This is a genomic window from Bradyrhizobium sp. ORS 375, assembly GCF_000239775.1.
In the GTDB taxonomy this organism is placed as follows: Bacteria; Pseudomonadota; Alphaproteobacteria; order Rhizobiales; family Xanthobacteraceae; genus Bradyrhizobium.
In genome coordinates this window covers 1-56760 of the sequence record NZ_CAFI01000049.1, presented here as the reverse complement: position 1 = coordinate 56760, position 56760 = coordinate 1, and the positions used below count along the sequence as shown (strand labels likewise).

Below are 56760 nucleotides of genomic sequence, written 5' to 3'. Positions count from 1 at the left end.
CGAATTCTTGATAGTCGGATGACAGCATGATTGGCTAGAGTGCCCAGTTATGGATCGTGGGGGATTCGCGTGAGCCGTGGGTGCACGGCGAGTCAAGAACAAGGTCTTAATTTTGGTACGAATTTTGCTCTTTCATCAATTCGGTCCGGCCCGCGCCGGGACGGAGCGAACGAGCGGACAAGAGCGAACCGCGGACGGAGACAGGAATGAGTAAGGTCGGCACGAGCGACTCGAAGAATACGCTATATTGCTCGTTCTGCGGCAAGAGCCAGCACGAAGTCCGCAAACTGATCGCAGGTCCAACCGTCTTTATCTGCGACGAGTGCGTCGAACTCTGCATGGACATCATCCGCGAGGAGAACAAGTCCTCGCTGGTCAAGTCGCGCGACGGCATTCCGACGCCGAAGGAGATCTGCAAGGTCCTCGACGATTACGTCATCGGTCAGAACCATGCGAAGAAGGTGCTCTCGGTCGCCGTTCACAACCACTACAAGCGGCTGAACCACCAGACCAAGCACTCCGACGTCGAGCTCGCGAAGTCGAACATCCTGCTGATCGGTCCGACCGGCTCGGGCAAGACGCTGCTCGCGCAGACGCTCGCCCGCATCTTGGACGTGCCGTTCACGATGGCCGACGCGACGACCCTGACCGAGGCCGGATATGTCGGTGAGGACGTCGAGAACATCATCCTGAAGCTGCTGCAGGCCGCCGACTACAATGTCGAGCGCGCGCAGCGTGGCATTGTCTACATCGACGAGATCGACAAGATCAGTCGCAAGTCCGACAATCCGTCGATCACCCGCGATGTCTCGGGCGAGGGCGTGCAGCAGGCGCTGCTCAAGATCATGGAAGGCACGGTTGCGTCGGTCCCGCCGCAGGGCGGCCGCAAGCATCCGCAGCAGGAGTTCCTGCAGGTCGACACCACCAACATCCTGTTCATCTGCGGCGGCGCGTTCTCGGGCCTTGAGAAGATCATCTCGGCGCGCGGCCGGTCGACCTCGATCGGCTTCGCCGCTCAGGTGCTGGCGCCGGAAGACCGCCGCACCGGCGAGATCTTCCGTCACGTCGAGCCTGAGGATCTCCTGAAGTACGGCCTGATCCCGGAGTTCGTCGGCCGTCTGCCGGTCGTGGCGACGCTGGAGGATCTCGACGAGAACTCGCTGAAGAAGATTCTGACCGAGCCGAAGAATGCGCTGGTGAAGCAGTATCAGCGCCTGTTCGAGATGGAGAACATCGAGCTCACCTTCGCCGACGAGGCGTTGGGTGCGGTGTCGCGCAAGGCGATCGAGCGCAAGACCGGCGCGCGCGGCCTGCGGTCGATCCTCGAGAGCATCCTGCTCGAGACGATGTTCGATCTGCCGGGTCTCGAAGGCGTCGAGGAAGTGGTCATCTCGCGCGAGGTGGTCGAAGGCACGGCCCGTCCGCTCTACATCTACGCGGATCGCTCCGATCGCGCGGTGGAAAGCAGCGCCAGCGCGTGATCCGCGCTGGCACGATCGATAGACGACCTCGATTTATCAGTTCAGCGACCGCTGCGGACGGTACGTCCGCGGCGTCGCAGCGTTTCAGTATCTCGCCGCGTAAAGCCGTATTTGGCGGGCGTTTACCGATACTTGACACCCCCCGGGTCGATAGCCACCTAATGTCGCGTGGCGATACAAATCTCAATCCCGGGATTCGCCTCATCAAACGATCCGAAATAAGCGGGCGATATCGACGCGTCAGCGAAGTCCGGATCAGATCGCACCTTGTGGCGGTTGCGCACGATGGCGGACTGCGTGCAAGGGGGCTAAACAAAAGGAACAGGCCATGACGACCCCCAAACCCCGGCCGACCATCGTCTACGGCGAGAGCCACGCCTATCCGGTGCTGCCGCTCCGCGACATCGTCGTCTTCCCGCACAACATCGTTCCGCTGTTCGTCGGCCGCGAGAAATCCATCCGCGCGCTCGAAGAGGTCATGAAGAACGACGCGCTGGTGATGCTGGCGACGCAGAAGAACGCGTCGGATGATGATCCAGCTCCGGATGCGATCTACGAGACCGGGACGCTCGCCAGCGTGCTGCAACTCCTGAAGCTGCCTGACGGCACCGTGAAGGTGCTGGTCGAGGGCCTGGAGCGCGCGCGCGTCGAGAAATACACCGATCGGGCCGACTATTACGAGGCCACCGCCGTTGCGCTCGAGGATACCGATGCGAAGTCGGTGGAAGCCGAAGCGCTCGGACGTTCCGTCGTGTCGGACTTCGAAAGCTATGTGAAGCTGAACAAGAAGATCTCGGCTGAGGTCGTCGGCGTCGTTCAGTCGATCACGGATTTCGGCAAGCTGGCCGACACTGTCGCTTCGCATCTCGCCGTCAAGATCGCCGATCGCCAGGGCATCCTGGAGACGCTGTCCGTCACCACGCGCCTGGAGAAGGTGCTGGGCCTGATGGAGAGCGAGATCTCGGTGCTGCAGGTCGAGAAGCGGATTCGTTCTCGTGTCAAACGGCAAATGGAGAAGACCCAGCGCGAGTACTACCTGAATGAGCAGATGAAGGCCATTCAGAAGGAGCTGGGTGACGAGGACGGCCGCGACGAGCTGGCCGATCTGGAAGAGCGCATCAACAAGACCAAGCTCTCCAAGGAAGCGCGCGAGAAGGCCCAGCACGAGCTGAAGAAGCTGCGCCAGATGTCGCCGATGTCCGCGGAAGCGACCGTCGTGCGCAACTACCTGGATTGGCTGCTGTCGATTCCGTGGAACAAGAAGTCCAAGGTGAAGAAGGATCTGGAGGCCGCGCAGGCGGTTCTGGATGCGGATCACTATGGTCTGGAGAAGGTCAAGGACCGCATCGTCGAGTATCTGGCGGTGCAGTCGCGCGCCAACAAGCTGACCGGCCCGATCCTGTGCCTGGTCGGACCTCCCGGCGTCGGCAAGACCTCGCTCGGCAAGTCGATCGCGAAGGCCACCGGCCGCGAGTTCGTTCGCGTGTCGCTCGGCGGCGTGCGTGACGAGGCGGAGATCCGCGGTCATCGCCGGACCTATATCGGCTCGATGCCCGGCAAGATCATCCAGTCGATGCGCAAGGCCAAGACCTCGAACCCGCTGTTCCTGCTGGACGAGATCGACAAGATGGGCTCGGACTTCCGGGGTGACCCGTCGTCGGCGCTGCTGGAGGTCCTGGACCCCGAGCAGAACACGACGTTCAACGATCACTACCTGGAGGTCGACTACGACCTGTCGAACGTGATGTTCATCACGACCGCGAATACGCTCAATATTCCCGGGCCGCTGATGGACCGCATGGAGATCATCCGCATCGCGGGCTACACCGAGACCGAAAAGGTCGAGATCGCCCGCAAGCACCTGATCCCCAGCGCGATCTCCAAGCACGGCCTGGACTCGAAGGAGTGGTCGATCGACGACGACGCGTTGCTGCTCGTGATCCGGCGCTACACCCGCGAGGCGGGCGTGCGTAACCTGGAGCGTGAGATTTCCACACTGGCCCGCAAGGCCGTGAAGGAGCTCATGATGTCCAAGAAGAAGTCGGTCAAGATCACCGAGAAGACCGTCGAGGAATTCTTGGGTGTTCCGAAGTATCGCTTCGGCGAGATCGAGAGCGACGACCAGGTCGGCATCGTGACGGGTCTGGCCTGGACGGATGTCGGCGGCGAGCTGCTGACGATCGAAGGCGTCATGATGCCCGGCAAGGGCAAGATGACGGTGACGGGCAATCTGCGCGACGTCATGAAGGAGTCGATCTCGGCGGCGGCCTCGTTCGTCCGCTCCAGGGCGATCAACTACGGCATCGAGCCGCCGTTGTTCGACCGGCGTGACATCCACGTCCACGTGCCGGAGGGGCGACCCCGAGGACGGCCCCTCGGCCGGCGTGGCCATGGCGACGACCATCATCTCGGTGATGACCGGCATCCCGGTTCGTCACGACGTCGCAATGACCGGCGAGATCACCTTGCGTGGTCGCGTGCTGCCGATCGGCGGTCTGAAGGAGAAGCTCTTGGCTGCCGCCCGCGGCGGCATCAAGACGGTGCTGATCCCCGAGGACAACGCCAAGGATCTCACGGAGATTTCCGATGCGATCAAGGGCGGCATGGAGATCATCCCGGTCTCCCGCCTCGACGACGTCGTCGCCCGGGCCCTGGTCCGCAAGCCGGTGCCGATCGTCTGGGAAGAGGACACCAAGGTGCCCGTGAAGGCCGATGGCGACGAAGCCGCCGGCGGCCTGACCGCCCACTGAGTTCTGAACCAATCCAAGGAAACGGCGCCCGAGAGGGCGCCGTTTTCGTTGATGGGCAGCGCGGGAAGGATACCCGGCTTACAAGGCGCGCGCCCGACGATCCAACTGCATCGGTTTCTCGCTGCGGCCATATGGTTCCGGCGTTGATTGCAGATCTTGCAGGGGGTAAAGAGGCGCAGCGCGCGGGCGGTCCGGAGCACCGGATGGTCCGCCATTTACTGCGGACGGGCGGTTAGCTCAGCTGGTTAGAGCATCTCGTTTACACCGAGAGGGTCGGGAGTTCGAATCTCTCACCGCCTACCAAACGCTCCCTGTCCGAAGCACGGTGTGCCGCTATTGCCGCTGGCGCGGCTTTTCCAGGCTGACGGCGATCCTTTCCAGAAGCACGTTCGTACGCTTCGTCTCGTCGATCTGCTGCTCGTACAGCTGGGCCACCTTCGTCAGCGAGCCTCGGCGAGTGAGCCAGATCCACGTCCCAATCAGGATGATGAAGGGGAGCCAGGAGACGATCAGATCCACCAGCCATTGCTGCATTACGCCCATTGCCCCGTTTGAACCTCTGCCCAAGATAGCGGCATGGGTATACCGCACCCTGACGTCGAAGCGTAGGCGCGCCGGCAGTCCACCTTTGGACAGGGTTTAGAATCCTTTTCGGTGACCGCTGCGAAAGTGTCAGAACGATTTTCCGTGGTGAGCGGCGGTTCTTCGGCTAGCTTCGCGCGAGGTAGAACATCGCGGACGACACGATGACCGACTTCCTGCGCCACTGCACCGGCGGACACGAGCGCACCATTGCCGCAGGCGCTGACCTGCTTCAGGAGGGCCACAGCACCGGCCATCTCTACATTCTGCTCGAAGGCCGGCTGGAGGTGATCAAGGCTGGCGCCACCGTGGCTGTCGTCTCGGAGCCGGGCGCGCTGTTCGGCGAGATGTCGCTGTTGCTGGAGCAGCCGCATACGGCGACCGTGCGGGCGCTCGAAGAGTGCCGGATCTACGAGATCCTGGATGCGCCGCGTTTCCTGGCCGAAAATCCCGAGGCCACGCTCGCCATCGCCCGCATGCTGGCGCAGCGGCTCAACGTCGCCAACACCTATCTTGCCGACCTCAAGCGGCAATATGCCGGCCACGGCACACATCTCGCGATGGTCGGCGACGTGCTGCAAAGCATGATCAACCTGCCGCCGCAGCAGGTCGCGCCAGGAACGGATCTGGAATCCGATCCACGGCTCTGAGCCAGTCCGGCGCTGATGTCACCGGCTGCGCCGGGCGCTGCAGGGGAGCGGCGAGATCGATCCATTCGGCTTGCCCCGCCGCCAGCCAGAACGCGCGCTGCTCGTCGGTGTCGAGCACCATGTAGGTCGGCGGGCGGCCCGGCTGCCGACCGGTGTTGAACACCCAGGTCTCACCGAGGCGATCGAACCATGAGCCGTCCTTGATGAAGGGCGACTGGTGAACATGGCCCGAGATCACCATCGCCGGCCCATGCCGCGCGATGAAGCCTTCGAGCTCGGTGTCACCGAAGAAGCGCTTGCCGCCCCAGCTCACCGGCGAGTTCGCCGGCGGGGCGTGATGTACCCAGATCCAGCGCGCCGGATGCCGGTCTGCCGCGGCGTCGAGCTGGCGTTCGATCATGGCCTTCACCTGCGGACCATCCCACCACGGGCAGACCGAAAACAGGGTGTCGCCGATCAGGATGTCGTCGCCGTCGGCTGCGATGCCGAGTTCGCGGACCGTGCCGATCCAGGCCGCGACCTTCTCTCCCTCGGCGTTGCGCTCCTCGAGGTCGTGATTGCCCGAGCAGATCATCACGCGGGTCTTGGCGGCCAGCAGCGCGAGATATTTCTTCACGACGACGATCTGGGCGCGGATGTCGACGATCGAGGCGAGGTCGAGGGCGTCTCCGGCGAAGACGACGAGCTCGAACTGGTCGGCCGCGGCGACCAGCCAGTCGAGCTGCGGCAGCGTGTAGTGAAGATCGGCAACGATGAGACAGCGCATGGAGACCCCGACGGTGTTCCATGCAAATCAGAGACGGCGCAGTCGATCAAGACGCGCGGGCCCTCGACGGAGGCCGCCTGCAGCCGGGCACCGCTGCTAGCGCGGCTGCTGCCGTGTCGGGTAGCGCGGCTGCGTCGGCCTGATCTGGTAAGACGGATAGCCTGGACTATCGGGCTGGGTGATCGGGCGCGACGGCGTGACCGGCTGGTTGAGCGGATCGGAGAACAGCGGATACTGCCGGGTCGGCACCGGTTTGCCGCTTTGTCCGCCGGCCGCCTGTGCGCTGCTCATCATGGAGAGCACCGCCAGAAGCACCAGCAAGGGACCGCATCGACCCATCCGTTGTCTCCCTACAGCGACAATGTCGTCCTGCGCGCGCCGTCTGTTTGAATCAATGTCCGTTCGCGGGGCTCGTTCCTGGCGTCATATGGACACGCTGCCGCGGCTTGCAACGCCGGGTCAGACCGCTGTCCCGAAGCCGGTCATGCCCGTTCGCGCGCGCGGATGCATCCCGGGCTCGTGCCTTGACAGAGAAGGCCGCCGCATGCGGCGATGCCGCCAGGGAACATCCATCAGACAAGGCACATCATGCAGCTGCCCCCAGGCCACGACCGCAACGCCGACCAGATCGCCTATTGGAACGGACCCGGTGGCCAGCGCTGGTCGGATCGCCAGGAGGCGCAGGATGTGCTGCTCGCGCCGGTGTCGCAGATCCTGATCGATCACATCGCCGCCGAACCGGGCGATCGCATCCTCGACATCGGCTGCGGCTGCGGCGGCCTGTCGATCGCGCTGGCCAGGCAGGTGGCGCCTGATGGAGCCGTGCTCGGCATCGACATCTCGGCGCCGATGCTGGCGCGGGCGCGTGAGGTGGCGCCGGGCGAACTTCCCATCGAGTTCGTGCTGGCTGACGCGACGGTGCATCCGTTTCCGCCGGCGAGCTTCGATCTGCTCGTCTCACGGTTCGGCGTGATGTTCTTCGCCGATCCCGTGACCTCCTTTGCCAACATGCGGCGGGCGCTGAAGCCGGACGGCCGGTTGGTGTTCGCCTGCTGGCGCGAGCCCAGGGCGAATCCCTGGATGATTGCGCCGCTGCAGGCGGTGTATCGCCATGTTCCGAAGCTGCCGGAGATGGCGCCTGAGGATCCCGGTCCGTTCGCCTTCGCCTCCGAGGCACGGGTGACACGCATTCTCACCGAGGCCGGCTTCACCGATGTCGCGATGCAGGCGCATGCGCTGTCGCTCGACATTGCACGCGGGCAGGGGCTGGATGCGGCCGTGCAGTCCGCCTTCGAGATCGGTCCCGCCAGCCTTGCGCTGGAGGGACATCCGGACGAGACCCGCGAGGCCGCGCGGCAGTCGGTCCGCGAGCTGCTGGCTCAATACCAGAACGGCGGCAACGTTACGCTGTCCGGATCGATCTGGCTGGTCACGGCGCGCGCCTGAGGGCCCGCGCCGCATCCGGCGTCAGGCGTGCTCCTCCCAGATCATCGCGAGATGCACGATGGTCTGCACCGCCTTCTCCATGTCGCGGACGCTGACCCATTCCAGCCGCGAGTGGAAGGCGTGCTCGCCGGCGAAGATGTTGGGGCAGGGCAGCCCCATGAAGGACAGTCGTGAGCCGTCGGTGCCGCCGCGGATCGAGGTGCGCACGGGCGTGAGACCGGCGCGGCGTATCGCATCCTCGGCATAGGTGACGATCTGCGGATGCAGGTCGATCACCTCCTTCATGTTGCGATACTGCGCCTTGACCTGCATCTGGTAGCTGGAGCGCGGATAGTCCCGCAGCACGTCCTTGATGATGTCCTCGAGCAGCGCCTCCTTCTGCCGCAGGCCCTGCTCGCTGAAATCGCGCACGATGAAGTCGACCCGGGCCTGCTCGAGCGTGCCGGAGATCCCGACCGGATGCAGGAAGCCCTCCTTGCCCTCGGTGGTCTCCGGCGAGCAGGTGTCCTTGGGCAGGCGCTCGACGATGGCGGACGCGATCTTGACGGCGTGCTCCATCTTGCCTTTGGCGAAGCCGGGATGGGCGCTGACGCCGTTGATGATGACCGTCGCGCCATCCGCCGAGAAGGTCTCGTCCTCGATATTTCCCGCGGTCTCGCCGTCCATCGTGTAGCCGAACTCCGCGCCGAGCTTCGTCAGGTCGACCCGGTCGACGCCGCGCCCGATCTCCTCGTCCGGGGTGAAGAGGATCTTGATCGCGCCGTGCTTGATGTCAGGGTTGCTCAGCAGGAACTGCGCCGCGTCCATGATCTCGGCGATGCCGGCCTTGTTGTCGGCGCCGAGCAGGGTGGTGCCATCGGAGGTGACGATATCCTGGCCGATCTGGGCGGCCAGCGCCGGATGATCGGGGGGGCGGATCACCTGGCTGGGGTCACCCGGCAGCACGATGTCGCCGCCCTGATAGCTGCGTACGATCTGCGGCTTCACGTCCGCGCCGGAGCAGTCGGGTGAGGTGTCCATGTGCGAGCAGAAGCAGATCACCGGAACGGTCTTGTCGGTGGTGGCCGGGATCGTTGCATAGACATAGCCGTGCTCGTCCATATGCGCGTCCGACAGGCCCATGGCCTGCAGCTCGGCGGCGAGCAGGCGGCCGAGATTCTTCTGCTTCAGCGTGGAGGGGCAGGTCGGGGAGGTGGGATCCGACTGCGTGTCGATCACGACATAGCGGAGAAAGCGCTCGGTGACGGAGTGCGTATAGCTCTGAAACAGGTCGGACATGGGCACCACGAGAGGAGAGGGGGGAGGATTATAATACCTAACGCGTATACTAGTATATCAATTGGTATACTTCATGCCACCGATGGGCTTGGTTCGCTGGCCCCCGTGTCTGCCGGTGCTCACCCGACGCGCGAGCTTGTCCCCGAGGATTGCCGTTGGGATATATCAGGGCAGCGTCTGGCCGACGACCTGCCTCGAGGGACTCGGACCCATTCTTGTTGCGCAGGTGTTGCCCGATTCGCTCACCCGTTCCGAACCATCTCTCTTGGTCTGCGGCGGGGCTAGCCTGGTGGACCGTAACGCCGCGCTTTGGCGATCGGACGCGCGCACCTGTGCCTTTTCCGTCCGCTGTTGAGTCGCGGTCAACGGGCTCAGGAGCGTTCGTTTCTGCCGTCCTCCACGAAGCTGACCGCGCCCATCCTCTTTTGACGGCCTGAGCGACGCCGGCTGCAGGATTCGGGCGGATGCTGGGAGGGACGACCCTCGCAGCCATGCTGCATTGCCCGGCCATCAAGACTTCTCACAAGTTGGAGTTCATTGGCCTTGACTTCGAAACTTCCCCCCTTTAAGTCGCACTCCTCCGCGGATTTCGCGATCACGCGGGAGTAGCTCAGTTGGTTAGAGCGCCGGCCTGTCACGCCGGAGGTCGCGGGTTCGAGCCCCGTCTCTCGCGCCATTTCGATGGCCCATCCCCCAAGATCGTTTTGCTTCCGAATTGCCAGCGCCCATCGGCTGCGATGGATCCTATCGCCTGTCGAGCACGCTGGGTTCTACGGTCCTGGCCGCCATCCTGATCCCCAAAAGCAAAGGCCGCCGAAGCGGCGGCCTCAAACAGACGCAAGCTGCGGAACTGCGCAGGGATCAGCGAACCATCGGCTCGCTCGCGCTCGTCACGGCGACCGGCTTGCCGGCCTTGACCACCGCATGCGAGGCGGTCTGGCTGTAGTTGACGCTGGTGCGGGCCGCGATCCCGAAGGCGGTCACGGCGATGCCTGCAATCAGGGCCACGACGACAATCTTCAGATGGGTCGAGCGGTCAGCGGAATGGATCGAGTGGTTCATGTCAGCCTCCCGGCGTCTCAGAGCGCCACTTTGTTGCCGGGATGTGTACCGCCGCTTTGTTTCGATCCGGTTTCTTCGTTTCCTCAAAATGGTTTCATCGGTTGCAGGATCGGCTTCGGCAATCGACGGTACACGGGCCAGCTCAGCTGGGCTGCGCCGGCCGGTCCACTGACCGCGATCCGGCCGTTTATGCGCCGCAGCTCTGCGCCTCCGGCGACTTGATTCGACGGCCGCTCGTCTCCATCTGGCTCGATAACGGAAGCGCATCGGGCCATTGGCTGTTCGCAACAGATCGCGGCTCGCGCAGAGTTTCGCATTCCGTCTCCGACGAGTTCTGGCCTGCGCACAACGCCGTGCGTGCTCGTGATTGCTGACCCTGTCAGCATTCCTCGACGTCAGGTGCGACACCGTATTGCTGCGGGCCCCGGATGCGCATGGCGCGCCGCTGCCGCGATCGCCGTCATGCCCTGTGTGTCCGGGTTTCCGCAATGTGGGGAGGGATGGCGGCGGTGAGACGGGCTTGTCTTGCGCGGCTTGGTGCGCTGCGCTAAGGCTTCGACCAATTCCAATGCAGCGAGTCTGCGGTTTGCACCGAAACCGCAGAGGAAAGTGGCGCCGATGACCGGCATCCTTCAGAACTATCTCCCCCTCGTCGTCTTCATAGGTGTCGCAGCCATCATCGGGGTGGTGCTGCTGATCGCGCCGTTCCTGGTCGCCTACCAGCAGCCTGATCCCGAGAAGCTCTCCGCGTACGAATGCGGCTTCAACGCGTTCGACGACGCCCGCATGAAGTTCGATGTCCGCTTCTACCTGGTTGCCATCCTTTTCATCATCTTCGACCTCGAAGTCGCCTTCCTGTTCCCCTGGGCAGTCGCATTCGGCAAGCTCGGCGCGGCCGGCTTCTGGTCGATGCTGGTGTTCCTGGCCGTGCTGACGGTCGGGTTTGCCTACGAATGGAAGAAAGGCGCGCTTGAATGGGATTGAGCCCGACCCCGTCCTCCGGTCCGGTGATCGCACCGGCCCCGAAGGGCATTCTCGATCCCGCGACCGGCAGGCCTGTTGGTGCCAACGACCCGTATTTCCTCGAGGTCAAGCACGAACTGTCGGACAAGGGATTCTTCGTCGCCACCGCTGACGATCTCATCACCTGGGCCCGCACCGGCTCCTTGATGTGGATGACGTTCGGCCTGGCCTGCTGCGCCGTCGAGATGATGCAGGTCTCGATGCCGCGCTACGACGTCGAGCGCTTCGGCTTCGCGCCGCGTGCCTCGCCGCGCCAGTCCGACGTGATGATCGTCGCGGGCACCCTGACCAACAAGATGGCGCCGGCGCTGCGCAAGGTCTACGACCAGATGCCGGAGCCGCGCTACGTCATCTCGATGGGCTCCTGCGCCAATGGCGGCGGCTACTACCACTATTCCTATTCGGTGGTCCGCGGCTGCGATCGCATCGTTCCCATTGATATCTATGTGCCCGGCTGTCCGCCGACCGCGGAAGCGCTGCTGTACGGTGTTCTGCTCTTGCAGAAGAAGATCCGTCGCACCGGCACCATCGAACGCTGAAGGTTTTGGTCATGGACGACGGCAGGCTCGACGCCCTTGGGCAGACGATCGTGAGCGCGCTTCCGGGCGCGGCGCTCGGCCATTCGGTCGCTTTCAACCAGCTCACGGTCAACGTCGATCCGGCCCGGATCGTCGAGGTCGTGAAGTATCTGCGCGATGATCCGGCCTGCCGCTTCATCAACTTCACCGACATCACGGCAGTCGACTACCCCGAGCGCGCCAAGCGCTTCGAGGTCGTCTACCACTTCCTGTCGCCGACGCTGAATACCCGCATCCGGCTCAAGGCCGAAGCCGACGAGATGACGCAGGTGCCCTCGATCATCGACGTCTTTCCGGGCGCCGACTGGTTTGAGCGCGAGGCCTATGACCTATACGGCGTGATCTTCGTCGGCCATCCCGACATGCGCCGGCTGCTGACCGACTACGGCTTCGACGGCCATCCGCTGCGCAAGGACTTCCCGACCACGGGCTTCGTCGAGGTCCGCTACGATGACCAAGAGAAGCGGGTGATCTACGAGCCGGTCCGGCTCAACCAGGAATTCCGCAAGTTCGATTTTCTCTCGCCCTGGGAAGGCGCGGACTATCCGCTGCCTGGCGATGAGAAAGCGACCAAGTGAGTGGGAGCGCAGGCATGAACGAGCAGAGCCCCGCACTTCGCAATTTCACGATCAACTTCGGTCCGCAGCATCCGGCGGCGCATGGCGTCCTTCGTCTCGTCCTTGAGCTGGACGGCGAGGTCGTCGAGCGTGTCGACCCGCATATCGGCCTGCTCCACCGCGGCACCGAGAAGCTGATCGAGACCAAGACCTATCTGCAGGCGATGCCGTACTTCGATCGGCTCGACTACGTCGCGCCGATGAACCAGGAGCATGCGTTCTGCCTCGCCGCCGAGCGGCTGCTCGGCATCGAGGTGCCGCGCCGCGGCCAGCTGATCCGCGTGCTGTACTCCGAGATCGGCCGTCTGCTGTCGCATCTTTTGAACGTCACGACGCAGGCGATGGACGTCGGCGCGCTGACCCCGCCGCTGTGGGGCTTCGAAGAGCGCGAGAAGCTGATGGTGTTCTATGAGCGCGCCTCCGGCTCGCGCATGCACGCCAACTACTTCCGCATCGGCGGCGTCCACCAGGATCTGCCGACCAAGCTGATCGACGATATCGACGCGTTCTGCGACCCGTTCCTCAAGGTCGTGGACGATCTCGACCAACTGCTGACCGGCAACCGCATCTTCAAGCAGCGCAACGTCGACATCGGCGTGGTGACCCTGAAGCAAGCCTGGGAGTGGGGCTTCTCCGGCGTGATGGTACGCGGCTCCGGCGCCGCCTGGGACCTGCGCAAGTCGCAGCCTTACGACGTCTATGCCGAGATGGACTTCGACATTCCGATCGGCAAGAACGGCGACTGCTACGATCGCTATCTGATCCGCATGGAGGAGATGCGTCAGTCCGTCCGCATTATGAAGCAGTGCATCGCCAAGCTGCGTGCGCCGGACGGGCAGGGCCCGGTGCTGATCACCGACAACAAGATCGCGCCGCCGCGCCGCGGTGAGATGAAGCGCTCGATGGAAGCGCTGATCCACCATTTCAAGCTCTACACCGAGGGCGTCCACGTGCCGGCCGGCGAGATCTATGCGGCCGTCGAGGCGCCGAAGGGCGAGTTCGGCGTCTACCTGGTCGCCGACGGCACCAACAAGCCGTACAAGTGCAAGATCCGCGCGCCGGGCTTCGCCCACCTGCAGGCGATGGACTTCCTCTGCCGCGGCCATCTGCTCGCCGACGTCTCGGCCATCCTCGGCTCGCTCGACATCGTGTTCGGAGAGGTGGATCGCTGATGGGCCATGCGCCGATCCAGTTCGATCGTGCGTCCGGAGCGCTCGAAGGAGCGAACCTCTGGGAGCGCACGGCTGCATTGGCGCTGTCTACCGGCTCGAAGATCTCCTCGCACTTTTCGCATCGCGGCTACAACCGCTGCGCCAATCTCTTGCGCCTCGCGCTGCCGGAGCGCAATCTCGCGGTGAAGCTCAACCAGGATGCGGTGTTCGAGTTTCCTTACGGCGACGGCTATTGGAGCAAGCTGCTCAACCGTTCCTACCACTACGAGGACGAGCTCGAGCTGCTGTTTCTCGGAGCTGTCGACGTCGACTACACCTTCATCGATGGCGGCGCCAATTACGGCTACTGGTCGGTGCTGGTGTCGAGCGCGCCCTATGGATCGCATAAGGCGATCGCGATCGAGCCGTCGTCGGCGAACTTCGCCAAGCTCGCCAACAATTCCATGATCAATGGCGGCCGCTTCGAGGTGATGAAATGCGCCATCGGCGAGCGGCGGGGCGTCGCTCACCTGACCGGCACCAAGCACGAGGCCTTCAGCATCGCCGGTGGTGATGCTGGTGGCGAGCCGGTCCCGGTGATGGCGCTCGACGATCTCATCGACGAGGGCAAGGTCACAGCCTCCGGCAAGTATCTGATCAAGCTCGACGTCGAGGGCGTCGAGATCGAGGCGATCAAGGGCGGGGCGCGGCTGCTGGAGACCGACAGCATGATCCTGTGCGAGGAGCACGGGCAGGACCGTAATCATACGGTCTCGCGCTACATCCTCGATCATACGCCGATGCAACTGATGGTCTACGACCCCGCGAGCGGCCGGTTCGAGACCGTGACCGAATTGTCGATCCTCGACCGCATCAAGGTGTCCGCGCACGTCGGCTATAACGTGTTCGGAACTGCAAGTGCCTTCTGGCAGAATCGCGTCGCAGCGCTCAATGCAAGTGCCGCGCGCCGCATGCAATGAAAGACTAGAGAGCCATGTCCGTCCGTCGTCTTGCCCCGAAGGAAGTCCAGCCCGCGAGCTTTGCGTTCACGGATGAAAACCTCGCCTTCGCCAGGGCCCAGATCGCCAAATATCCGGAAGGCCGCCAGGCCTCGGCCGTGATCGCGATCCTGTGGCGTGCGCAGGAGCAGAACGAGGGCTGGGTCTCGGAAGCGGCCATCCGCGTCGTCGCCGACATGCTCGGCATGCCCTATATCCGCGTGCTCGAGGTCGCGACCTTCTACACGATGTTCCAGCTGCAGCCGGTCGGCAAGAAGGCGCATGTGCAGGTCTGCGGCACCACGCCGTGCCGGCTGCGCGGCGCCGAGGAGCTGATCGAGGTCTGCAAGCACCGCATCCATCACGACCCGTTCCACCTGTCCAAGGACGGCGACTTCAGCTGGGAGGAAGTCGAGTGCCTGGGCGCCTGTGTGAATGCGCCGATGGTGCAGATCTGGAAGGATACCTATGAGGACCTGACGCCGGAAAGCTTCGGCAAGGTGCTCGACGGCTTCGCGACCGGCAATCTGCCGACGCCGGGCCCGCAGAACGGTCGCCAGTTCTCGGCGCCGGCGGGCGGGCCGACGACGCTGAAGGAGAAGACATGAGCCGCAATCGCACCCGCGTTGCGGCCCTGGGCGAAGAGGGCGCCGCGATGAAGAATTGGCGCTACGTGGCGCTGCACACGCTCGCAGCCGCCGCTTTCATTTTCGTACTGCAGCGGTTCGCGCTGAACGCGACGCTGGAGTCCAGTCTGCTGTGGGCCTTGGTGTTCGGCGGCTGCGCCGCCTTCATCGCCACCATGCAGTCGAACCGCTGATGTCAGAGGAAGCCGTCTGATGCTCGACGACAAGGACCGCATCTTCACTAACCTCTACGGCCTGCACGATTGGGGCCTCGAAGGCGCGCGCCGGCGCGGCAGCTGGGACGGCACCAAGGGGCTGATCGAGAAGGGTCGCGACTGGATCATCAACGAGATGAAGGCGTCGGGCCTGCGCGGCCGCGGCGGCGCTGGCTTCCCGACCGGATTGAAATGGTCGTTCATGCCGAAGGAATCGACCGACGGCCGGCCGAGCTACCTCGTCGTCAACGCCGACGAGTCCGAGCCCGGCACCTGCAAGGATCGTGAGATCATGCGGCACGATCCGCATCATCTCGTCGAGGGCTGCCTGCTCGCCAGCTTCGCGATGAACGCCCATGCCTGCTACATCTATGTTCGCGGCGAGTTCATCCGTGAGCGCGAGCGGCTGCAGGCGGCGATCGACCAGGCCTATGAGGCCAACCTGATCGGCAAGAACAACATCCATGGCTGGCCGTTCGATCTCTACGTCGCCCATGGCGCCGGCGCCTATATCTGCGGCGAGGAGACCGCGCTGCTCGAAAGCCTCGAGGGCAAGAAGGGCCAGCCGCGGCTGAAGCCGCCATTCCCCGCGAATGTCGGCCTCTATGGCTGCCCGACTACGGTCAACAACGTGGAGTCGATCGCGGTCGCGCCGACCATCCTGCGCCGTGGCGCCTCGTGGTTCGCCGGCATCGGCCGTCCGAACAATGTCGGCACCAAACTGTTCTGCATCTCCGGTCACGTCGAGCGGCCCTGCAACGTCGAGGAGGCGATGGGGATCCCGTTCCGCGAGCTGATCGAGAAGCATTGCGGCGGCATCCGTGGCGGCTGGGACAATCTGAAGGCGGTCATTCCCGGCGGCTCGTCGGTGCGCATGGTGCCGGCCGAGCAGATCATCGACACGCCGATGGATTTCGACAGCCTGTCGAAGCTGCGCTCCGGCTTGGGCACCGCGGCCGTGATCGTGATGGACAAGTCGACCGATCTGATCCGGGCGATTGCGCGCATCTCCTATTTCTACAAGCATGAGAGCTGCGGCCAGTGCACGCCGTGCCGCGAGGGTACCGGCTGGATGTGGCGCGTGCTGACCCGCATGGCCGAGGGCCGCGCCCACAAGCGCGAGATCGACATGCTGCTGGAGGTCACCAAGCAGATCGAGGGCCACACGATCTGCGCGCTGGGCGACGCCGCGGCCTGGCCGATCCAGGGCCTGATCACGCATTTCCGTCACGAGATCGAAGCGCGCATCGACCAGTATTCGCACAAGGCCGATGTCGACGACGTCGGCATGCGCGATCCCGCGCACATGGTGGCGGCGGAGTAGGTGATGGCGGTCCTGTCCGCCAGCAAGGTTTTCCGTCGTGCTTGCGCCCTCACGGCGCGCGGCGCGGTGGTCCGTGGTTTGAGAGAGATGTGAGGCAATGACCAAGATCATCATCGATGGCAAAGAGATCGATGTGCCGCCGGAGTACACGCTGCTGCAGGCGTGCGAGGCGGCGGGCGCCGAGATTCCGCGCTTCTGCTATCACGAGCGGCTGTCGATCGCCGGCAACTGCCGGATGTGCCTCGTCGAGGTGAAGGGCGGACCGAAGCCGGTCGCGAGCTGCGCCTGGGGCGTGCGCGATTGCCGGCCGGGACCGAAGGGCGAGCCGCCGGAAATCTCGACGCGGTCGCCGATGGTCAAGAAGGCACGCGAAGGCGTGATGGAATTCCTTCTGATCAACCATCCGCTGGACTGCCCGATCTGCGACCAGGGCGGCGAGTGCGACCTGCAGGACCAGGCGATGGGCTATGGTGTCGACACCAGCCGCTACGCCGAGAACAAGCGCGCCGTCGAGGACAAATATCTCGGTGCGCTGGTCAAGACCTCGATGACCCGCTGCATCCAGTGCACGCGCTGCGTCCGCTTCTCCGCTGAAGTCTGCGGCGTGCCGGAAATGGGCGCGACGGGCCGCGGCGAGGACATGGAGATCACGACCTATCTCGAGCAGGCGCTGAGCTCGGAGCTGCAGGGCAATCTGGTCGACATCTGCCCGGTCGGCGCGCTGACCTCCAAGCCTTACGCCTTCGCGGCGCGTCCGTGGGAGCTCGGCAAGACGCAGTCGATCGACGTGATGGATGGTCTCGGCTCGGCGATCCGCGTCGATACCCGCGGCCGCGAGGTGATGCGCATCCTGCCGCGCATCAACGACGCCGTGAACGAGGAGTGGATCTCCGACAAGACGCGCCATGTCGTCGACGGCCTGCGCACGCAGCGGCTCGATCGTCCCTACGTCCGCGAGGACGGCAAGCTGCGCCCGGCGACCTGGCCGGAGGCGTTCAAGGCGATCGCCGCAAAGCTCTCCCGCATCGACGGCAAGCGCATCGGGGCCATCGCGGGCGATCTCGCCGCAGTCGAGGAGATGTACGCGCTGAAGGATCTGCTCGCCAAGCTCGGCTCGACCAATGTGGCCGTGCAGGGCGGTGACAGCTTCGACGCCAAGCTTGGCCGCGCGTCCTATCTGTTCAATCCGACCATCGCCGGCATCGAGCAGGCCGACGCGATCCTGATCATCGGCGCCAATCCGCGCAAGGAAGCGGCCGTGCTGAACGCCCGCATCCGCAAGCGCTGGCGCTCGGGCCAGCTCAAGGTCGGTCTGGTCGGCCCCAAGGCCGATCTCACTTACGCCTATGAGCACATCGGCGCGGGCACGGACTCGCTCAGCGACGTCGCCGCCGGCAAGCATTCCTTCGCCACCGCCTTCCGCAACGCCAAGAACCCGATCGTGCTGGTCGGCGCTGGCGCGGCCGCGCGCCATGACGGCGGGGCGATCCTGGCGCTCGCCGCCAAGATCGCGATGGACGTCAACGCCGTGCGCGACGACTGGAACGGCTTTGCCGTGCTGCACGACACCGCGTCGCGCGTCGGCGCGCTGGACATCGGCTTCAACGGCACCGGGCTCACGGGCGCCCAGATGACCACCTTCGGCACCATGGACGTGATGTTCCTGCTCGGCGCCGACGAGGTCGAGGTGCCCGAGGGCGTGTTCACCGTCTACATCGGCACCCATGGCGACCGCGGCGCGCATCGCGCCGACGTCATCCTGCCGGGCGCCGCCTACACCGAGAAGTCCGGCCTCTACGTCAACACCGAGGGCCGGGTGCAGATCGCGGCGCGCGCGTCGTTCCCGCCGGGTGAGGCCCGCGAGGACTGGGCGATCATCCGCGCGCTGTCCGACGTGCTCGGCCGCAAGCTCGGCTACGACTCGCTCGCGGCTCTCCGGGCCGAAATCATCAAGGCGGTGCCGCATCTCGGTCGCATCGACCAGATCGAGGCCGGGAAGATCGCCGACATCAAGACCCTGGCGGGCAAGGGCGGCAGCCTGGAAAAGGCGCCGTTCAAGCCTGTCATCGACGACTTCTATCTCACCAATCCGATCGCGCGCGCCTCGGCGGTCATGGCGGAATGCTCCCGCCTGGCCTCCGGGCAGATGCTGACGGCAGCGGAGTGAGGGTGACCTGATGGCTGATTTCTTCGCAAGCTCGTTCTGGACCGGCTTCCTCTGGCCGCTGATCATCATGATCGCGCAGAGCGTGCTGCTCCTCGTCGTCCTCCTGGTCGCGATCGCCTACATCCTGCTCGCCGACCGCAAGATCTGGGCGGCGGTGCAGATCCGCAGGGGTCCGAACGTGGTCGGGCCCTGGGGCCTGTTCCAGTCGTTCGCCGACTTGCTGAAATTCGTGCTCAAGGAGCCGATCATTCCGGCCGGCGCCAATAAGGGCGTATTCCTGCTGGCGCCGCTGGTGTCCTGCGTGCTCGCTCTGGCGGCCTGGGCTGTCATCCCGACCAATCTCGGCTGGGCGATCGCCGACATCAATGTCGGCATCCTCTTCATCTTCGCGATCTCGTCGCTGTCGATCTACGGCATCATCATGGCCGGCTGGTCGTCGAACTCGAAATACCCGTTCCTGGCGGCGCTCCGCTCGGCGGCGCAGATGGTGTCCTACGAGGTCTCGATCGGCTTCGTGATCATCACCGTGCTGCTCTGTGCCGGCACGCTGAATCTCTCGGCGGTCGTCGAGGCGCAGCATGCGCGCGGACTCGCCAGCCTGATCGGCCTGCCGCAGCTGACGATCCTGAACTGGTACGTCTGGCCGCTGTTCCCGATGTTCGTGGTGTTCTACGTCTCGGCGCTGGCCGAGACCAACCGCCCGCCCTTCGACCTGGTCGAGGCGGAATCGGAGCTCGTCGCCGGCTTCATGGTCGAATACGGCTCGACGCCGTATCTCCTCTTCATGCTCGGCGAATATGTCGCGATCACCACGATGTGTGCCCTGGCGACGATCCTGTTCCTGGGCGGCTGGCTGCCGCCGATCGACGTGGCGCCGTTCAACTGGGTGCCGGGCGTGATCTGGTTCTCGCTGAAGCTGTTCTTCATGTTCTTCCTGATCGCGATGGCGAAAGCGATCGTGCCGCGCTACCGCTACGACCAGTTGATGCGACTCGGTTGGAAGGTGTTCCTGCCGCTGTCGCTGGTCATGGTGGTCGTTGTCGCGGGCGTACTGCACTTCGCCGGCATCGCGCCGAAATGAGGCTGTCATGAACATCTCCGCCACTGCACGGTCGCTGCTGCTGCAGGAGTTCGTCTCCGCGTTCTTCCTCGCGATGCGCTACTTCTTCCAGCCCAAGCCGACCCTGAACTACCCGTTCGAGAAGGGCCCCCTTTCGCCGCGCTTCCGCGGCGAGCATGCGTTGCGCCGCTACCCGAACGGCGAAGAGCGCTGCATCGCCTGCAAGCTCTGTGAGGCCGTCTGCCCGGCGCAGGCGATCACCATCGAGGCCGGCCCGCGCCGCAACGACGGCACCCGCCGCACGGTGCGCTACGACATCGACATGGTGAAGTGCATCTATTGCGGCCTGTGCCAGGAAGCCTGTCCGGTGGACGCCATCGTCGAGGGACCGAACTTCGAGTTCGCGACCGAGACCCGCGAGGAGCTCTACTATGACAAGGCCAAGCTGCTCGCGAACGGCGACCGCTGGGAGCGCGAGATCTCCAAAGCCATCGCGCTCGACGCGCCGTACCGCTGAGGCCGTCCGATGATCCTTCCTGCGCTCTTCTTCTACCTGTTCGCGGCGGTCTGCGTGGCCTCGGCCGTGATGGTGATCGTCTCGAAGAACCCCGTTCACTCGGTGCTCTATCTGATCCTCGCCTTCGTCAACGCCTCCGGCCTGTTCGTGCTGATGGGCGCCGAGTTCCTGGCGATGATCCTGATCGTCGTCTATGTCGGCGCGGTCGCGGTGCTGTTCCTGTTCGTGATCATGATGCTCGACGTGGACTTCACCGAGCTGCGCGAGGGCTTCCTGCAGTACATGCCGATCGGCCTCGTGATCGGCGGAATCTTTCTGTTCGAGCTGTTGCTGACCGTGTCCTACTGGGTCATCAACCCGTCGACGCCGAAGGCGATCACGGCGGCGATCCCGACCAACGTCACCAACACCGAGGCGCTCGGCCTCGTGCTCTATACGAAATATATCCATTACTTCCAGCTGTCGGGCATGATCCTGCTGGTGGCGATGATCGGTGCGATCGTGCTGACGCTCCGCCACAAGGCGAGCGTCAAGCGCCAGGACATCAACGTCCAGAACGCCCGCACGCCGGAGATGGCGATGGCCGTTCGCAAGGTCGCGGTCGGGCAGGGGCTGCAGGACACGGATGCCGCGGAGTGGGTGAAATGACCATCGGACTGGGGCACTACCTCGCGGTCGCCGCGATGCTCTTCACGCTCGGCATCCTCGGCATCTTCCTGAACCGCAAGAACATCATCGTCATCCTGATGTCGGTCGAGCTCATCCTGCTCGCCGTCAACATCAACCTGGTGGCGTTCTCGACCTTCCTCGGCGACATCGTCGGCCAGGTGTTCGCGCTGCTGGTGCTGACGGTCGCAGCCGCCGAGGCCGCGATCGGTCTGGCCGTGCTGGTGGTCTATTTCCGCAACCGCGGCTCGATCGCGGTCGAAGACGTCAATCTGATGAAGGGCTAAGGCGCATGATCCGCACATGTGGGGGCCGGCTCGCCGGCAAGGTCATGCGTAAGGGAACGGGCGAATGATCCAGGCCATTGTCTTTCTGCCGCTGTTGGGCGCGATCCTGGCCGGCCTGATCGCGCTACTCGGGGCGCATGGACGCCATCCGAGCGGCGACGAGGTCGAGCATCACGATCACGGTCATCACGGCGCTGCCGCGCATGTCCATGGCGATGCGGCCGTGGTGCACGTCACGCATGACGAGCCGCTGGCCCATGACGATCATGGTCATGGCCACGACGACCATCACGTCGCCGAGCCGCCGGCGGCCGGTACCTGGGCTGCGCAGGCGATCACGACGGCGCTTCTGTTCATCTCCGCCGCGCTGTCCTGGGCGACCTTGGTCAGCGTCGGATTCATGCACCACGAAGCCGGCGTGAAGGAGCTGCTGCCCTGGATCAACTCCGGCGAGCTGCAGGTGTCCTGGGCGCTGCGCGTCGATACGCTGACGGCCGTGATGCTGGTGGTGGTGACGAGCGTGTCGTCGCTCGTGCACCTCTATTCGATCGGCTACATGGACGAGGACCCGAACCGTCCGCGCTTCTTCGCCTATCTCTCGCTGTTCACCTTTGCGATGCTGATGCTGGTGACCGCGAACAACCTTGTGCAGCTGTTCTTCGGCTGGGAGGGCGTCGGTCTCGCGAGCTACCTGCTGATCGGCTTCTGGTTCCAGAAGCCCTCGGCCAATGCCGCCGCAATCAAGGCCTTCGTTGTCAACCGCGTCGGCGACTTCGGCTTTGCCCTCGGCATCTTCGCGATCTTCCTGCTGACGAAGTCGACCGACTTCGAGACCATCTTCGCCGCCGCGCCGAGCATCGCCGGCAAGACGACGATCAACTTCCTCGGCTGGCACGCCAACGCGCTGACCTTGACCTGTCTCCTCCTGTTCATGGGCGCGATGGGCAAGTCGGCGCAGTTCCTGCTGCACACCTGGCTGCCGGACGCGATGGAAGGTCCGACCCCGGTGTCGGCGCTGATCCACGCCGCGACCATGGTCACCGCCGGCGTCTTCATGGTGGCGCGCCTGTCGCCGCTGTTCGAGCTCGCGCCGAACGCGCAGGCCGTGGTGATGTTCTTCGGCGCCACCACCGCGTTCTTCGCGGCGACCGTCGGCCTCGTGCAGAACGACATCAAGCGCATCGTCGCCTATTCGACCTGCTCGCAGCTCGGCTACATGTTCGTGGCGATGGGAGCAGGGGCCTACTCGGTCGGCATGTTCCATCTGTTCACGCACGCCTTCTTCAAGGCGCTGCTGTTCTTGGGTGCCGGCTCGGTGATCTATGCGATGCATCACGAGCAGGACATCCGCAACATGGGCGGCCTGTGGCGCAAGATCCCCTACACCTTCGCGGTGATGACTGTCGGCACCCTGGCCCTGACCGGCTTCCCGGGCTTCGCCGGCTTCTTCTCCAAGGACGCGATCATCGAGGCCGCCTATGCCGCGCACAATCCGTTCGCGACCTATGCCTACTTCCTGACGATCGTCGCCGCCGGCCTGACCTCGTTCTATTCCTGGCGCCTGGTGTTCAAGACTTTCTTCGGCACGCCGCACGACCAGCATCACTATGAGGCGGCGCATGAGAGCCCGATCTGGATGCTGATCCCGATCGGCGTGCTCGCGGCCGGCTCGATCCTGGCGGGCTTCCCGTTCAAGGGCCTGTTCACCGATCCCCATGGTGTCGAGCACTTCTTCGGCGAGTCGCTGAAGATGAACCCGCACATCCTGGAGGACATGGAGCACATGCCGTTCTGGCTGGGCCAGCTGCCCTTCATCATGATGGTCGGCGGCTTTGCGGTCTCCTACTTCTTCTACATCAAGCGTCCGGATATTCCGGAGGAGCTCGCCGCGCAGCAGCCGCTGCTCTACAAGTTCCTGCTCAACAAGTGGTACTTCGACGAGCTGTATGACTTCATCTTTGTCCGCCCGGCGAAGTGGCTCGGCCGCTTCCTCTGGAAGAAGGGCGACGGCTTCGTCATCGACGGGTTCGGTCCCGACGGTGTCTCGGCGCGGGTGCTCGACGTCACGCGCAACGTCGTCAAGATCCAGACCGGTTATCTCTATCACTATGCCTTTGCCATGCTGATCGGCGTCGCCGGCCTGATCACCTGGTTCATGTTCATGGGGGGCCAGCAATGACCACCTGGCCAATTCTCTCTGTCGTCACCTTCCTGCCGCTCGTCGGCGCGCTGCTGATCTATCTGGTCCGCGGCGACGACGAGGCGGCCCAGCGCAATGCGCGCTGGATCGCGCTGTGGACGACGCTGATCACCTTCGCGGTGTCGGTGATCCTGGTGCTGCGCTTCGATCCCGGCCAGACCGACTTCCAGTTCGTCGAGAAGAAGAACTGGCTGGCGGCGGGCATCAGCTATCACATGGGCGTCGACGGCATCTCGCTGCCGTTCGTGATCCTGACCACCGCATTGATGCCGTTCTGCATCGTGGCGAGCTGGAAGTCGGTCAAGAACCGCCTGCGCGAATACATGATGGCGTTCCTGATCCTGGAAACGCTGATGGTCGGCACGTTCTCGGCGCTCGACCTCGTGCTGTTCTACCTGTTCTTCGAGGGCGGCCTGATCCCGATGTTCCTGATCATCGGCGTCTGGGGCGGCCCGCGCCGGGTCTACGCCTCGTTCAAGTTCTTCCTCTACACGCTGCTCGGCTCGGTGCTGATGCTGCTCGCCATCATGGCGCTGTACTGGAACGCCGGTACCACCGACATTCCGACCTTGATGCACACCGCGGTGCCTCGCAATCTGCAGACCTGGGCCTGGCTCGCCTTCTTCGCCTCGTTCGCGGTGAAGATGCCGATGTGGCCGGTGCACACCTGGCTGCCGGACGCGCACGTCGAGGCGCCGACGGCCGGCTCGGTGATCCTGGCCGCGATCCTCTTGAAGATGGGCGGCTACGGCTTCCTGCGCTTCTCGTTGCCGATGTTCCCGCTGGCGTCGCACGACTTCGCGCCGCTGGTGTGGACGCTGTCGGCGATCGCGATCATCTACACCTCGCTGGTCGCGCTGATGCAGGAGGACATCAAGAAGCTCATTGCCTACTCGTCGGTGGCGCATATGGGCTTCGTGACGATGGGCATCTTCGCCGGCACCATGCAGGGCGTCGCCGGCGGCGTGTTCCAGATGATCTCCCACGGCATCGTCTCGGGCGCGCTGTTCCTCTGCGTCGGCGTCGTCTACGACCGCATGCACACCCGCGAGATCGCGGCCTATGGCGGCCTCGTCAACCGGATGCCGATCTACGCGCTGGTGTTCATGGTGTTCACCATGGCCAATGTCGGTCTGCCCGGCACCTCCGGCTTCGTCGGCGAGTTCATGACCCTGCTCGGCACCTTCAAGGTGTCGATCCCGACCGCGTTCTTCGCGACCTTCGGCGTCATCCTCTCGGCCGGCTACGCATTGTGGCTGTACCGCAAGGTGGTGTTCGGCGCGCTGACCAAGCCGTCGCTCGCGAGCATCAAGGACCTCACCTTGCGTGAAGGCGTGATCCTGTTTCCGCTGGTGGCGCTGACGATCCTGTTCGGCGTCTATCCGAAGCCGATCCTGGACATGTCGGCGGCCTCGGTGCAGCAGCTCGTCACCAACTACAATACCGCCGTGACGGCCGTGAAGGCCGCCGCGCTGCTCCAATGATGAGACCTTAAGGGGTCGGGACAGAGACGATGATCGAGAATCTTGGGCCTCAGCTTTGGGTGGTGCTGCCGGAGCTGCTGCTGGCCTTGGGGGCCATGGCGCTGTTGATGCTGGGCGCGTTTCGCGGGCAGGGGACGACGGGGATCGTCACCGGCCTCGCGGTCGCGCTCCTGATCGTGGTGGGCATCGTGGTGCTCAGGCAGCAGGGCGGCCAGGCCTTCGGTGGCAGCTTCATCGCCGACAGCTATGCGCGCTTCCTGAAGATCCTGGCGATCATCGGCTCGGCCGCGACGCTGATCATGTCGGCGGAGTTCCTGTCGAAGCCGGACCGCCGCATCTTCGAGTATGCGATCCTGGTGCTGCTCTCGACGCTCGGCATGCTGGTGCTGATTTCGGCCGGCGATCTGATCACGCTTTATCTCGGCCTCGAGCTGATGTCGCTCGCGCTCTACGTCGTCGCCGCGAGCCATCGCGACAACGTCAAGTCGACCGAAGCCGGCCTGAAGTATTTCGTGCTCGGCGCGCTGTCGTCGGGCATGCTGCTCTACGGCGCCTCGCTGATCTACGGCTTCACCGGCACGGTGAGCTTTGCCGGGATCGCCGCGGCGACCAAGACCGGCAGCGTCGGCGTCATTTTCGGCCTCGTCTTCCTGTTTGCGGGCATGTGCTTCAAGGTTTCGGCGGTGCCGTTCCACATGTGGACGCCGGACGTCTATGAAGGCGCGCCGACCCCGGTGACGGCATTCTTCGCCTCTGCCCCGAAGGTCGCGGCGATCGCGGTGTTCGCCCGCGTCGCGCTGACGGCGTTCCCCGGCATCACCTTCCAGTGGCAGCAGATCATCGTGTTCGTCTCGATCGCCTCGATGGCGCTGGGCTCGTTCGCCGCGATCGGCCAGACCAACATCAAGCGTCTGATGGCCTATTCGTCGATTGGCCATATGGGCTTCGCGCTGGTCGGTCTCGCCGCCGGCACGGTCGAGGGCGCGCAGGGCGTCCTGACCTATATCGCGATCTATGTCGCGATGACGCTGGGGTCCTTCGCCGTGATCATGGCGATCAAGCGCAACGGCCAGTCGTTCGAGAAGATCAGCGATTTCGCAGGCCTCTCGCGCACCAATCCGCTGCTCGCCTTCTTCTTCGCGATGCTGCTGTTCTCGCTGGCCGGCGTGCCGCCGCTCGCGGGATTCTTCGCCAAATGGTACGTGTTCGTCGCGGCGATCAAGGGCGGGCTGTTCACGCTGTCGGTGATCGGCGTGCTCACGAGCGTCGTCGGCGCCTACTACTACCTGCTGATCGTCAAGACGATGTATTTCGACGAGCCGCTGCCGACGGTCGATCCGGTCCGCATCGAGCTGCGCACCGTGCTCGCGATCTCCGGCATCTTCAACATCCTGTTCTTCGCCTATCCGGGCCCGCTGGTCAGCGCCGCCGCGGCCGCGGCGAAGTCGCTGTTCTAGATGACGTTTGCTCTCGGCGCCCGTGCCGCTGCCAGCGGCTACGGGCTCGTTATCTTCGATCAGGCCGGCTCGACCAATGTGGAGGCATTGGCCGCCGCGCGGCAGGGCATCAAGGCAAGCTGGTTCGTCACGACGGAGCAAACGGCCGGGCGCGGCCGGCGCCAGCGGCCGTGGATCGCGCCGCGCGGCAATCTGGCCTCCTCTGTCCTCGAAGTGCTCAACGTCGCGCCGGCCGTGGCCGCGACCCTCGGCTTTGCCGCCTGCCTCGCGATCTCGACCGCTTTGCGCCAAGTCAGCCGAGAGGCCGTGCTCCGCTCCGGCGGCAATTCAGCGCTCGATTTCGCAGTGAAATGGCCAAACGACGTGATCGCCGGCGGCCGTAAGATCGTCGGCATGCTGCTCGAAGCAGAGCAGGTGGCGGGCGGATTGGCGGTCGTGGCCGGCATCGGAACCAATGTCGTGGCAGCGCCGACCGATACCCCGACACCGGCTGTCTCGCTGCGAGATCTCGGCGTCGAAGTAAGCGCCGAGGATCTCTTCAGTGCGCTGTCCGATTGCTGGGTGGAGTATTTCGGCATCTGGAACAAGGGACGCGGCTTCGGCGACATCCGAAAGCTGTGGCTGGAGCGGGCCGCCGGCCTCGGTCAGCCCGTCGCCATCAGGTCCGGACATGCTATGATTGAGGGGATTTTCGACACGATCGACGAACAGGGTTGTATGCTGGTGCGGACCGCGGAGGGACGATTGGAGCCGATCACGGCCGGTGATGTTCATTTCGGCTCGGTCGCATCCAAAGGAGCGGTCTAGATGGCGCGTCCCGACGAACTGACATTTGCGCCGCTCGGCGGCGTGGGCGAGATCGGCATGAACCTGTCGATCTACGGCCTCGGCAATCGCCATCAGCGGTCCTGGCTCGCGATCGATCTCGGCGTCTCCTTCGGCGACGAGGAGCATCTGCCGGGCATCGACCTGATCATGCCCGACGTCAGCTTCCTGGAGAAAGAGGGCAAGAACCTCGTTGGTCTCGTGCTGACGCACGCGCATGAAGACCATTTTGGCGCCATCATCGATCTCTGGCCGCGGCTGAAATGCCCGATCTACGCGACCAAGTTCAGCGCCGCTTTGTTCGAAGCGAAGTGCGAAGCCGAGCGGCTGCCGGCGAAGATCCCGGTCAAGGTGATCCCGTCGGGCGGCCGCGTGGACATCGGCCCGTTCAACGTCGAGTTCATCCCGGTCGCGCATTCGATTCCGGAATCGCATGCGCTGGCCATCCATACCGAAGTCGGCACCGTCCTGCACACCGGCGACTGGAAGATCGATCCGACGCCGGTGCTGGGCGCGCCGACCGACGAGAAGCGGCTGCGCGAGCTCGGCGATGCCGGGCTGCTCGCGCTGATCGGCGACTCCACCAATGCCGTGCGCGAGGGACGGTCGCCCTCCGAGGCCGAGGTCGCCAAGACCATTGCCAAACTTGTGAAGGAAGCGAAGGGCCGCGTCGCAGTCACCACCTTCGCCTCAAACGTCGCGCGCATCCGCGCCGTCGCCGAAGCGGCGCGCGAGGCCGAGCGCGAGGTCGTCATCGTCGGCCGCGCGATGGAGCGCGTGGTCCAGGTGGCGCGCGAGACCGGCTATCTCGACGGCGTGCAGAATTTCCGCGGCATGGATCTCTACGGCCACTTCCCGCCGGACAAGGTGCTCGCGCTGTGCACCGGCAGCCAGGGCGAGCCGCGCGCCGCGCTGGCCCGCATCGCCAACGACGATCATCCGCTCGTCACCCTCAACAAGGGCGACACCGTCATCTTTTCCTCCCGCACCATCCCCGGCAACGAGAAGGCAGTCGGCGCCGTGATCAACGGCTTGGTGCAGCAGGGCATCGAGATCATCACCGACCGCAATCATCTGGTGCACGTGTCAGGCCATCCGCGCCGCGACGAGCTGCGCGACATGATTGCCTGGACGCGGCCGCAGCTGTTGATCCCGGTTCACGGCGAGGCGCTGCATCTGCATGAGCACGCACGTCTCGCGCGGGCCTGCGGCGTGCCGAAGGTGATCACCTGCCGGAACGGCGACCTGGTCAAGCTCGGCCCCGGCGATCCCGGCATCATCGACGAGCTGCCGGCAGGGCGCCTCTACAAGGACGGCACCATCCTCGAGGATTCGAAGTCGCGCGCCGTGGTCGAGCGGCGCAAGATGAGCTTCGCGGGCTGCATCTTCGTGGCCATGGCCGTTACCGAGAAGGGCGAACTGGCCGACGATCCCGAGGTGGATATGGTCGGCATTCCCGAGAAAAATGCCGCTGGCGAGGAGATGGACGACATCGTGTTCGACGCTGTCGTCTCGACCTTCGAAGGCCTGCCGCGCGCGCGACGGCGCGATCCGGACGCGGCAGCGGAATCGGTGCGGCGCGCCGTGCGCGCCGCGGTGAACGAGCAATGGGGCAAGAAGCCGATCTGCCTCGTCCACGTCTTGGAAGTCTGATCCTGGAAGTCTAACTCGGGCCGATCGAACGACAATTGGTGGAGGATGCAATGCTGGGCCGGTTGAATCACGTTGCCATCGCGGTCAAGGACGCGGAGAAGGCGGCAAAGATCTATGGCGCGGCCTTCGGAGCCGAGATCTCCGCGCCGCTGGCGCTGCCGGACCACGGCGTCATCACCGTGTTCGTCACGCTCCCCAATACCAAGATCGAGTTCATCCAGCCGCTTGGCGAGGCCTCGCCAATCGCGAAATTTCTCGAGCGCAATGCGGACGGCGGCATCCACCATGTCTGCTACGAGGTGCCCGACATCATCGCCTCGCGTGATACGCTGATCAAGGAAGGCGCCCGCGTGCTCGGCGACGGGCTGCCGCGCATCGGCGCCCACGGCAAGCCGGTGCTGTTCCTGCATCCGAAGGATTTCTCCGGCGCTCTCGTCGAGATCGAGCAGGCCTGAGTAGCGGGGCGATCATGGCCTACACCATCTCAACCTGGCTCGCGATCTACTTCGTGCTGTGGTGGGTCATGCTGTTCGTCACCCTGCCGTTCGGCGTGCGCAGCCAGCACGAGACCGGCGGCGCCTCGCCGGGCACGGATCCCGGCGCGCCGACGATCAGCCTGATGGGCCGCCGCCTGATCTGGACCACGCTGCTGTCCGCCGTCATCTTTGGCCTTGCGCTCGTCGCCTACCAGGCCGGCTATCTCAGCATCGAGCGGCTGTCGAAGCTCATGGGCTTGCCGTTCTAGCCCGCTTGCATCGCACAACAGCCCCTCAAGCCGATGCGCGGACGCGCATCGGCTTTTTTGCTATAGGGAGTGAAAACAAGTCGACAGGGAGGTCGCGCGTGACGACATCGGCCGCAGCCGGGCAGGGGACGCCGTCGGGCTATCGCATTCTCAACGAAACGGATCTTCGCAGCACCCTCGCAGCGGTGCCAGCCGTTGCATCCCAGCTCGGCGGAGCGGCCGAACGCTGGGAGATCACCGAGGTCGGCGACGGCAATCTCAACCTGGTCTTCATCGTCAAGGGATCATCCGGCGGCCTCGCGGTGAAGCAGGCGCTGCCTTACGTGCGCCTGGTCGGCGAGAGCTGGCCGCTGCCGCTATCACGCGCCCACTACGAGCATCTGGCGCTGACGCATCAGAACCGTCTTTCGCCCGGATTGGTGCCGGCGATCGTGCATCATGATCCGGCTTTGGCGCTGACGGCGATGGAGCTGCTCGAGCCGCACATCATCATGCGCAAGGGCCTCGTCGCCGGCACGATCTATCCGGGCTTCGTCGATCACATCACCACCTTCATGGCGCGGACGCTGTTCTTCTCGTCGGATCTCGCGCTGTCGGCCGCGGCGAAGAAGGAGGCCATCGCAAGCTTCGCGGGCAACCATGCGCTGTGCAAGATCACCGAGGATTTGATCTTCACCGATCCCTATCGCATCGCCGAGCAGAACCGCTGGACATCGCCATGGCTGGATGCGACCGCCGCCGACATCCGCGCCGATCTGGACCTGCATGTCGCGATCTCCCGGCTCAAGCTCAGATTCATGTCGAGCGCCGAAGCGCTGATCCATGGCGATTTGCACACGGGATCGATCATGGTCACGGACACCGAGACCAAGGTGATCGATCCCGAGTTCGCGTTCTACGGTCCCATGGGGTTCGATGTCGGCGCGGTCCTGGCGAACCTGCTGATGGCGTATTTCGCGTCTGCCGGGCACGAGCGATCGCAAGGCGACAGAGAGGCGTTCGAGAGCTGGGTGCTGAGCACGGTTGATGAGGTGTGGAGCGGGTTTGCGCGCAAGTTCCTAGCGCTGTGGCGCAGCGAGGCGACCGGGGATGCCTATCCGCTGTCGCTATTTCCTGGAGATGCAGGGGCGGCGCGGCTGGAGGCCGAACGCCAAGCCTATCTAGCAAGGCTGTTCCAGGATGCCGTCGGCTTCACGGCCGCGAAGATCATCCGCCGCATCCTGGGCCTCGCGCACAACATCGATTTCGAGCTGATCGAGGGCACCAGACGTCGCGCAACCTGCGAGTCGCGGGCGCTGCGTCTCGCGCGCACGCTGATGACGGAGACGGCGTCGTTCACGTCAATCGAGGCGGTGACGAAGGCGGCGCGCGAGCTGCGTCATTGGCAGCCGGGATACTGAGTAGCATTCATCGTCATGGCGAGGAGCCCCCGGGTCTCGCCTTCGGCGAGCCCGAGGGCAGGCTCCGTGACGAAGCAATCCAGAGTCTTCGCGCGGCCGTGGGGTGCTTTGCCTCGCTCGCAATGGCGCGGACCGATTTCGCAGCCCGGATGAGCGCAGCGATATCCGGGTTCTCCGGTACAGCGGGTTGGACCCCGGATGTCGCTGCGCTCATCCGGGCGACCGCAGCATCGCTTCGTTCGTCGTGACGGAAGCGGGTGGGTCGGGTGGGTAACGGCGCGCCACGATGCATCGGCTCATCGTCGTTCTTCCCCGCGCCCTGTCCACCATTGCACACCGGTCTTGCCGATGGACGGTGGGCCCGCTGCCGCCCTGCGGGCGGCGCTTTGCCCCCCTACGGCATCTCAGTTAGTCCGCCGCCTTCGCCCGCAGCCGTTGCGCATAGACGTTGATCACCAAGGCCGCGAGCAGGATCAGGCCACGGATCAGGATCTTCAGGAAGCTGTCGATGTTGACGTGGTCGAGGCCGTTGTTGAGCACGCCGAGCACGAACAGGCCGACGATGGTGTTGCCGATGCCGCCGCGGCCGCCGAACAGGCTGGTGCCGCCGACCACGACGGCCGCGATCGAGTCGAGCAGATAGGTGTCGAACTCGTTCTGCTGCGCGCTGCCGAAATGCGCCACGCCGAGCATGCCGCCGATCCCCGAGCAGACCGCCGAGATCACCATCACGCTGCCCAGGATCAGCTTGACGTTCAGGCCGGAATATTCCGCCGCCTCGCGGTTGCCGCCGACCATGTAGACGTAGCGGCCGAAGCGCGTGTAAGTCAGCACGAGATGGCCGAGCAGCAGCATCAACGCTGCGACGATCACGATCCAGGGAATGCCGGCAATCGAGCCGGAGCCGAGCGTCGTGATCAGGGGGGGCACCTTGTAGGCGATCTGGCCGCGCACCAGCATCGCCGAGATGCCAGCGGCGATCTGCATCATGGCCAGCGTCATGATGAAGGAGGGAATGCCGATTACGGTCAGGCCGAACGCGTTGACGACGCCGAGCAGGGCGCACAGCGCCAGCGCGAGCAGGATCGCGGCAAAGCCCGGCATCGGCACGTTGGCAATGTTGACGTAGGACTCCTGCAATGTGAAGTAGGCCACCGCGATGCCGGTGACGTTGGCGATCGCGGCGATCGACAGATCGATCTCCGCGCAGAGAATGACGAACGTCAGGCCGACGGCGATGATGCCGGTGACGGACACCTGGGTCAGGATATTGCCGACATTGTCGAGCGTCGCGAAAGACGGGCTTGCGACCGCAAAGAACGCGGTGAGGAAAATCAAGGTCAGGAACGGCGCGATGTTGCGCATCTGCGATCGCAGCAGCGATGCGATGCCGCCAGCGCGGCGCGCCTGCGCCTCCGGCATCGGAACGGTATCGCCATGCGCCATGGAAGTCTCCCTACGCCGCCTCGAGCAGACGGTCTTTGCTGATGGTTTCACCGGCGAATTCGCGCACGACCTCGCCGCGCTTGAGCACGATGACGCGGTCGGCCAGCGACAGCACGGTCTCCGGCTCGGTCGACATCACGATGACGGCGATGCCCTTGTCGCGCAGCTGCCGCACGATCTGAATGACGTCGCTCTTGGCGCCGACATCCATGCCGCGGGTCGGCTCGCACAGCACCAGCAGCCGCGGCGGATGGCTGAGCCATTTCGCCAGCGCGACCTTCTGCTGATTGCCGCCCGATAGCAGACCGAGATCGATCTCGACGTCGGCCGGACGAATCTGAAGCTGCTCGACCTGGCGCTCGGCGAGGGCGCGTTCGCGCGCGGGCTTCAGCAGCACCGCGTTGATGCGGTCGAGAATGCTGATCGAGACGTTCTTGTAGACCGGCTCCTGCAGGAACAGCATGTCACGCCGGCTCTCCGGTACGAAGGCGATGCCGGCGCGACGGGCGTCCGCCGTGCTCTTGAAGCGGTTAGGCTCACCGGAGACGCGCAGCTGGCCCGCATCGGGCGCCAGCTTGCCGAACAGGATTCGCGCCAGTTCGAGCTGTCCGCAGCCCATAAAGCCGTAGATGCCGAGCACCTCGCCGGCGTAGACCGAGAACGACACTTGCTTGAGATTGCGCGCCAGCGACAGGCGGTCCGCTTCGACCACGACGGGCTTGTCCGTCGGCGGCGCGGGCAGGGTGATGTCGTGGGTGTAGCTGTCCTCCAGCGCATCGCGGCCCTTGCCAATCATGGCTTCGATCAGCGCCGCCTTGCTGGTGTCGGCCGCACGCGTTTCCATGATCTTGCGGCCATTGCGGAACACCGTGACCTCGTCCGAGATCAGCAGGATGTCCTCGATGAAATGCGAGATGAAGATGATCCCCGTTCCTTGCTCACGCAGCTTGCGCAAGGCGGCGAACAGCCGCTCGACCTCCGGCGGCGAGAGCGCCGACGTTGGCTCGTCCAGGATGATGATACGCGCGCCGGAGAACAGTACGCGCGCGATCTCGATCAACTGCTGCAGGCCGATCGGCAGATCGCCGAGCCGGCTCATCGGGTCGGCGTCGATGCCGAGGCGCTTGAGCTGTTCGGCGGCCTCGCGCGCCATCCGCCGCCACTGCACGATGCCGAGCGCATTGGTCGGCTGATTGCCGAGGAACACGTTCTCGGCCACCGTGAGATCGGGCGCGACGCTGAGCTCCTGATGCACCATGGCGATGCCCGCGGCGCGAGCATCGCGGGCCGAGTTGAAATGAACCTCGCGGCCGTCGAGCAGGAAACGGCCGGAGAATCCGGTGTGCACGCCGGCGATGATCTTCATCAGCGTGCTCTTGCCGGCGCCGTTCTCCCCGACGAGACCATGGATCTCGCCGGGGCGAAGGGTGAAATCGACGCCGCGCAAGGCGGTGACGCCGCCGAACGACTTGGTGATGTCCTGCAATTCCAGAAGAGGTGGGCGGCTGTCCGACATGGGAGGCGACTTCAGATCAGGAAGTGATCCTCCATCCATTGCATGCCCGGCGCATTGGCCTTGGTCACGACCGGGCCATCCGTGATCACATGCTTTGGAATGCCCTGGCCGCTCTTCTCGCCGGCGGTGACTGCAGCGACACCAGCCACGATCGCGCCGCCGTGGATTCGGCAGGACGGATTGCGGACGGTCGCGAACATCCGGCCGTCGCTGACCGCCTGGATGGCCGGCGGCATGGCGTCGACGCCGCCGATCAGGATGTTGGTGCGATTGCGCGCCTTCATGATGTTGTAGGCGGCGAGCGCCATGTCGTCATTGTGGAAGAACGCCGCGTCGATCTGCGGGTACTTCGTCAGATAGGTCTCCCACAGGCGGGCCGCCTTCGAGACGTCCCAGTCCGCCGGCTGCGTGTCGAGCACCTCGATGTTCGGGAACTGCTTGATGACGGAGTTGAAGCCCTTGGCCCGGCCCTGCGCGCCGGTGTGGCCGAGCGCGCCCTGGGTCATGATGATCTTGCCCTTGCCGCCCATCGCAGTCGCAAGCGCCTGGGTCACCGATGCGCCCATGAACTCGTTGTCGGGAGCGAGGAACGAGTGCACGTTGATCTGATCGAGCGGAGCGATCAGCGTGTCCATGTCGATCACGGGAATGCCGGCATCGATCATCTTCTGCACCGGCTGCGTGAGGGTGCCGATGCCGAACGCCTGAATGGCAACGAAATCCCATTTCTGCGACGCCATGTTGTCGATCGCTGCGCGCTGCTTCACGGCATCGAGCTGGCCGTCGAACCAGGTCACCTCGACGTTGAGCAGCTTGCCCCACCATTCCGCGGCCTGCTTGCCCTGCGCGCACCAGGTCGCCTGCAGACCGGCGTTGGAGAACGCCGCCTTGAGCGGCTTTTCGGAGCGGCCCATCTCGGCGGCCAGCGCCGGATTGATGCCGAAGCCGGCGAGCAATGCCGCCGCAGAGCCTGCGGCGGTCGCCGCCTGGAGAATATCGCGCCGATTCTTGAGGGTCTTCTTGGACGTTTCGTCAGTGCCGGACATGCCGTGCTCCCTGTCCCATTGTTGTCCGGCGGCGTCATTGGTCGCGCCGCCAAGAGCTGCAGTGTTTCACAACGGATTTGATCTCGCTACAGCCGGATGTTGTGCGCTGCATCCACCTGATGTCGCGCTGCACGCTCGCTGTCAGAAAACCGTGATACGTGCATGCTACGCGGCGCGTGGCATCCGATCGGGCCATGCATTTGTTGGAGACACGTTTTTGACAACGACGCGCATTGCCGTGGTCGGCGACATTCATCACGGCCAGGATACGCAAACGAAGCGCGGTTCGATGGCGCTGGCGCTGCTGGATCGATTTGTCGCAGAGGTGAATCGCGGAAGCTTCGACGCGGTGATCGATCTCGGCGACCGCATCTCTGATGAGGATCCCGAACGAGACCGCCTGCTGCAGAGCGACGTTGCGATGTGCTTTGCGAGGCTCGCCGTGGCACACCATCACCTCAGCGGCAATCATGACGTCGCATGTCTCACTCTCGCCGACAACGAAGCGCTGTTCGATCTGCCGAGTGGGTCACGCGCGCTGATCATCGGCGATGTGAGATGCGTGTTCTGGCAGCCCGATGTGCGTCTTACCCGCGCGCGCGGCCTGCACCTGTCCGCCGGCGATCTCGACGTCCTTGTGAGGTTGCTTGGACAGGACGATCGGCCGACCTTGCTCGTGAGCCATGTGCCGCTCTCCGGCCACGCCCAGACCGGCAACTATTACTTCGAAGCCAATCCGAGGCATGCGACGTATGCGGAAGCCGCGGAGATTCGGCAGGCGATTGCAGACGCGCCGTGCCCGGTCGTCGCGCTCGCAGGCCATGTGCATTGGAATACGCTGACCACAGTCGATGCGACGCCGCACCTGACGCTTCAATCGCTGACCGAGACCTTCATCTCGGGCGATCCGGCCGAGGCGTTCGGCGTGCTGGAGATCGAGTCGGATGAACTGCGCTGGGTGGTCAGAGGCCGCGAGCCGGTGTCCATCAAGCTGCCATGGCCGACAAAGAAATCGCGCTGGCGCGCGCCGTTGCCGTCGTTCGCGACCTCAGGCGCAGCCTGACGCTGGGCCGAGGCTGACCGCGTGCAGATGAGCACGTTCAGGCAGCGTTCATGCGGATTCGCATACGGTTTTTGGAGAGCGTGGGCTGGCCCAAAAAAATAGAGCAGGGCAGCGGGCCCTGCTCGGAAATTGTGTCGACCCTTTGATATCCCGCAAGTTCAGATTTGATCTTGTTAAGCGGGGTGACGCTGCTTTTGCGCGCCAGGGCTCCTCCCGAGACTTGGACCACCAGACTTCCGCAAGCGTTAGCCTGAGGCCCGAATTGGTAGACGATCTTTTTGGGTTTGTCATCCTTTTCGGCAACGATTGTTCAAATTTCACGCACTCCAGGAAATGATCGGTAAGTGCTTGCAATTGGCGAGTTTTGGTTTCGATTTTTCCCGTAGAAGGTGCTGAAATACCCAAAGACCGGGCGCCTCTCGCGATCCCGTGGGGTTGTTCTTAGTCAACGACCGCTGGCGAAATGTGCTGACTGTGCTCCGTACGGCCTCGACTCGGGGGCTGGGCTCGGGCACAAGTTAACAGTTCATTTGGCAGGCCTTCATGCGGCAGCGGCTGCAAGCGTTTCTTCCGATCGTGCTGATCGCCCTGATGGTGCAGATCCTGGCGCCGATTGGCATTGCCTGGGCCGCCGCAGCCGCCGCGTCGGACCCATTCCGCGGGCTGGAAATCTGCCACGGTCAGCCCGGTTCCCAGCCGTCCGATGATCAGTCGCGGGCCAAGCTCGGTCAGGGCGGGTGTTCGCTCTGCTGTCTGGCACAGCCGGCGACACTGGAAGGGCCGGCGCTTTCAGCTGTCCCTGTTCCGCAACCGGACGCCCGCGACGTCGTCTGGCGCACCAATGCGCCTGCCATCGGCGGAAGCCGGGCTTTTTCAACCGCACAGGCTAGAGCTCCGCCCGCGCTGTGATGTCTCGGCCGTTTGCGGCCGTTGTTCTCCGCTCGTAACACCGCATCCGCTTTGCTTGTCCGGCCGCACAAGGTGCAGGCCCGACCGATGCCCCGGCGGGCGCGTCGCGATCAACTTTCAAAAAGGACCTTCAACATGACGCTCCTCAAGCGCTCTCTGTTTGCCGTCGCTCTCCTGCTGGCCGGCTCGCCCGCCGTGTTCGCGGCTGACATCAAAGCCGGTGACCTTGTCATCTCCCAGCCGTGGAGCCGCGCCACGCCGGGCGGCGCCAAGACCGGAGCCGGATATCTCACCATCCAGAACAAGGGCAGCGCTCCCGACCGGCTCGTTGCCGTCTCCGGCGACATCGCCGGCCGCATCGAAGTCCACGAGATGGCGGTCAACAACGGCGTCATGACGATGCGCCCGCTCGAGAAGGGCCTCGAGATCGAGCCGGGCAAGACCGTCGCGCTGGCGCCCGGCGGCTATCATCTGATGCTGATGGAGCTGAAGAGCCCGCTGAAGCAGGGCGACAAGCTGCCGGTGACGCTCGAGTTCGAGAAGGCCGGCAAGGTGGCCGTGACGCTCGACGTTCAGCCCGTCGGCGCCAAGGGGCCGGGCGGCGAGGGCGGCAGCATGATGAAGCACGATCATAAGATGTAGCGCACCGGTCTGGTGCGGGGGCATTCGATGGATCGACGCGTCCTCAACTGCGCGGCTCTCGCAGGCTCGTTCACGGGCCTGCTGCCCCGCGCGTTGGCTGGGTTGGGATCGCGTGGGGCGGCCGGGAGGCTCGCCGCGCCATGATGTCCGTCCGCGCGATCACAGCCAGTCGATGCAGGAATGCGCGGCGCGCGCACGGCAGTGCGCGTCGCCGCTGGATCGCGCGCCTGTTCCCGCTGGCCTTGCTGGCGCTGATCATCCAGGCGCTGGCCCCGGTGGCCGCCTCGGCGATGACGGCCGCGGCGATCGCATCCATCGATCCGTTCGGCGGCGCCGTGATCTGTCATGCCGAGCCGGGCGCCGCGCCGTCCGATCGCGAGTCGGACCGCACGGCGTGCGGCCTCGATTGCGTCATGTGCTGCGTGCTCCACGCCGCAGCCGCAGTCGATGCGCCGCCGGCGCCGGCCCACGCCGCTCCACTCCGGAGCACGGCGCGCATCGATTGGTTCGCGCGCGAGTTCCGGCTTGTGCGACTCGTCCCGTGGTCGCAGGCACAACCCAGAGGGCCTCCTCCTCTCTCCTGAGTTCAGACGTCGTCATCGGCGCGCGACAGCGCGCACCGATCGGTTGTGCATCAGGAAGACCGGCCATGGGAGCCGGCGTTGGGGAAGTCTCACATGTTTCGTCATCATGCCCTTGGCGGCGTGAGCGTGATCGCCTTGCAATTGGTGCTGTTGCAGCCGGCCACGATCGCGCACGCCCAGCCCGCGGGAGAACTGCCGCCCGTCACGGTCGACGCGCCGCGCGCGGCGCCACAGCGCACGCCGCGCAAGCCGGCTGCGCAGGCGGCCGCGGTCAGCAGCCGCGCGCCACGGCCGACAGCCGCCTCCGCGGCCAACGCCTCCGGCCAAGGCGTGGCCGCATCCGACCGGGCATCCAGCGCGAGCGCCGCGCGGGACCAGCTCGGCCAGTCGCCGTCCGGCCAGACCGCGACCACGATCGACCGCAGCCGCTACGACGACCGGCCGGCGTTCTCCGTCAGCGACATCCTGCGCGAAAGCCCGGGCGTGTCGCTCAAGCAGGGCAATGGCCCGCGCGATCTCGGCATCTCGATCCGTGGCTCCAATGCCCGCAATGGCTTCGGCATCCGCAATATCGTGCTGTTCGACGACGGGTTTCCGGTGACGCAGCCGGACGGCCTGTCGCGCAGCGACCTGATCGATCCGCATGCCTATGGTGCGGTCGACGTGATCCGCGGGCCGTCCTCGGCCCTCTTTGGCAACTATGCGACGGGTGGCGCGATCAACTTCCGGACCCGCCCGGGCGGTGCGATCAACGGCGCCGAGATCGGCAGCGAGGGCGGCAGCTTCGGCTATCTCAGCAACTATCTGGCGTTCGGCAAGAAGGTCGGCAATTTCGAAGGCTCGCTGTTCACCAGCGACGTGCGCGGCGACGGCTATCTCGGCAACAGCTGGTTCAACACCCAGACGGTCAACTTCCTCGGGACGTTGAAGGTGACATCGGATGACCGCTTCACGGTCAAGATCATCAACAACGAGCTGTCGACGCGGCTGCCGATCCGGTACACGCTGAGCCAATACTATCAAAACCCGTATCAGCAGGGCTGCACCACCGGGAAGTCGCTAGCGGGCGGCTGTGCGACCGTCGGACTCAACAAGAACGGCTTCAATTCGGCCGGTGGCGTCGACCAGGAGACTGCGCTGCAGGCCGGTCTCGGCCGTAATGACCGACGGACCATCGTGGGTGGCCGCTGGGAACATGATTTCGACAACAACACGACCTGGCGCAACCAGTTCGTGTTCGACGATCGCAACATCAGCCAGCCGACGGGATCGACCAGCGCGATCGGCGACTATCCGTCCTACAACTACATGAGTGACGTCACCAGGCGCGGAGAGATCTTCGGCCTGGAATCCACGGCGTTCTTCGGTGCCTTCTACAACACCCTGACCGCCTCGGGAGATACGCGCTTCGTTGTTCCAGGCGGCAACGCGGCGCTCGGGCGGCTCTCGGCGAACACGTGGAGCGAGACGACCAACTACGGCTTGCGCGCACGTGAGGAGCTCAAGCTGACGGCCGCGCTGACTGCGGTGGCCGGCCTTGGCTGGGAACGCACCCATCTGCGCGGCGTGAACACGGCCTATACCTATACCGGGCTGGCCGGCGCCACGACCACGAGCATCACCACCGCGGACCGTCAGTTCGATAACCTCGCTCCAGAGCTGGCGATTCTGTACAAGGTGAACAGTGAATGGCTGCTGCGGGCCCGTGTCGCCACCGGCTATGGAACGCCGCAAGCCTCGAACCTGTTCGTTCTGCCGACAGGCGCTTTCGGCAACAACACCCAGCTGCAGTCCCAGACCAATCTCGGCTACGATATAGGCTTGGACTGGACGCCGAACCGGGCGGTGACCGTGAGCGCGACCGGCTTCTATGAGTTCTTCCGCAACGAGATCGTCACACAGGCGGTCACGGGAGCGCAGAACACGTCCTACACCTTCAACGCGCCGCGCTCGGAACATCGCGGTCTTGAGCTGGCAGCGGATTGGAGGTTCCTGCCGGGCTGGCGGTTCACTGCCGCCTACACCTACCTCGATCAAGTCTACACCGACTATACTGAGAACGTCGTAGACAGCGTGACCAAGGCGCTCTTCAGCTTCAACCGCGCCGGCAACAAGATCCCCGGCATTTCGCCGAACGAACTGACCGCACGGATCGGGTACGATCACGATCGCGGCAGATTGGCTGGACTGGGTGCCTTCGTCGAGGTCCAATGGAAGGATTCCTTCTACCTGGACAACGCGAACCTGCAGAAGGCGCCCGGTTATGAGCTGGTCAATCTTAACGTCCACTACAAGACCGACCTTGCCTCAGAGACGTTCAAGTCGATGAACGTCTTCTTCGAGATCCGCAACGTCTTCGATCGCACCTACATCGCGTCGGCGAATAACGTTCAGAACGCGGTGAACTCGGGCGTGCAGGTCTTGGCGACCACTGGGACGATCTACGCCGGCTCACCACGGGCCTTCATGGCGGGCATGAAGGTGGCATTCCGATGAGGACGCACATGACAACGTCACGGCTCAGAAGCAGTCTGCTCGGACTGGCGATCGGTCTTCTCAGCGCGCCGATCGCGGCGCAAGCCCAGATGGTGCATCAGCACGGTTCGGACGCGGCCTGTGAGGGCACCGAGCTCCGATGCGCGACCAAGGTGACGCCGTTCTTCGCCGAGGACGGCAAGCTCTGGCTGGCCTGGATGGCCGGAGGGCGCGTGTCGGTGGCGGGCTCGACCGACGGCGGCCAGAGCTATTCCGCGGCCGTGCCGGTCACCGAGCAGCAGCTCAATCTGGACTGGGGGCCTGATGCCAGGCCCAAGCTCGTCGTCGACGGCAAGGGCGCGCTCGCGGTGGCGTTCTCGATCTTCCGCGATCAGGCTTTCAATGGTCAGGTGCTGTACACGCGCTCCGACGATGGCGGCAAAAGCTTCGCTCCCTTGCGTCCGATCACATCGAGCAACGAGAGCCAGCGCTTCGAGGCGCTGGCACTCGACCAGGACGGCACCGTCTTCGTCGCCTGGCTCGACAAGCGCAACCGCGCGCCGGCCAAGGCAGCCGGGCGTGCCTATGAGGGGGCAGGGCTGTTCTTCGCGTCGTCGCAGGACCAGGGCGCGACCTACGCCGAGGCTGCGCTCGCCCAGGACAACACCTGCGAATGCTGCCGGCTCGGTCTTGCCTTCGCCGGGCCGGGACGTCCGGTGGTGGTGTTCCGCAACATCTTCGAAGGCAGCGTGCGCGATCATGCCGTGGTCACCTTCAGCAATCTCACGACGCCCGGCGAAGTTTATCGGGTCAGCACCGACGACTGGCAGATCAAGGCCTGTCCCCATCAGGGGCCGAGCCTCGCGGTGTCGCCGTCCGGCGCCTATCACGTCGCCTGGTTCACCAACGGCAAGATCCGCAAGGGACTGTTCTATGCGCATTCGCGCGACGGCGGGCGTACCTTCTCCGAGCCCATGGCGATCGGCCAGGCCGATCGCAATCCGACCCGTCCCTACGTGCTCGCGACCCCGGACGCGACGACACTGGTTTGGAAGGAGTTCGACGGCGAGCGAACCACGGTCATGATGATGCAGTCCCGCGATGATGGCGAGACCTGGTCGAAGCCGCGCGCGCTTGCCAGCACGGACAATGCGTCGGATCACCCGCTGCTGGTCGCGCGCGGAAAGCAGATCTTCCTGTCTTGGATGACCAAGGCGGACGGCTATCGGTTGCAGGCCATCGGAGACGAGTCATGAAGAAGACCTTTGCGGTTCTTGCGGTCCTTGCCCTTGCAGCCTTGACGGGCCCGAGCACGGCGGCTTCGCCGTCGCTGAAGCCGTTCGAGCGCGGCAGCTGGCGGGAGGTGTTGCGCGCCCATGCGGGACGTCCGACCCTGATCCATTTCTGGGGCGTGACCTGCGGCCCCTGCAAGATCGAGTTGCCCCAGCTCGGCAAGTTCATGGCCGATCACCCCGAGATCGATGTGGTCACCATCAGCGCCGACCTGGTGCCCAATCTGAGCACCGCGACCCAGGCGATGCTGGACAAGGCGGGGCTGGCCGGCGCCGAGAACTTCATCTTCAATGACGGTTATGCCGAGCGGCTGCGCTTCGAGGTCGATCCGTCCTGGCAAGGCGACATTCCGCGCACCATGCTCGTGACCCGCGATGGCGCCATCGAGACCATCGAGGGCAGCGCCGAGATCAGCGACCTCGACAAATGGTCCCAGGCGCAGGTGCGGCCGCATTAGGGCGGTGGAGGGCCAAGCTCGGCCGGGCCGCGCCCCGCGCGTTCCGGAAACCGGCGTGCTTTCGCCGTTCATCCTCCGCTTCAGCGAAACCAGTAAAATGATCGGGAATACGGTGGCTTAGCCGCTTTTTCTCAATCCCAGTCTTGTGTTTTGCCGCCTGATCCGGTTTGACTGCGCCAGCCCGAACCGAATCTCGAAGGCCCAACCCATGCGTTTGTCGCGGTTTTTCCTGCCCATTCTGAAAGAAAATCCGAAGGAAGCCGAGATCGTCTCGCACCGGTTGATGCTGCGCGCCGGCATGCTGCGGCAGGAGGCCGCCGGCATCTATGCCTGGCTGCCCCTCGGCTTCAAGGTCCTGAAGAAGATCGAGCAGATCGTCCGCGAGGAGCAGAACCGCGCCGGTGCGCTCGAATTGCTGATGCCGACGCTGCAGCTCGCCGACCTCTGGCGCGAGAGCGGCCGCTATGACGCCTACGGTCCGGAGATGCTGCGCATCAGCGACCGTCACAAGCGTGAGTTGCTATACGGGCCGACCAACGAGGAAATGATCACCGAGATCTTCCGTGCCTATGTGAAGTCCTACCGTAACCTGCCGCTCAATCTCTATCATATCCAATGGAAATTCCGCGACGAGCAGCGTCCGCGCTTCGGCGTGATGCGCGGCCGCGAATTCCTGATGAAGGACGCCTATTCGTTCGATCTCGACGAGGCCGGCGCGCGGCGTGCCTACAACAAGATGTTCGTCGCCTATTTGCGCACCTTCGCGCGGATGGGCCTGAAGGGCATCCCGATGCGCGCCGAGACCGGCCCGATCGGCGGCGATCTCAGCCATGAGTTCATCGTGCTCGCCGAGACCGGCGAGTCCGGCGTGTATTGCGATCGCAACGTGCTCGATTTGCCGATCCCGCCCGCGTCGGTCGATTATGACGGCGACCTCACGCCGATCATCAAGGAATGGACCTCGCTCTATGCCGCGACCGAGGACGTCCACGACGGCGCCCGCTTCGTGGCCGAGGTGCCTGCGGAGCGCCGCGTTCATACCCGTGGCATCGAGGTCGGCCAGATCTTCTATTTCGGCACGAAGTATTCCGAGCCGATGAAGGCGCTGGTCGCCGGTCCTGATGGAGCCGAAGTCACGATCCATGGCGGCTCGTATGGTGTCGGCGTGTCGCGTCTCGCCGGCGCCATCATCGAGGCCTGCCACGACGACGCCGGCATCAAATGGCCGGAGGAGGTCGCGCCGTTCCGCGCCGTGATCCTCAACCTGAAGCAGGGCGGTTCGGACACTGATGCGGCCTGTGAACAGCTCTATCGCGATCTGCTCGCCAAGGGCGTGGACGTGCTCTACGACGACACCGAGCAGCGCGCGGGCGGCAAATTTGCCACGGCCGACCTCATCGGCATTCCCTGGCAGATCATGGTCGGGCCCAAGAGCTTGGCGGAGGGCAAGGTCGAGGTGAAGAATCGCAGCGACGGCGCCCGCGAGATGATGTCGCCGGCCGATATCGTGGCCCGGCTCGGCGCTGGAACCATGGCGAGCTGAGCCGTTCGTTCGATCATCGGATTATCCACCGGGGTAGCCAGCCCATTTCAGGCCAATCCGGCCACAATCGGCCCGAATCATGGGATGATCGCGCAATGGATAACGCCATGACCGAACCCGTGCAGACCGCGCCCTTCGCGCCCTTCGAGTGGATGCTGTCGGGGCGCTATCTGCGTGCCCGGCGCCGCGAGGGATTTATCTCGGTCATCGCGGGGTTCTCGTTCCTCGGCATCATGCTCGGCGTCGCGACGCTGATCATCGTGATGGCGGTCATGAACGGCTTCCGCAAGGAGCTGCTCGACAAGATCCTCGGCCTCAACGGCCATCTGCTGGTGCAGCCGCTGGAATCGCCGCTCACCGACTGGAAGGACGTCTCGGAGCGGATCTCGCAGGTGCAGGGCATCCGGCTCGCCGCACCTGTGGTCGACGGCCAGGGCCTCGGCTCATCGCCGTTCAACGCGTCGGGCGTATTCATCCGCGGCATTCGCTCGCAGGATCTGACCAACCTGACCTCGATCGCCAAGAACATCAAGCAGGGCACGCTGGAAGGCTTCGACGAGGGCCAGGGCGTCGCCATCGGCCGCCGTCTCGCCGACCTGCTTTCGCTGCATGCAGGTGACAGCATCACGCTGGTTGCGCCGAAGGGCGCGGTGACGCCGATGGGCACCACGCCGCGCATCAAGCCCTACAAGGTCGCGGCGGTGTTCGAGATCGGCATGTCCGAATACGATTCCAGCTTCGTGTTCATGCCGCTGGCGGAGGCGCAGGCCTATTTCAACCGCAACAATGACGTCACCGCGATCGAGATCTTCACCAGCAATCCCGACAAGGTGGAGCAGTTCCGCAAGACGGTGACCGAGGCTGCGGGCCGGCCGGTGTTCCTGGTCGACTGGCGCCAGCGCAACTCGACCTTCTTCAACGCGCTGCAGGTCGAGCGCAACGTGATGTTCCTGATCCTCACCCTGATCGTGCTGGTGGCGGCGCTCAACATCGTCTCCGGGCTGATCATGCTGGTCAAGGACAAGGGCCAGGACATCGCCGTGCTCAGGACGATGGGCGCCTCGCAAGGCGCGATCATGCGGATCTTCCTGATCACCGGGGCCTCGATCGGCGTGGTCGGGACGCTCACCGGCTTCATCGTCGGCCTGCTGATCTGCATGAACATCGAGACCATCCGGCTGTTCCTGTCGTGGCTGACCAACACCGACCTGTTCGATCCGACGCTGTACTTCTTGTCGAAGCTGCCGGCGGAGATCGATGCCGGCGAGACCAGCGCGGTGGTCATCATGGCCCTGACCCTGTCCTTTCTGGCCACGCTCTATCCCTCCTGGCGCGCGGCCCGATTAGACCCGGTCGAAGCGCTTCGCTACGAGTGAGGCGCTGATGGAAGAGCAGGGGGCAGAAGACGTCCCGGTCGTTTATCTCCACGAGATCAAGCGCCGGTACATGCAGGGCGAGAAGCAGCTGACGATCCTGGACGGCGCCAAGCTTGCCTTGTGGGCCGGGCAGTCGGTGGCGCTGGTGGCGCCGTCGGGCTCGGGCAAATCGACATTGCTGCATATCGCGGGTCTGCTGGAGAGCCCCGACGAGGGCGAGGTCTATGTCGGCGGCACGCCGACGTCGCAGCTGACCGACATCGAGCGCACCCAGATGCGCCGCACCGACATCGGCTTCGTCTACCAGTCGCACCGGCTGCTGCCGGAGTTCACGGCGCTGGAGAACGTGATGCTGCCGCAGATGATCCGCGGCCTGAAACGCTCGGAGACGGTGAAGCGGGCGAGCGAGATCCTGGCCTATCTCGGGCTCGGTGAGCGCATCAAGCACCGCCCCTCCGAGCTCTCCGGCGGCGAGCAGCAGCGCGTCGCGATCGCACGTGCGGTCGCCAACGCGCCACGTGCGCTGCTGGCGGACGAGCCGACCGGCAATCTCGATCCCGGCACCGCCGAGCATGTCTTCCACGCCCTGATGCAGCTCACCAAGGCAACCCGGGTCGCGATGCTGATCGCGACCCACAACATGGAGCTGGCCGGCCGCATGGACCGACGCGTCTCCATCGTCGCCGGCAAGGTCGTCGAGCTGGATTGAGCCTAGAAGCGATCAGGGTCTGATCACCGTCATCTTGAACGGCTCGCGGTGCGCGGCGGCATGGGCCACCGCCGCGTTGGCGTGGTCGAGACCGAAGCAGGTCGGTTCGAACTGCGCGAGGTCGAGCAAGCCGCCCCTGATCAGCCCCACCATCTTCACCGTCGCGGTGGGCGGACACATCCAGACGCCGTGGATCGTGATGCAGTCGCGCATGATCCAGGGATAGGGCAGATCGAGCCCGGGACCGCCGAGCATGCCGACGCCGCCCATCAGCACCACTCGCCCATATGGACGCACGGTCATCACGGCCGACCTGACGACATCGGTCGTGACCGAGGGCGGCATGATGTCGAGCACGCAGTCGATCGGGCCGGACGCAGCGCGCTTCATGCGCTCGGTATCCTCGCTTGCGACGCCGGATAGTCTGACGGGATGGACGCGTGCGCCGAACCTGCGCGTGAGCTCGGCCAGCATGGCCTCGTTGCGGCCGGGCGCGACGACCGCAGCAGCCCCCATGGCGAGCGCCACGGCAACGGCGGCGCTGCCGAACCGGCCGGTAGCGCCGCTGACCAGCACGGTCTCGCCGGGTTGCAGATGGGCGGCGAGAAAGCCGCCATAGGGCACGAGCAGTGTGCCGAGCGCGCACCATCGCGCAGCATCATCAGGATTGATGACACCGATCGGCTTGGCGTTCTCCGTCGGCAGCCGCATCCGCTGCGCGAACGAGCCGTGCCGGAAATACTGCTGAAGCTTCAGCCCACCAGGTCCCCGCGCGCTCAGGCCCTGCAGGGTGATGTCGGGGGCGAGCGCGTTGTCGCGTGAGCGCACGGTCGGATCGCAGAACACCCAGTCGCCGATCGCAAGATGCGTCGCGTCGGGGCCAACAGCGCTGACCCGGCCGATGCCGCTCGTTCCGGGAATGGCGGGCAGCTCCAGCAAATACTTTCGTTCGCCGCTGAATACCTCATTCGCATAGGACAGCACGCCGGCCGCGGCGATGTCGACGATGACCTCGCCGGTGCCGAGCACGGGGTCCTCGACCTGCTCGATCTCCAATGGCGATCCAAGACGCTTCAGCACGGCTGCCTTCATGATCGTTCTCCATTCCACGGGTAGCGGGACGGGAGACTGCCGGTCTATGCTGTCGGCGAGAAGGCCTGGTATTATCCTAGGACTAGCTGGGCCCAGTCTGGAACCCTTCCGCCTAGGGAGCGCGCCATGAGCGATCCAAGACATGCCGCACTCGGCAGCTTCCTGCGCTCCCGGCGCGAGAAGCTGGCGCCGCAAGCGGTCGGGCTCGCGGCCGGGCGACGGCGGCGCACGGCAGGGCTACGCCGCGAGGAAGTGGCGGAACTCGCCGGCATCGGCGTCGACTGGTACATCCGCCTCGAGCAGGGCCGCGCGGTGACGCCGTCACCGTCGACCATCGATGCGCTGGCGCGCGCCCTGCGCCTCACCCGAACGGAGCACGCGCATCTCAAGGCGCTGGCGCGCGCACCGGCGCGCAAACCCTTCGCGCGTGAACAGGTGCCGCTCGGACTGCGCGAACTGGTGCAGAGCCTGAATCAGCCGGCCTACATCTCGGGACGGCGCTGGGATGTCCTGGCCTGGAATGATCAGGCCGACGAGATCTTCGGCTTTTCACAGCTCGCCGACGAGGATCGCAACACGCTGCTGCTGATGCTGTGTGTGCCGGGCGTGCGCAAGCTGTTCGGAGCGCAATGGAAGGATCTGGCCAGACGAATGGTCGCGCAGTTTCGCGTGACCTACGATCTGTGGGCCGGCGATCCTGCATTCGTGGATCTGCTCGCGCGGCTGCGCGGCGGCAGCCGCGAGTTCGATGAGTTGTGGGCTGCCCACGACGTCAAGGCACTCGCTGCGGGCGAGAAGCTGCTCGATCATCCCAAGAAGGGGCGCGTGAAGCTGCGCTACGCGACGTTTCAGTCGAACGACGACCCCGCTTTGAAGCTCGCGATCTACTACACGTGAGCACCGCGATTGTCTGCGGACATCAGTGCGATCAGCGGCGATCGCAATGCATGTCCACCTATCGAGGCGATCATACAATCGTCGGTTTTGCGGATGATGGTGCTACTCATTCGCAAGATGGTCAGCGGTGCCTTGAAGATGCGCCGTCGAGACACGAGAGTTCCTCGGTGACGGGAAAATGGCCCGATCACAACTTCGGCACCGCCCCGCATTGTGGCGCGCGATGGACGTTGGCCACGACTCCTCCACATATCCTATTAGTTGTTTGTTCATGTAGCAGCAAAACCCTTGAAAAATAGGCGTTTGCGTCAAATCCCATAAAAGCCGGAAACAACCTGTTGAGTCCGCCCAACACGTGATGTGGCGACGCAAATGCAAAGGGCATGAGCACTGCGTCGCTGCGCTTGTTTTTGCGACGGAAGAGAGGGTCTGGGGACCTTGGGACAAAAGCTACGGAGTTCGATGATGAAAACGCTTTACGGCGCAGCGGTGGGGCTCGGCGCAATGGCCGTCGCGACGTCAGCTTTGGCGGCTGATCTTCCGATGAAGAAGGGGGGCTACACCAAGGCTCCGCCGGCCGTGATGGCGACGGTCTATGACTGGGGCGGCTTCTATGTCGGTTTCAATGCCGGCGGCGGCTCCAGCCGGGACTGCTGGAACCTCGTCTCGAACGCCGGCGTTGCGGTGAATCCGGCGGCCAATCGCGAGGGCTGCTCGGGCGGCGGCGGCGCCGCGGTCGGCGGTCAGATCGGCTACCGCTACCAGATGGCCAACTGGGTGTTCGGCGTCGAGGCGCAGGGCGACTGGGCCAACTTCAAGGGCACCAATCGCAACCTGATTCTGCCCAATGTCAGCGACCGGTCGCGTACCAACGGCTTCGGCCTGTTCACCGGCCAGGTGGGCTACGCCTTCGACAACGTTCTCTTGTACCTCAAGGGTGGTGCCGCGGTCGTCGGCGATCGCTACGACACCTTTACGACTGGCACCAATGTCATGCTCGATCGCGCCAATACAACGCGCTGGGGCGGCACGGTGGGCGCTGGCCTCGAATACGGCTTTGCTCCGAACTGGTCCGTCGGCGTGGAATACGACCACATCTTCCTTGGCAACAAGAACCTGAATTTCGTTGCCGCCGCGGGCCAGCCCGCGATGACTCACCGCATCAAGCAGGACGTCGATATCGGCCTGGTCAAGCTGAACTACAAGTTCGGTCCGGGTTTCGGACTCGGCATGATGCACTGACGATTGGTCAGATCGGCCTAAAAAAATTCGTCGAGGTCTTGGCCTCGACGAGCTTTTCTCTGAATGCCACCGCTTGACAGAGGTCGCGGCGGAAGATCCGAGCGACGGCGTCCTCCGTCCGACGTCAACTCCGCTCAGTCCTCTTCGAACACGAACGGGTTGGGGAAGGGCGCGTAGGGATTCGGTGCCGGCGGCCGCGGCTTGATGCGCTGCCGGTTCGGATAGGGATAGGGCGTTGCGCGCGGATCGTTGCTGACGCCAGCGAAATAAGGGTTGGCGATGCAGGTCAGCAGGCGTCCCGACGCCGTCGCTTGACACTGCGCGTAGGTGTCGAACGTGCAATTGCTCAAGCCTGGGTGCTGATCGCCCTGCAGGCAGAACGCGTGCCTGACTCCGACGGCGTGAGCCGGAGCATGGGCTGCGACCGCGAGGCCGGCTGCAGCCAGGGCCGCATAGAACACGTCACGCATCAACGATCTCCCTTCATCCGGTGATGACAACCTTCGCCGCGTTGCATGACAAAGCGATGCGAACAGGTCGCCTCGTGTGTAGTCGGTCGGCCTCGTCTTGCAAATCACAAAGTTCCATCAACACACTGTGATTGCAGATTAATTTCCAGACATGTCTGGGGTGCCTTCAGAAGCACCCTGTGACCCTCAGGCTACAGCAATTCCGCCATGGATCGTTAAGAGGTGCGGCTGGCCTGGGGGCCAAATGAGACGAGACTGGACTTTCAGATGAAGAAACTTGTGTTGATGACGACGGCGCTCGTGGTGCTGGCCTCGCCGGCGCTGGCCGCGGATCTCGCCGCGCGTCCCTACACGAAGGCGCCTGCGCCGATGATGGCCGCGATCTATGATTGGAGCGGCTTCTACATCGGTGCGAACGGTGGCGGCGGCTGGAGCCACAACACCTGGGATCTGGTCGGCGGCGGCCGCGAGGGTTCGCATGATTCGTCGGGCGGCACGATCGGTGGCCAGTTCGGTTATCGCTGGCAGATGGGCCCCGTCGTGTTCGGTGTCGAGGCGCAGGGCAACTGGGCCGACTTCACCGGCGACAATGTGAGCGCGCTGTTCGCGACCCGCAACCGCACCAAGACCGACGCATTCGGTCTGTTCACCGGCCAGGTCGGCTACGCCTTCAACAACGTGCTGCTCTACGCCAAGGGTGGTGCGGCCGTGACAAGCAACACCTACACGATCACCAACTCGGCGACCGGTGCGTTCCTCGGCTCCAACGACGACACCCGCTGGGGCGGCGTGGTCGGCGCCGGCCTCGAATACGGCTTCGCGCCGAACTGGTCGGTGGGCGTCGAATACGACCATCTGTTCATGGACCGACAGACCGTGAGCTTCGGCGCGCTCGGCTCCGAGAGCATCAAGCAGGACGTCGACCTGTTCACGGCGCGCCTGAACTATCGCTTCGGCGGCCCGGTCGCGACGCGGTACTGAGTCGCTGCGCGTCCGTTCCCTTGAGCATGCAGGCCCCGGCGCAACCCGCGCCGGGGCCTTTTTCTTGCCGATCGAGATCAATTAACCAAGCAACCGCATCGGCAGCGAGACGACTTCCCGCCGCGCTTGACCTGAGAACGAAAAAGGAACATTGTTCTTCATATGTTCTGACTCAGGGAGGTCCCCATGCTGAAGGTTTTCGTCGAAGAAGCCGCCGCACTGGCGTCGATCACGCTGTTCGTCGGGATGATCGCGCTGTGGGCGCAAATCATTCCACAGCTTTGATTTTTCGAAGGGCGGCCCGGCTGGGGAAAAGCCGGACAGCCGTCCGGGCCGCCGGACTCGCGCGCGACTGATCCGATATCATACCCAAAGCGAGTCGGTCGCGGGATCGCGGATCCCGAGATCGGTCATCTCCCGACTGGACCGGCGCGCAGCTTTCGGAAGCCCTCAAGCGAAGTTGCAAGGCGAGCATGTCCAGCGCCGGATTCGTCCATCTCCACGTCCACTCGGCCTATTCGCTGCTGAAGGGCTCGATCAAGATCGCCAAGCTCGGCGAGCTCGCCAAGGCCGACCGCCAGCCGGCGCTGGCGCTGACCGACACCGACAACATGTTCGGTGCGTTGGAATTCTCCGACAAGATGGCGGGCTACGGCATCCAGCCGATCGCGGGCTGCGAGCTGGCCATCGATTTCGGCGACATGGACCCGAATGCGCGCAATGCGGGCGCGGTGGCGCAGCCGTCGCGAATCGTCCTGCTGGCCGCGAAGGAGGAGGGCTATCGGCATCTGATGCGGCTGAATTCGCGGGCGTTCCTGGAGACGCCGACGCATCAGGCGCCGCACATCAAGTTCGACTGGCTGACGGAGGGCGTCGATGGCCTGATCGCGCTGACCGGCGGACCGGACGGGCCGATCTCGCTGGCGATCCAGCACGACATGGTGGCGCTGGCCGCCCAGCGGTGCGAGCGGCTGGCGAGCCAGTTCGGCGATCGCCTCTACATCGAGCTGCAGCGTCACGGCGTCGAGCGCGAGCGGCGCGTCGAGGGCGGGCTGATCGACATCGCTTATGACAAGGGCCTGCCGCTGGTCGCGACCAACGAGCCGTATTTCGCCAGCACGGACGATTACGAGGCGCATGACGCGCTGCTGTGCATCGCCGGCGGCCATCTCATCGCCGACACCGAACGCGTGCAGCTGACCCCCGATCATCGCTTCAAGACCCGCGCCGAGATGGCGGTGCTGTTCGCCGATCTTCCGGAGGCGCTGGCCTCGACGGTCGAGATCGCCGAGCGCTGCTCGTACCGGCCGCGCACGCGCAAGCCGATTCTGCCGTTCTTCACGGTCGGCGCCGGCAATGGCGCCGATGCCGTGGACGCCGCCAGCGCCGAGGCCGCCGAGCTAAAGCGGCAGGCGGAGGAGGGTCTCGAGCGCCGCCTCAAGGTGCACGGCATGGCGCCGGGCATGACCGAGGAGGACTATCAGAAGCGGCTCGCCTTCGAGCTCGACGTCATCATGCGCATGAAGTACGCGGGCTACTTCCTGATCGTGTCGGACTTCATCAAATGGGCCAAGGCGCACGGCATTCCGGTCGGTCCGGGCCGCGGCTCCGGTGCAGGCTCGCTGGTCGCCTGGGTGCTGACCATCACCGACTTGGACCCGATGCGGTTCGCGCTGCTGTTCGAGCGCTTCCTCAATCCCGAGCGCGTCTCGATGCCGGACTTCGACATCGACTTCTGCCAGGACCGCCGCGGCGAGGTGATCTCCTACGTGCAGCAGCGCTATGGCCGCGACCAGGTGGCGCAGATCATCACCTTCGGTACGCTGCAGGCGCGCGGCGTGCTGCGCGACGTCGGCCGCGTGCTGCAGATGCCCTATGGCCAGGTCGACAAGCTGACCAAGCTGGTGCCGCAGAATCCGGCGGCGCCCGTCACGCTCGCCGCCGCCATCGAGGGCGAGCCGAAGCTGCAGGCGTTCCGCGACGAGGACCCGGTCGTGGCGCGCGCCTTCGACATCGCGATGCGCCTGGAGGGTCTGACGCGGCACGCCTCGACCCACGCCGCGGGCATCGTCATCGGCGACCGGCCGCTCAGCGAGCTGGTGCCGATGTATCGCGATCCGAAATCGGACATGCCGGTCACCCAGTTCAACATGAAATGGGTCGAGCCGGCTGGCCTCGTCAAGTTCGACTTCCTCGGCCTGAAGACGCTGACCGTGCTCGACGTCGCGGTGAAGCTGTTGAAGCAGCGCGACATCCATGTCGATCTCGCGACCCTGCCGATCGACGACGCGCCAAGCTACCAGATGCTGGCGCGCGGCGACGTGGTCGGCGTGTTCCAGGTTGAAAGTCAGGGCATGCGGCGGGCGCTGATCGACATGCGCCCCGACCGGTTCGAGGACATCATCGCGCTGGTCGCGCTGTATCGCCCGGGTCCGATGGCCAACATCCCGACCTACTGCGCCCGCAAGCACGGCGAGGAGGAGCCGGAATATCTGCATCCGATTCTGGAGCCGATCCTGAAGGAGACCTTCGGCGTCATCATCTACCAGGAGCAGGTGATGCAGGTCGCGCAGCAGATGTCCGGCTATTCGCTCGGCGAAGCCGATCTTCTGCGCCGCGCCATGGGCAAGAAGATCCGCGCCGAGATGGACAAGCAGCGCGTCCGCTTCGTCGAGGGCGCCGTCAAGAACGGCGTACCGAAGGACCAGGCCGACACCATCTTCGACCTGCTCGCGAAGTTTGCCGACTACGGCTTCAACAAGTCGCACGCGGCCGCCTACGCGCTGGTGTCCTACCATACCGCCTACATGAAGGCGCATTATCCGGTGGAGTTCATCGCGGCGTCGATGACGCTCGATCTCAACAACACGGACAAGCTCTCGGAATTCCGCGCCGAGGCGCAGCGCCTGGGCATCAAGGTCGAGCCGCCGTCGATCAACCGCTCCGGCCCGACCTTCGAGGTCAGCGGCAACACCATCTTCTACGCGCTCGCCGCGCTCAAGGGCGTGGGGCCGCAGGCGATCGAGATGATCGTCGAGGCCCGCAGCAAGGGCGGCCCGTTCACCTCGCTCGCCGACTTCGCCAGCCGCGTCAGTCCACGCGCGATCAACAAACGCATCATCGAGACGCTGGCCGCGGCCGGCGCCTTCGATTGCCTCGACAAGAACCGCGCCCGCGTGTTCGCCGGAGCTGACGCCATCGTCGCCGCCTGCCAGCGCGCCAACGAGGCTGCGACATCAGGCCAGAACGACATGTTCGGCAATGCGGCCGATGCGCCCGCGATCATCCTGCCGAACATCGAGAACTGGCTGCCGGCCGAGCGCCTGCGCCGCGAGTATGATGCGATCGGCTTCTTCCTGTCCGGCCATCCGCTCGACGACTACGCCGCCGCCTTGAAACGGCTGCGGGTGCAGAGCTGGGCCGAGTTCTCGCGCGCGGTGAAAACCGGCGCCACCGCCGGCAAGGTCGCGGCGACCGTGGTGTCGCGCATGGAGCGCCGCACCAAGACCGGCAACAAGATGGGCATCATGGGCCTGTCGGATCCGACCGGCCATTTCGAGGCCGTGCTGTTCTCCGAAGGGCTCGCGCAATATCGCGACGTGCTCGAGCCGGGTGCAGCCGTACTGCTGCAGCTCGGCGCCGAGCTGCAGGGTGAGGACGTCCGCGCCCGCGTGCTGCATGCCGAGCCGCTCGACGATGCCGCCGCCAAGACCCAGCGCGGCCTGCGCATCTTCCTGCGCGACACCAAGCCGCTCGATTCGATCGTCAAGCGGCTGCAGGGGGATGGCGCTGCGGCCAATGGCAATGGTGCCGCAGCCAAGAGCGCCGCGGCGCCGCCGCCGCGAGCCGCCGCCGGCGAAGGCGAGGTCTCGCTTGTGATGATGCTCGACCTGGAGACCGAGGTGGAGATGAAGCTGCCCGGTCGCTTCAAGGTTTCGCCACAAATTGCAGGCGCCATCAAGGCCGTGACTGGCGTGGTCGAGGTGCAGCAGCTCTGAGGCGAGCCGATTTTCGATGGGGCGGCCTTGGCTTGGCTGTCCTGCTCGGAGGGGCGCGGGCGAGGTGGAACGAAAAAGCTGCAACTTCGCTGTTCCGGCATGCCTCCGTTCAACCGCGGTTCAGCCACCCGCGCGCTGTATCCGGGGCAGGTGCCTCGATAAGGGCTCGAACCGTCATGCGCTTGGCCAAGATCAACTCTCAGACTATCGTCCCCGTCGCGCTTTGCCTGCTCGCGCTGGTAGGTTTATCGCGGCCTGCTGCAGCGCAGCAGCCCGCACCGGAGAAGCGCATCGCGCTGGTGATCGGCAACAGCGCCTATACCAAAGGCACCCTGGCCACGGCGGCCAATGACGCCGGCCTGATCGCGCAGACCTTGCAGGCGGCGGGCTTCGACGTCGTCGGCGCGCGAGACCTCGATGCCGACACGCTGCGCAAGAGCTTCCGCGATTTCATTCACAAGGCGCAGTCGTCCGAGGGCAACACGGTGGCGATGGTCTATCTCGCCGGCTACGGCATGCAGCTCGCCGGCGAGAACTACTTCATCCCGGTCGATGCCAATATCGCGAGCGATGTCGACATCCCGACCGAAGGCCTGCGGCTCAGCGACTACATCCGCCAGCTCGCCGCGACGCAGCTGAAGGCCGGCGTCGTCGTGCTCGACGCGGCGCGCCAGCAGCCGTTCATTTCAGCTGGTCCGACGATTGCGGGCGGGCTCGCGCTGGTCGAGCCGGACAACAACATGCTGATCGCGTTCAACGCCGCGCCCGGCACGATCGCTCCGAGCGAGACCGGCAATTACGGCGTCTATGCCCGCTCATTGGCGGAGATGATCCGCACCGGCGGCCTGTCGCTGCCGGAGGTATTCGACCGTCTGCGGTTGCGCGTCAACGAGGAGACCAAGGGCGCCCAGGTGCCGTGGGATGCGCAGAAGATCCAGGCCACCTTCACCTTCTTCGAACGGGCGCCTGATGCGCCGGCCCCGCAGGTCTCGCCCGAGCAGACCGCAGCCCTTCGCGCGCGGCCGATCCGCGAGCTGCCCGTGCAAGAGGCCTATACGGCGGCTCTCGAGCGCGACACGCTGCAGGGCTATGAGGATTTCATCGCTGCCTATCCGGGCGATCCGCTCGCCCGGCGCGTGCGAGCCATCGTCGCCGCGCGCCGCGAGGCGCTGACCTGGCGGCGCACCTACCGCACAGACAGCGCGGAAGCCTATTGGTCGTATCTGAAGCGCTATCCCTACGGCGCCCACGCCGCGGATGCGCGCCGGCGGCTGGCGATCCTGTCGGCTCCTCCCGAGCCGCCGCCGAGCTTCGCCATGATCGAGTACGACGTGCCGCCGCCGCCACTCGACGAGATCACCTATGTCGAGCGGCCGGTGCTGCTGTTCTCGGATCCCGATTTCGATTTCGTGCCGCCGCCACCACCGCCGGTCTACATCCTGCCGCCGCCACCGCCTGAGTTCGTGGAGCTGCCGCCGCCTTACGCGCCGGTCGGCCTCTTCATCCTGCCGCGCCCGGTGTTCGTGCCGATTCCGGTCTATGTCCGCCCGCCGGCCTTCGTCGCGCCTCCGCCGAACAACATCATCTATCAGAACATCCACAACACCACCGTCATCAACACTGTGATCAACCGGCCCGCGCCACCGTCCGGTCCGATCTCGGCAGGGCCGGCCGCGACCACGCCGCCTGCTGCAGCGGTTGCGCCCGCTTTGCCACCGGCCGTCATGCAGCGCGCCACGCTGATCCAGCAGGGCAAGGTGCCGCCGCCGCCAACGGGACCGGCTGCCACCGCCGCTGGTCGGCCGGGCGCGCCGCCCGCGATTCAGGCCAATGCTCCTCCAGGCCGTCCTGCGCCGCCCATCGGTGCACCTGGGCAGGGGCCAGCCCCAGGGCAGGGGCCGGCCAATATCAATGCGCTGCCAGTGCCGGGCCGCGGTGGCCCGCCGGTCCCGCCGTCAGCGCAGGCGCCGAACGCGCGTTCGCCCGCATCGGCAGCGCCTGCGCCAGCACCGT

At 64.8% G+C, this 56760-nt stretch carries 49 protein-coding genes, 2 tRNA genes and 1 pseudogene; 42 read left to right on the top strand and 10 right to left on the bottom strand.

Annotation, left to right across the window (positions count from 1 at the left end; all coding sequences use genetic code 11):
• Positions 1 to 206 precede the first annotated feature (206 nt).
• The 3 genes and pseudogenes from clpX (at position 207) to BRAO375_RS04490 (ending at position 4534) form a co-directional block, all read left to right on the top strand.
• Positions 207 to 1481: an ATP-dependent Clp protease ATP-binding subunit ClpX gene (clpX, locus tag BRAO375_RS04500; RefSeq protein WP_009026267.1), complete on the top strand. Its 1275-nt coding sequence runs from the start codon at positions 207 to 209 to the stop codon at positions 1479 to 1481.
• A 328-nt stretch (positions 1482 to 1809) separates the two neighbouring features.
• A pseudogene (lon, locus tag BRAO375_RS04495) lies at positions 1810 to 4231 on the top strand (endopeptidase La).
• 226 nt (positions 4232 to 4457) lie between these two features.
• Positions 4458 to 4534: transfer RNA gene (locus BRAO375_RS04490), tRNA-Val, on the top strand.
• Positions 4535 to 4564: 30 nt separating this feature from the next.
• On the opposite strand, the gene BRAO375_RS04485 is transcribed toward BRAO375_RS04490, so the two are convergent.
• Positions 4565 to 4765, bottom strand: coding sequence for a hypothetical protein (locus BRAO375_RS04485; RefSeq protein WP_009026265.1), 201 nt, complete (start codon positions 4763 to 4765; stop codon positions 4565 to 4567).
• Between the two features lie 212 nt (positions 4766 to 4977).
• Here BRAO375_RS04485 and BRAO375_RS04480 point away from each other — a divergent pair, with 212 nt between their 5' ends.
• Positions 4978 to 5463: a Crp/Fnr family transcriptional regulator gene (locus BRAO375_RS04480; protein WP_009026264.1), complete on the top strand. Its 486-nt coding sequence runs from the start codon at positions 4978 to 4980 to the stop codon at positions 5461 to 5463.
• On the opposite strand, the gene BRAO375_RS04475 is transcribed toward BRAO375_RS04480, so the two are convergent.
• The gene (locus tag BRAO375_RS04475) at positions 5402 to 6229 is read right to left on the bottom strand and encodes a metallophosphoesterase family protein (protein ID WP_009026263.1); all 828 of its coding nucleotides are present in this window, start codon (positions 6227 to 6229) and stop codon (positions 5402 to 5404) included. The genes BRAO375_RS04480 and BRAO375_RS04475 overlap by 62 nt on opposite strands.
• Positions 6230 to 6325: 96 nt before the next feature.
• Positions 6326 to 6544 (bottom strand): hypothetical protein, encoded by a 219-nt coding sequence (locus tag BRAO375_RS04470; RefSeq protein WP_244423115.1) that lies wholly within the window; start codon positions 6542 to 6544, stop codon positions 6326 to 6328.
• A 273-nt stretch (positions 6545 to 6817) separates the two neighbouring features.
• On the opposite strand from BRAO375_RS04470, the gene BRAO375_RS04465 reads away from it, so the two are divergent.
• Complete coding sequence (locus BRAO375_RS04465) at positions 6818 to 7675, top strand: class I SAM-dependent methyltransferase (RefSeq protein ID WP_009026261.1); 858 nt, start codon at positions 6818 to 6820, stop codon at positions 7673 to 7675.
• Positions 7676 to 7696: 21 nt separating this feature from the next.
• Here the strand turns inward: BRAO375_RS04465 and pepT are convergent, their stop codons facing one another.
• Entirely contained in the window at positions 7697 to 8953 is a 1257-nt protein-coding gene (gene pepT / locus BRAO375_RS04460) for a peptidase T (RefSeq protein WP_009026260.1), read from the bottom strand.
• A 599-nt stretch (positions 8954 to 9552) separates the two neighbouring features.
• On the opposite strand from pepT, the gene BRAO375_RS04455 reads away from it, so the two are divergent.
• Positions 9553 to 9629 (top strand) — tRNA-Asp (locus BRAO375_RS04455).
• 185 nt (positions 9630 to 9814) lie between these two features.
• On the opposite strand, the gene BRAO375_RS04450 is transcribed toward BRAO375_RS04455, so the two are convergent.
• Positions 9815 to 10015: a hypothetical protein gene (locus BRAO375_RS04450; protein WP_009026257.1), complete on the bottom strand. Its 201-nt coding sequence runs from the start codon at positions 10013 to 10015 to the stop codon at positions 9815 to 9817.
• Positions 10016 to 10633: 618 nt separating this feature from the next.
• On the opposite strand from BRAO375_RS04450, the gene BRAO375_RS04445 reads away from it, so the two are divergent.
• The 21 genes from BRAO375_RS04445 (at position 10634) to mtnK (ending at position 31008) form a co-directional block, all read left to right on the top strand.
• The gene (locus BRAO375_RS04445; protein ID WP_008964559.1) at positions 10634 to 10999 is read left to right on the top strand and encodes an NADH-quinone oxidoreductase subunit A; all 366 of its coding nucleotides are present in this window, start codon (positions 10634 to 10636) and stop codon (positions 10997 to 10999) included.
• Complete coding sequence (locus tag BRAO375_RS04440) at positions 10996 to 11577, top strand: NuoB/complex I 20 kDa subunit family protein (RefSeq protein WP_006611012.1); 582 nt, start codon at positions 10996 to 10998, stop codon at positions 11575 to 11577. Before BRAO375_RS04445 ends, BRAO375_RS04440 begins: the two co-directional genes overlap by 4 nt.
• A gap of 11 nt (positions 11578 to 11588) precedes the next feature.
• On the top strand, positions 11589 to 12194 hold the full coding sequence (locus tag BRAO375_RS04435) for an NADH-quinone oxidoreductase subunit C (RefSeq protein ID WP_009026256.1): 606 nt from the start codon (positions 11589 to 11591) through the stop codon (positions 12192 to 12194).
• Positions 12195 to 12208: 14 nt separating this feature from the next.
• Positions 12209 to 13405, top strand: coding sequence for an NADH-quinone oxidoreductase subunit D (locus tag BRAO375_RS04430; RefSeq protein WP_009026255.1), 1197 nt, complete (start codon positions 12209 to 12211; stop codon positions 13403 to 13405).
• Positions 13405 to 14364: an FkbM family methyltransferase gene (locus tag BRAO375_RS04425; RefSeq protein WP_009026254.1), complete on the top strand. Its 960-nt coding sequence runs from the start codon at positions 13405 to 13407 to the stop codon at positions 14362 to 14364. The genes BRAO375_RS04430 and BRAO375_RS04425 overlap by 1 nt, the downstream gene beginning before the upstream one ends.
• Positions 14365 to 14378: 14 nt before the next feature.
• Positions 14379 to 14990, top strand: coding sequence for an NADH-quinone oxidoreductase subunit NuoE (nuoE, locus tag BRAO375_RS04420; protein ID WP_009026253.1), 612 nt, complete (start codon positions 14379 to 14381; stop codon positions 14988 to 14990).
• Positions 14987 to 15202 carry a hypothetical protein gene (locus BRAO375_RS04415; protein WP_009026252.1) on the top strand — a complete coding sequence of 72 codons (216 nt, stop codon included), beginning with the start codon at positions 14987 to 14989 and terminating at the stop codon, positions 15200 to 15202. Before nuoE ends, BRAO375_RS04415 begins: the two co-directional genes overlap by 4 nt.
• A 19-nt stretch (positions 15203 to 15221) precedes the next feature.
• Positions 15222 to 16547: an NADH-quinone oxidoreductase subunit NuoF gene (gene nuoF / locus BRAO375_RS04410; protein WP_009026251.1), complete on the top strand. Its 1326-nt coding sequence runs from the start codon at positions 15222 to 15224 to the stop codon at positions 16545 to 16547.
• Between the two features lie 97 nt (positions 16548 to 16644).
• Complete coding sequence (gene nuoG / locus BRAO375_RS04405) at positions 16645 to 18714, top strand: NADH-quinone oxidoreductase subunit NuoG (RefSeq protein ID WP_009026250.1); 2070 nt, start codon at positions 16645 to 16647, stop codon at positions 18712 to 18714.
• A 10-nt stretch (positions 18715 to 18724) separates the two neighbouring features.
• Positions 18725 to 19795 (top strand): NADH-quinone oxidoreductase subunit NuoH, encoded by a 1071-nt coding sequence (gene nuoH, locus BRAO375_RS04400; protein WP_006611004.1) that lies wholly within the window; start codon positions 18725 to 18727, stop codon positions 19793 to 19795.
• A gap of 7 nt (positions 19796 to 19802) precedes the next feature.
• Complete coding sequence (gene nuoI / locus BRAO375_RS04395) at positions 19803 to 20291, top strand: NADH-quinone oxidoreductase subunit NuoI (RefSeq protein WP_009026249.1); 489 nt, start codon at positions 19803 to 19805, stop codon at positions 20289 to 20291.
• Between the two features lie 9 nt (positions 20292 to 20300).
• On the top strand, positions 20301 to 20939 hold the full coding sequence (locus tag BRAO375_RS04390) for an NADH-quinone oxidoreductase subunit J (RefSeq protein ID WP_009026248.1): 639 nt from the start codon (positions 20301 to 20303) through the stop codon (positions 20937 to 20939).
• Positions 20936 to 21244, top strand: a complete 309-nt coding sequence (nuoK, locus tag BRAO375_RS04385) for an NADH-quinone oxidoreductase subunit NuoK (protein ID WP_006611001.1) — start codon at positions 20936 to 20938, stop codon at positions 21242 to 21244. Before BRAO375_RS04390 ends, nuoK begins: the two co-directional genes overlap by 4 nt.
• A 64-nt stretch (positions 21245 to 21308) precedes the next feature.
• Positions 21309 to 23423, top strand: coding sequence for an NADH-quinone oxidoreductase subunit L (nuoL, locus tag BRAO375_RS04380; protein ID WP_009026247.1), 2115 nt, complete (start codon positions 21309 to 21311; stop codon positions 23421 to 23423).
• Positions 23420 to 24928 (top strand): NADH-quinone oxidoreductase subunit M, encoded by a 1509-nt coding sequence (locus BRAO375_RS04375; protein WP_009026246.1) that lies wholly within the window; start codon positions 23420 to 23422, stop codon positions 24926 to 24928. Before nuoL ends, BRAO375_RS04375 begins: the two co-directional genes overlap by 4 nt.
• A gap of 29 nt (positions 24929 to 24957) precedes the next feature.
• Positions 24958 to 26385 carry an NADH-quinone oxidoreductase subunit NuoN gene (gene nuoN / locus BRAO375_RS04370; RefSeq protein WP_009026245.1) on the top strand — a complete coding sequence of 476 codons (1428 nt, stop codon included), beginning with the start codon at positions 24958 to 24960 and terminating at the stop codon, positions 26383 to 26385.
• Positions 26386 to 27192, top strand: a complete 807-nt coding sequence (locus BRAO375_RS04365) for a biotin--[acetyl-CoA-carboxylase] ligase (protein WP_009026244.1) — start codon at positions 26386 to 26388, stop codon at positions 27190 to 27192.
• Positions 27193 to 28863, top strand: a complete 1671-nt coding sequence (locus BRAO375_RS04360; protein ID WP_009026243.1) for a ribonuclease J — start codon at positions 27193 to 27195, stop codon at positions 28861 to 28863.
• A gap of 50 nt (positions 28864 to 28913) precedes the next feature.
• Positions 28914 to 29318 (top strand): methylmalonyl-CoA epimerase, encoded by a 405-nt coding sequence (gene mce, locus BRAO375_RS04355; protein ID WP_009026242.1) that lies wholly within the window; start codon positions 28914 to 28916, stop codon positions 29316 to 29318.
• 14 nt (positions 29319 to 29332) lie between these two features.
• A complete protein-coding gene (locus BRAO375_RS04350; RefSeq protein ID WP_009026241.1) occupies positions 29333 to 29608 on the top strand; it encodes a DUF1467 family protein in 276 nt (91 codons plus the stop codon).
• Positions 29609 to 29706: 98 nt separating this feature from the next.
• Positions 29707 to 31008: an S-methyl-5-thioribose kinase gene (gene mtnK, locus BRAO375_RS04345; protein ID WP_009026240.1), complete on the top strand. Its 1302-nt coding sequence runs from the start codon at positions 29707 to 29709 to the stop codon at positions 31006 to 31008.
• Positions 31009 to 31416: 408 nt separating this feature from the next.
• Here mtnK and BRAO375_RS04340 read toward each other — a convergent pair whose 3' ends face one another.
• The 3 genes from BRAO375_RS04340 to BRAO375_RS04330 are packed head-to-tail and all read right to left on the bottom strand — an operon-like array spanning position 31417 to position 35016.
• Positions 31417 to 32454, bottom strand: a complete 1038-nt coding sequence (locus BRAO375_RS04340) for an ABC transporter permease (RefSeq protein ID WP_009026239.1) — start codon at positions 32452 to 32454, stop codon at positions 31417 to 31419.
• A gap of 10 nt (positions 32455 to 32464) precedes the next feature.
• Positions 32465 to 33970: a sugar ABC transporter ATP-binding protein gene (locus BRAO375_RS04335; protein ID WP_009026238.1), complete on the bottom strand. Its 1506-nt coding sequence runs from the start codon at positions 33968 to 33970 to the stop codon at positions 32465 to 32467.
• Between the two features lie 11 nt (positions 33971 to 33981).
• Complete coding sequence (locus tag BRAO375_RS04330; RefSeq protein WP_009026237.1) at positions 33982 to 35016, bottom strand: sugar ABC transporter substrate-binding protein; 1035 nt, start codon at positions 35014 to 35016, stop codon at positions 33982 to 33984.
• Here BRAO375_RS04330 and BRAO375_RS04325 point away from each other — a divergent pair.
• The 10 genes from BRAO375_RS04325 (at position 34907) to BRAO375_RS04280 (ending at position 46067) form a co-directional block, all read left to right on the top strand.
• On the top strand, positions 34907 to 36079 hold the full coding sequence (locus BRAO375_RS04325) for a metallophosphoesterase family protein (protein WP_244423114.1): 1173 nt from the start codon (positions 34907 to 34909) through the stop codon (positions 36077 to 36079). The two genes, BRAO375_RS04330 and BRAO375_RS04325, sit on opposite strands and share 110 nt — an antisense overlap.
• A gap of 543 nt (positions 36080 to 36622) precedes the next feature.
• Positions 36623 to 36988, top strand: a complete 366-nt coding sequence (locus tag BRAO375_RS04320; RefSeq protein WP_009026234.1) for a DUF2946 family protein — start codon at positions 36623 to 36625, stop codon at positions 36986 to 36988.
• Between the two features lie 135 nt (positions 36989 to 37123).
• Positions 37124 to 37630, top strand: a complete 507-nt coding sequence (locus BRAO375_RS04315) for a copper chaperone PCu(A)C (protein WP_009026233.1) — start codon at positions 37124 to 37126, stop codon at positions 37628 to 37630.
• Between the two features lie 140 nt (positions 37631 to 37770).
• Positions 37771 to 38214: a DUF2946 family protein gene (locus BRAO375_RS04310; RefSeq protein ID WP_009026232.1), complete on the top strand. Its 444-nt coding sequence runs from the start codon at positions 37771 to 37773 to the stop codon at positions 38212 to 38214.
• Positions 38215 to 38307: 93 nt separating this feature from the next.
• Positions 38308 to 40710, top strand: coding sequence for a TonB-dependent receptor family protein (locus BRAO375_RS04305; RefSeq protein WP_009026231.1), 2403 nt, complete (start codon positions 38308 to 38310; stop codon positions 40708 to 40710).
• 8 nt (positions 40711 to 40718) lie between these two features.
• The gene (locus tag BRAO375_RS04300) at positions 40719 to 41945 is read left to right on the top strand and encodes a sialidase family protein (protein WP_035638913.1); all 1227 of its coding nucleotides are present in this window, start codon (positions 40719 to 40721) and stop codon (positions 41943 to 41945) included.
• Positions 41942 to 42439, top strand: coding sequence for a TlpA family protein disulfide reductase (locus tag BRAO375_RS04295; RefSeq protein WP_009026229.1), 498 nt, complete (start codon positions 41942 to 41944; stop codon positions 42437 to 42439). The genes BRAO375_RS04300 and BRAO375_RS04295 overlap by 4 nt, the downstream gene beginning before the upstream one ends.
• Before the next feature lie 208 nt (positions 42440 to 42647).
• A complete protein-coding gene (gene proS, locus BRAO375_RS04290) occupies positions 42648 to 43982 on the top strand; it encodes a proline--tRNA ligase (protein ID WP_009026228.1) in 1335 nt (444 codons plus the stop codon).
• Positions 43983 to 44077: 95 nt separating this feature from the next.
• Complete coding sequence (locus BRAO375_RS04285) at positions 44078 to 45358, top strand: lipoprotein-releasing ABC transporter permease subunit (RefSeq protein WP_035638910.1); 1281 nt, start codon at positions 44078 to 44080, stop codon at positions 45356 to 45358.
• Positions 45359 to 45365: 7 nt separating this feature from the next.
• On the top strand, positions 45366 to 46067 hold the full coding sequence (locus BRAO375_RS04280; RefSeq protein ID WP_009026226.1) for an ABC transporter ATP-binding protein: 702 nt from the start codon (positions 45366 to 45368) through the stop codon (positions 46065 to 46067).
• A 12-nt stretch (positions 46068 to 46079) separates the two neighbouring features.
• On the opposite strand, the gene BRAO375_RS04275 is transcribed toward BRAO375_RS04280, so the two are convergent.
• The gene (locus BRAO375_RS04275) at positions 46080 to 47159 is read right to left on the bottom strand and encodes an alcohol dehydrogenase catalytic domain-containing protein (RefSeq protein WP_035638907.1); all 1080 of its coding nucleotides are present in this window, start codon (positions 47157 to 47159) and stop codon (positions 46080 to 46082) included.
• A gap of 126 nt (positions 47160 to 47285) precedes the next feature.
• Here BRAO375_RS04275 and BRAO375_RS04270 point away from each other — a divergent pair, with 126 nt between their 5' ends.
• Both BRAO375_RS04270 and BRAO375_RS04265 read left to right on the top strand, forming a co-directional pair.
• A complete protein-coding gene (locus tag BRAO375_RS04270; RefSeq protein WP_009026224.1) occupies positions 47286 to 48056 on the top strand; it encodes a helix-turn-helix transcriptional regulator in 771 nt (256 codons plus the stop codon).
• Between the two features lie 462 nt (positions 48057 to 48518).
• Positions 48519 to 49298 carry an outer membrane protein gene (locus BRAO375_RS04265; protein ID WP_009026223.1) on the top strand — a complete coding sequence of 260 codons (780 nt, stop codon included), beginning with the start codon at positions 48519 to 48521 and terminating at the stop codon, positions 49296 to 49298.
• A 134-nt stretch (positions 49299 to 49432) separates the two neighbouring features.
• Here the strand turns inward: BRAO375_RS04265 and BRAO375_RS04260 are convergent, their stop codons facing one another.
• Positions 49433 to 49768 (bottom strand): DUF3551 domain-containing protein, encoded by a 336-nt coding sequence (locus BRAO375_RS04260; RefSeq protein ID WP_009026222.1) that lies wholly within the window; start codon positions 49766 to 49768, stop codon positions 49433 to 49435.
• Between the two features lie 267 nt (positions 49769 to 50035).
• Between BRAO375_RS04260 and BRAO375_RS04255 the strand changes: the two genes are divergently transcribed.
• The 3 genes from BRAO375_RS04255 to BRAO375_RS04245 form a co-directional block, all read left to right on the top strand.
• Positions 50036 to 50749, top strand: coding sequence for an outer membrane protein (locus tag BRAO375_RS04255; RefSeq protein ID WP_009026221.1), 714 nt, complete (start codon positions 50036 to 50038; stop codon positions 50747 to 50749).
• Between the two features lie 473 nt (positions 50750 to 51222).
• Positions 51223 to 54747, top strand: coding sequence for a DNA polymerase III subunit alpha (gene dnaE, locus BRAO375_RS04250; protein WP_009026220.1), 3525 nt, complete (start codon positions 51223 to 51225; stop codon positions 54745 to 54747).
• A 176-nt stretch (positions 54748 to 54923) separates the two neighbouring features.
• Positions 54924 to 56760, top strand: a 1837-nt coding sequence (locus BRAO375_RS04245) for a caspase family protein (RefSeq protein ID WP_035638903.1), incomplete at its 3' end; no start/stop codon positions are given.

Coding starts and splice junctions, on each gene's coding strand:
- BRAO375_RS04450 (WP_009026257.1), bottom strand. CDS start 10,015: ATGAACCACTCGATCCATTCCGCTGACCGCTCGACCCATCTGAAGATT.
- BRAO375_RS04350 (WP_009026241.1), top strand. CDS start 29,333: ATGGCCTACACCATCTCAACCTGGCTCGCGATCTACTTCGTGCTGTGG.
- BRAO375_RS04425 (WP_009026254.1), top strand. CDS start 13,405: ATGGGCCATGCGCCGATCCAGTTCGATCGTGCGTCCGGAGCGCTCGAA.
- BRAO375_RS04465 (WP_009026261.1), top strand. CDS start 6,818: ATGCAGCTGCCCCCAGGCCACGACCGCAACGCCGACCAGATCGCCTAT.
- nuoL (WP_009026247.1), top strand. CDS start 21,309: ATGATCCAGGCCATTGTCTTTCTGCCGCTGTTGGGCGCGATCCTGGCC.
- BRAO375_RS04320 (WP_009026234.1), top strand. CDS start 36,623: ATGCGGCAGCGGCTGCAAGCGTTTCTTCCGATCGTGCTGATCGCCCTG.
- BRAO375_RS04415 (WP_009026252.1), top strand. CDS start 14,987: ATGAGCCGCAATCGCACCCGCGTTGCGGCCCTGGGCGAAGAGGGCGCC.
- nuoH (WP_006611004.1), top strand. CDS start 18,725: ATGGCTGATTTCTTCGCAAGCTCGTTCTGGACCGGCTTCCTCTGGCCG.
- BRAO375_RS04340 (WP_009026239.1), bottom strand. CDS start 32,454: ATGGCGCATGGCGATACCGTTCCGATGCCGGAGGCGCAGGCGCGCCGC.
- BRAO375_RS04375 (WP_009026246.1), top strand. CDS start 23,420: ATGACCACCTGGCCAATTCTCTCTGTCGTCACCTTCCTGCCGCTCGTC.
- BRAO375_RS04270 (WP_009026224.1), top strand. CDS start 47,286: ATGAGCGATCCAAGACATGCCGCACTCGGCAGCTTCCTGCGCTCCCGG.
- BRAO375_RS04485 (WP_009026265.1), bottom strand. CDS start 4,765: ATGCAGCAATGGCTGGTGGATCTGATCGTCTCCTGGCTCCCCTTCATC.
- BRAO375_RS04480 (WP_009026264.1), top strand. CDS start 4,978: ATGACCGACTTCCTGCGCCACTGCACCGGCGGACACGAGCGCACCATT.
- BRAO375_RS04295 (WP_009026229.1), top strand. CDS start 41,942: ATGAAGAAGACCTTTGCGGTTCTTGCGGTCCTTGCCCTTGCAGCCTTG.
- BRAO375_RS04330 (WP_009026237.1), bottom strand. CDS start 35,016: ATGTCCGGCACTGACGAAACGTCCAAGAAGACCCTCAAGAATCGGCGC.
- BRAO375_RS04300 (WP_035638913.1), top strand. CDS start 40,719: ATGACAACGTCACGGCTCAGAAGCAGTCTGCTCGGACTGGCGATCGGT.
- BRAO375_RS04325 (WP_244423114.1), top strand. CDS start 34,907: ATGCCGAAGCCGGCGAGCAATGCCGCCGCAGAGCCTGCGGCGGTCGCC.
- BRAO375_RS04315 (WP_009026233.1), top strand. CDS start 37,124: ATGACGCTCCTCAAGCGCTCTCTGTTTGCCGTCGCTCTCCTGCTGGCC.
- nuoG (WP_009026250.1), top strand. CDS start 16,645: ATGACCAAGATCATCATCGATGGCAAAGAGATCGATGTGCCGCCGGAG.
- dnaE (WP_009026220.1), top strand. CDS start 51,223: ATGTCCAGCGCCGGATTCGTCCATCTCCACGTCCACTCGGCCTATTCG.
- BRAO375_RS04360 (WP_009026243.1), top strand. CDS start 27,193: ATGGCGCGTCCCGACGAACTGACATTTGCGCCGCTCGGCGGCGTGGGC.
- pepT (WP_009026260.1), bottom strand. CDS start 8,953: ATGTCCGACCTGTTTCAGAGCTATACGCACTCCGTCACCGAGCGCTTT.
- BRAO375_RS04390 (WP_009026248.1), top strand. CDS start 20,301: ATGATCCTTCCTGCGCTCTTCTTCTACCTGTTCGCGGCGGTCTGCGTG.
- BRAO375_RS04305 (WP_009026231.1), top strand. CDS start 38,308: ATGTTTCGTCATCATGCCCTTGGCGGCGTGAGCGTGATCGCCTTGCAA.
- nuoN (WP_009026245.1), top strand. CDS start 24,958: ATGATCGAGAATCTTGGGCCTCAGCTTTGGGTGGTGCTGCCGGAGCTG.
- BRAO375_RS04445 (WP_008964559.1), top strand. CDS start 10,634: ATGACCGGCATCCTTCAGAACTATCTCCCCCTCGTCGTCTTCATAGGT.
- BRAO375_RS04365 (WP_009026244.1), top strand. CDS start 26,386: ATGACGTTTGCTCTCGGCGCCCGTGCCGCTGCCAGCGGCTACGGGCTC.
- BRAO375_RS04310 (WP_009026232.1), top strand. CDS start 37,771: ATGATGTCCGTCCGCGCGATCACAGCCAGTCGATGCAGGAATGCGCGG.
- proS (WP_009026228.1), top strand. CDS start 42,648: ATGCGTTTGTCGCGGTTTTTCCTGCCCATTCTGAAAGAAAATCCGAAG.
- nuoK (WP_006611001.1), top strand. CDS start 20,936: ATGACCATCGGACTGGGGCACTACCTCGCGGTCGCCGCGATGCTCTTC.
- BRAO375_RS04430 (WP_009026255.1), top strand. CDS start 12,209: ATGAACGAGCAGAGCCCCGCACTTCGCAATTTCACGATCAACTTCGGT.
- nuoI (WP_009026249.1), top strand. CDS start 19,803: ATGAACATCTCCGCCACTGCACGGTCGCTGCTGCTGCAGGAGTTCGTC.
- BRAO375_RS04475 (WP_009026263.1), bottom strand. CDS start 6,229: ATGCGCTGTCTCATCGTTGCCGATCTTCACTACACGCTGCCGCAGCTC.
- BRAO375_RS04285 (WP_035638910.1), top strand. CDS start 44,078: ATGGATAACGCCATGACCGAACCCGTGCAGACCGCGCCCTTCGCGCCC.
- BRAO375_RS04280 (WP_009026226.1), top strand. CDS start 45,366: ATGGAAGAGCAGGGGGCAGAAGACGTCCCGGTCGTTTATCTCCACGAG.
- mce (WP_009026242.1), top strand. CDS start 28,914: ATGCTGGGCCGGTTGAATCACGTTGCCATCGCGGTCAAGGACGCGGAG.
- BRAO375_RS04275 (WP_035638907.1), bottom strand. CDS start 47,159: ATGAAGGCAGCCGTGCTGAAGCGTCTTGGATCGCCATTGGAGATCGAG.
- BRAO375_RS04255 (WP_009026221.1), top strand. CDS start 50,036: ATGAAGAAACTTGTGTTGATGACGACGGCGCTCGTGGTGCTGGCCTCG.
- BRAO375_RS04260 (WP_009026222.1), bottom strand. CDS start 49,768: ATGCGTGACGTGTTCTATGCGGCCCTGGCTGCAGCCGGCCTCGCGGTC.
- nuoE (WP_009026253.1), top strand. CDS start 14,379: ATGTCCGTCCGTCGTCTTGCCCCGAAGGAAGTCCAGCCCGCGAGCTTT.
- BRAO375_RS04335 (WP_009026238.1), bottom strand. CDS start 33,970: ATGTCGGACAGCCGCCCACCTCTTCTGGAATTGCAGGACATCACCAAG.
- BRAO375_RS04265 (WP_009026223.1), top strand. CDS start 48,519: ATGATGAAAACGCTTTACGGCGCAGCGGTGGGGCTCGGCGCAATGGCC.
- BRAO375_RS04435 (WP_009026256.1), top strand. CDS start 11,589: ATGGACGACGGCAGGCTCGACGCCCTTGGGCAGACGATCGTGAGCGCG.
- clpX (WP_009026267.1), top strand. CDS start 207: ATGAGTAAGGTCGGCACGAGCGACTCGAAGAATACGCTATATTGCTCG.
- nuoF (WP_009026251.1), top strand. CDS start 15,222: ATGCTCGACGACAAGGACCGCATCTTCACTAACCTCTACGGCCTGCAC.